Origin of the sequence: uncultured Abiotrophia sp. (assembly GCF_938010525.1) — a bacterium.
Lineage (GTDB): Bacteria > Bacillota > Bacilli > Lactobacillales > Aerococcaceae > Abiotrophia.
The window spans coordinates 1-57,375 of sequence record NZ_CALLVK010000017.1; the positions used below are offsets into that span (position 1 = coordinate 1).

56 protein-coding genes and 1 tRNA gene are annotated in these 57,375 nt (G+C 45.8%); 52 read left to right on the forward strand and 5 right to left on the reverse strand.

Annotated features, from left to right (window positions below):
* Window positions 1-49: 49 nt before the first annotated feature.
* The 5 genes from Q0339_RS03115 (at window position 50) to Q0339_RS03135 (ending at window position 4,706) form a co-directional block, all read left to right on the forward strand.
* A complete protein-coding gene (locus Q0339_RS03115; RefSeq protein WP_298077337.1) occupies window positions 50-727 on the forward strand; it encodes a LysM domain-containing protein in 678 nt (225 codons plus the stop codon).
* 91 nt (window positions 728-818) lie between these two features.
* Window positions 819-1,490: a (d)CMP kinase gene (cmk, locus tag Q0339_RS03120; RefSeq protein ID WP_298077339.1), complete on the forward strand. Its 672-nt coding sequence runs from the start codon at window positions 819-821 to the stop codon at window positions 1,488-1,490.
* Between the two features lie 158 nt (window positions 1,491-1,648).
* Window positions 1,649-2,902, forward strand: coding sequence for a 30S ribosomal protein S1 (rpsA, locus tag Q0339_RS03125; protein WP_298077340.1), 1,254 nt, complete (start codon window positions 1,649-1,651; stop codon window positions 2,900-2,902).
* A 77-nt stretch (window positions 2,903-2,979) separates the two neighbouring features.
* Entirely contained in the window at window positions 2,980-4,293 is a 1,314-nt protein-coding gene (gene der, locus Q0339_RS03130; RefSeq protein ID WP_298077342.1) for a ribosome biogenesis GTPase Der, read from the forward strand.
* Window positions 4,294-4,430: 137 nt separating this feature from the next.
* Window positions 4,431-4,706 carry an HU family DNA-binding protein gene (locus Q0339_RS03135; RefSeq protein WP_023390831.1) on the forward strand — a complete coding sequence of 92 codons (276 nt, stop codon included), beginning with the start codon at window positions 4,431-4,433 and terminating at the stop codon, window positions 4,704-4,706.
* A 129-nt stretch (window positions 4,707-4,835) separates the two neighbouring features.
* On the opposite strand, the gene Q0339_RS03140 is transcribed toward Q0339_RS03135, so the two are convergent.
* Entirely contained in the window at window positions 4,836-5,531 is a 696-nt protein-coding gene (locus Q0339_RS03140) for a histidine phosphatase family protein (protein WP_298077344.1), read from the reverse strand.
* Between the two features lie 225 nt (window positions 5,532-5,756).
* Here Q0339_RS03140 and Q0339_RS03145 point away from each other — a divergent pair, with 225 nt between their 5' ends.
* The 4 genes from Q0339_RS03145 to holA are packed head-to-tail and all read left to right on the forward strand — an operon-like array spanning window position 5,757 to window position 9,163.
* A complete protein-coding gene (locus tag Q0339_RS03145; protein WP_298077346.1) occupies window positions 5,757-6,953 on the forward strand; it encodes an FtsW/RodA/SpoVE family cell cycle protein in 1,197 nt (398 codons plus the stop codon).
* A 24-nt stretch (window positions 6,954-6,977) separates the two neighbouring features.
* Window positions 6,978-7,316: a glycine cleavage system protein H gene (locus Q0339_RS03150; protein ID WP_298077347.1), complete on the forward strand. Its 339-nt coding sequence runs from the start codon at window positions 6,978-6,980 to the stop codon at window positions 7,314-7,316.
* 46 nt (window positions 7,317-7,362) lie between these two features.
* Complete coding sequence (locus tag Q0339_RS03155) at window positions 7,363-8,088, forward strand: gamma-glutamyl-gamma-aminobutyrate hydrolase family protein (RefSeq protein ID WP_298077348.1); 726 nt, start codon at window positions 7,363-7,365, stop codon at window positions 8,086-8,088.
* 52 nt (window positions 8,089-8,140) lie between these two features.
* Window positions 8,141-9,163 carry a DNA polymerase III subunit delta gene (gene holA / locus Q0339_RS03160; protein ID WP_298077350.1) on the forward strand — a complete coding sequence of 341 codons (1,023 nt, stop codon included), beginning with the start codon at window positions 8,141-8,143 and terminating at the stop codon, window positions 9,161-9,163.
* Window positions 9,164-9,243: 80 nt separating this feature from the next.
* On the opposite strand, the gene rpsT is transcribed toward holA, so the two are convergent.
* A complete protein-coding gene (rpsT, locus tag Q0339_RS03165; RefSeq protein WP_070755429.1) occupies window positions 9,244-9,501 on the reverse strand; it encodes a 30S ribosomal protein S20 in 258 nt (85 codons plus the stop codon).
* A gap of 233 nt (window positions 9,502-9,734) precedes the next feature.
* Here rpsT and uvrB point away from each other — a divergent pair, with 233 nt between their 5' ends.
* Together uvrB and Q0339_RS03175 are read left to right on the forward strand one after the other, a co-directional pair.
* Entirely contained in the window at window positions 9,735-11,717 is a 1,983-nt protein-coding gene (uvrB, locus tag Q0339_RS03170; protein ID WP_298077352.1) for an excinuclease ABC subunit UvrB, read from the forward strand.
* A gap of 174 nt (window positions 11,718-11,891) precedes the next feature.
* Window positions 11,892-13,067 (forward strand): hypothetical protein, encoded by a 1,176-nt coding sequence (locus Q0339_RS03175; RefSeq protein WP_298077353.1) that lies wholly within the window; start codon window positions 11,892-11,894, stop codon window positions 13,065-13,067.
* Window positions 13,068-13,132: 65 nt separating this feature from the next.
* Here Q0339_RS03175 and Q0339_RS03180 read toward each other — a convergent pair whose 3' ends face one another.
* A complete protein-coding gene (locus tag Q0339_RS03180; protein ID WP_298077355.1) occupies window positions 13,133-13,969 on the reverse strand; it encodes an NAD(P)H-hydrate dehydratase in 837 nt (278 codons plus the stop codon).
* A gap of 267 nt (window positions 13,970-14,236) precedes the next feature.
* On the opposite strand from Q0339_RS03180, the gene prmA reads away from it, so the two are divergent.
* From prmA to dtd, 5 genes are read left to right on the forward strand one after another with little or no spacing between them, the layout of a single operon-like run.
* The gene (prmA, locus tag Q0339_RS03185; protein WP_298077356.1) at window positions 14,237-15,196 is read left to right on the forward strand and encodes a 50S ribosomal protein L11 methyltransferase; all 960 of its coding nucleotides are present in this window, start codon (window positions 14,237-14,239) and stop codon (window positions 15,194-15,196) included.
* Window positions 15,197-15,199: 3 nt separating this feature from the next.
* Window positions 15,200-15,967, forward strand: a complete 768-nt coding sequence (locus Q0339_RS03190; protein WP_298077357.1) for a 16S rRNA (uracil(1498)-N(3))-methyltransferase — start codon at window positions 15,200-15,202, stop codon at window positions 15,965-15,967.
* A gap of 16 nt (window positions 15,968-15,983) precedes the next feature.
* Complete coding sequence (gene deoC / locus Q0339_RS03195; RefSeq protein ID WP_298077358.1) at window positions 15,984-16,658, forward strand: deoxyribose-phosphate aldolase; 675 nt, start codon at window positions 15,984-15,986, stop codon at window positions 16,656-16,658.
* A 28-nt stretch (window positions 16,659-16,686) separates the two neighbouring features.
* Window positions 16,687-18,897 carry a bifunctional (p)ppGpp synthetase/guanosine-3',5'-bis(diphosphate) 3'-pyrophosphohydrolase gene (locus Q0339_RS03200; protein ID WP_298077360.1) on the forward strand — a complete coding sequence of 737 codons (2,211 nt, stop codon included), beginning with the start codon at window positions 16,687-16,689 and terminating at the stop codon, window positions 18,895-18,897.
* 11 nt (window positions 18,898-18,908) lie between these two features.
* A complete protein-coding gene (gene dtd, locus Q0339_RS03205; RefSeq protein WP_298077361.1) occupies window positions 18,909-19,358 on the forward strand; it encodes a D-aminoacyl-tRNA deacylase in 450 nt (149 codons plus the stop codon).
* 90 nt (window positions 19,359-19,448) lie between these two features.
* On the opposite strand, the gene Q0339_RS03210 is transcribed toward dtd, so the two are convergent.
* Both Q0339_RS03210 and Q0339_RS03215 read right to left on the reverse strand, forming a co-directional pair.
* Window positions 19,449-19,531, reverse strand: a tRNA-Leu gene (locus Q0339_RS03210).
* Between the two features lie 79 nt (window positions 19,532-19,610).
* The gene (locus Q0339_RS03215) at window positions 19,611-20,435 is read right to left on the reverse strand and encodes a Cof-type HAD-IIB family hydrolase (protein WP_298077362.1); all 825 of its coding nucleotides are present in this window, start codon (window positions 20,433-20,435) and stop codon (window positions 19,611-19,613) included.
* Between the two features lie 133 nt (window positions 20,436-20,568).
* Between Q0339_RS03215 and Q0339_RS03220 the strand changes: the two genes are divergently transcribed.
* From Q0339_RS03220 to Q0339_RS03395, 36 genes are all read left to right on the forward strand, one after another.
* Window positions 20,569-21,495, forward strand: coding sequence for a diacylglycerol kinase family protein (locus tag Q0339_RS03220; protein ID WP_298077363.1), 927 nt, complete (start codon window positions 20,569-20,571; stop codon window positions 21,493-21,495).
* 265 nt (window positions 21,496-21,760) lie between these two features.
* Entirely contained in the window at window positions 21,761-24,406 is a 2,646-nt protein-coding gene (gene alaS, locus Q0339_RS03225) for an alanine--tRNA ligase (protein ID WP_298077365.1), read from the forward strand.
* Window positions 24,407-24,492: 86 nt separating this feature from the next.
* On the forward strand, window positions 24,493-24,750 hold the full coding sequence (locus tag Q0339_RS03230) for an IreB family regulatory phosphoprotein (protein WP_023390811.1): 258 nt from the start codon (window positions 24,493-24,495) through the stop codon (window positions 24,748-24,750).
* A 3-nt stretch (window positions 24,751-24,753) separates the two neighbouring features.
* The gene (gene ruvX, locus Q0339_RS03235) at window positions 24,754-25,182 is read left to right on the forward strand and encodes a Holliday junction resolvase RuvX (protein ID WP_298077367.1); all 429 of its coding nucleotides are present in this window, start codon (window positions 24,754-24,756) and stop codon (window positions 25,180-25,182) included.
* A 16-nt stretch (window positions 25,183-25,198) separates the two neighbouring features.
* The gene (locus Q0339_RS03240) at window positions 25,199-25,525 is read left to right on the forward strand and encodes a DUF1292 domain-containing protein (protein WP_298077368.1); all 327 of its coding nucleotides are present in this window, start codon (window positions 25,199-25,201) and stop codon (window positions 25,523-25,525) included.
* A gap of 207 nt (window positions 25,526-25,732) precedes the next feature.
* Window positions 25,733-26,908 carry an endolytic transglycosylase MltG gene (gene mltG / locus Q0339_RS03245; protein ID WP_298077369.1) on the forward strand — a complete coding sequence of 392 codons (1,176 nt, stop codon included), beginning with the start codon at window positions 25,733-25,735 and terminating at the stop codon, window positions 26,906-26,908.
* A gap of 23 nt (window positions 26,909-26,931) precedes the next feature.
* Window positions 26,932-27,582 carry a uridine kinase gene (gene udk, locus Q0339_RS03250; RefSeq protein ID WP_298077370.1) on the forward strand — a complete coding sequence of 217 codons (651 nt, stop codon included), beginning with the start codon at window positions 26,932-26,934 and terminating at the stop codon, window positions 27,580-27,582.
* Window positions 27,583-27,780: 198 nt separating this feature from the next.
* On the forward strand, window positions 27,781-28,260 hold the full coding sequence (gene greA, locus Q0339_RS03255) for a transcription elongation factor GreA (RefSeq protein ID WP_023390804.1): 480 nt from the start codon (window positions 27,781-27,783) through the stop codon (window positions 28,258-28,260).
* Between the two features lie 149 nt (window positions 28,261-28,409).
* Entirely contained in the window at window positions 28,410-29,162 is a 753-nt protein-coding gene (liaF, locus tag Q0339_RS03260) for a cell wall-active antibiotics response protein LiaF (protein ID WP_298077371.1), read from the forward strand.
* The gene (locus tag Q0339_RS03265) at window positions 29,159-30,217 is read left to right on the forward strand and encodes a sensor histidine kinase (protein WP_298077372.1); all 1,059 of its coding nucleotides are present in this window, start codon (window positions 29,159-29,161) and stop codon (window positions 30,215-30,217) included. Before liaF ends, Q0339_RS03265 begins: the two co-directional genes overlap by 4 nt.
* A 12-nt stretch (window positions 30,218-30,229) precedes the next feature.
* A complete protein-coding gene (locus tag Q0339_RS03270) occupies window positions 30,230-30,865 on the forward strand; it encodes a response regulator transcription factor (protein ID WP_298077373.1) in 636 nt (211 codons plus the stop codon).
* A 72-nt stretch (window positions 30,866-30,937) separates the two neighbouring features.
* Complete coding sequence (locus Q0339_RS03275; protein WP_023390800.1) at window positions 30,938-31,264, forward strand: HesB-like protein; 327 nt, start codon at window positions 30,938-30,940, stop codon at window positions 31,262-31,264.
* A 3-nt stretch (window positions 31,265-31,267) separates the two neighbouring features.
* Window positions 31,268-31,885: an ECF transporter S component gene (locus tag Q0339_RS03280; protein ID WP_298077374.1), complete on the forward strand. Its 618-nt coding sequence runs from the start codon at window positions 31,268-31,270 to the stop codon at window positions 31,883-31,885.
* Between the two features lie 257 nt (window positions 31,886-32,142).
* Window positions 32,143-33,168 carry a BMP family protein gene (locus Q0339_RS03285; protein ID WP_298077375.1) on the forward strand — a complete coding sequence of 342 codons (1,026 nt, stop codon included), beginning with the start codon at window positions 32,143-32,145 and terminating at the stop codon, window positions 33,166-33,168.
* Window positions 33,169-33,269: 101 nt separating this feature from the next.
* Window positions 33,270-34,841: an ABC transporter ATP-binding protein gene (locus Q0339_RS03290; protein WP_298077377.1), complete on the forward strand. Its 1,572-nt coding sequence runs from the start codon at window positions 33,270-33,272 to the stop codon at window positions 34,839-34,841.
* Window positions 34,831-35,898 (forward strand): ABC transporter permease, encoded by a 1,068-nt coding sequence (locus Q0339_RS03295; protein ID WP_298077378.1) that lies wholly within the window; start codon window positions 34,831-34,833, stop codon window positions 35,896-35,898. The genes Q0339_RS03290 and Q0339_RS03295 overlap by 11 nt, the downstream gene beginning before the upstream one ends.
* Entirely contained in the window at window positions 35,898-36,851 is a 954-nt protein-coding gene (locus Q0339_RS03300) for an ABC transporter permease (RefSeq protein WP_298077379.1), read from the forward strand. The genes Q0339_RS03295 and Q0339_RS03300 overlap by 1 nt, the downstream gene beginning before the upstream one ends.
* A 73-nt stretch (window positions 36,852-36,924) precedes the next feature.
* Entirely contained in the window at window positions 36,925-38,223 is a 1,299-nt protein-coding gene (locus tag Q0339_RS03305) for an insulinase family protein (RefSeq protein WP_298077380.1), read from the forward strand.
* The gene (locus Q0339_RS03310) at window positions 38,204-39,496 is read left to right on the forward strand and encodes a pitrilysin family protein (RefSeq protein ID WP_298077381.1); all 1,293 of its coding nucleotides are present in this window, start codon (window positions 38,204-38,206) and stop codon (window positions 39,494-39,496) included. The genes Q0339_RS03305 and Q0339_RS03310 overlap by 20 nt, the downstream gene beginning before the upstream one ends.
* Before the next feature lie 141 nt (window positions 39,497-39,637).
* Window positions 39,638-40,675 (forward strand): RodZ domain-containing protein, encoded by a 1,038-nt coding sequence (locus Q0339_RS03315; protein WP_298077382.1) that lies wholly within the window; start codon window positions 39,638-39,640, stop codon window positions 40,673-40,675.
* A 25-nt stretch (window positions 40,676-40,700) separates the two neighbouring features.
* Window positions 40,701-41,282, forward strand: coding sequence for a CDP-diacylglycerol--glycerol-3-phosphate 3-phosphatidyltransferase (gene pgsA, locus Q0339_RS03320; RefSeq protein ID WP_298077384.1), 582 nt, complete (start codon window positions 40,701-40,703; stop codon window positions 41,280-41,282).
* A 259-nt stretch (window positions 41,283-41,541) separates the two neighbouring features.
* On the forward strand, window positions 41,542-41,949 hold the full coding sequence (locus Q0339_RS03325; RefSeq protein WP_070755458.1) for a hypothetical protein: 408 nt from the start codon (window positions 41,542-41,544) through the stop codon (window positions 41,947-41,949).
* 21 nt (window positions 41,950-41,970) lie between these two features.
* Complete coding sequence (locus Q0339_RS03330) at window positions 41,971-42,654, forward strand: endolytic transglycosylase MltG (RefSeq protein WP_298077386.1); 684 nt, start codon at window positions 41,971-41,973, stop codon at window positions 42,652-42,654.
* A 181-nt stretch (window positions 42,655-42,835) separates the two neighbouring features.
* A complete protein-coding gene (locus Q0339_RS03335; protein ID WP_023390788.1) occupies window positions 42,836-43,540 on the forward strand; it encodes a response regulator transcription factor in 705 nt (234 codons plus the stop codon).
* A gap of 63 nt (window positions 43,541-43,603) precedes the next feature.
* On the forward strand, window positions 43,604-45,019 hold the full coding sequence (locus Q0339_RS03340) for a HAMP domain-containing sensor histidine kinase (protein WP_298077387.1): 1,416 nt from the start codon (window positions 43,604-43,606) through the stop codon (window positions 45,017-45,019).
* Window positions 45,020-45,174: 155 nt separating this feature from the next.
* Window positions 45,175-46,146 carry a membrane protein insertase YidC gene (gene yidC / locus Q0339_RS03345; protein WP_298077389.1) on the forward strand — a complete coding sequence of 324 codons (972 nt, stop codon included), beginning with the start codon at window positions 45,175-45,177 and terminating at the stop codon, window positions 46,144-46,146.
* A gap of 202 nt (window positions 46,147-46,348) precedes the next feature.
* Entirely contained in the window at window positions 46,349-46,984 is a 636-nt protein-coding gene (gmk, locus tag Q0339_RS03350) for a guanylate kinase (protein ID WP_023390785.1), read from the forward strand.
* Between the two features lie 2 nt (window positions 46,985-46,986).
* The gene (rpoZ, locus tag Q0339_RS03355; protein ID WP_023390784.1) at window positions 46,987-47,184 is read left to right on the forward strand and encodes a DNA-directed RNA polymerase subunit omega; all 198 of its coding nucleotides are present in this window, start codon (window positions 46,987-46,989) and stop codon (window positions 47,182-47,184) included.
* Window positions 47,185-47,280: 96 nt separating this feature from the next.
* Window positions 47,281-49,686, forward strand: coding sequence for a primosomal protein N' (gene priA, locus Q0339_RS03360; RefSeq protein WP_298077390.1), 2,406 nt, complete (start codon window positions 47,281-47,283; stop codon window positions 49,684-49,686).
* Between the two features lie 15 nt (window positions 49,687-49,701).
* Window positions 49,702-50,697: a methionyl-tRNA formyltransferase gene (gene fmt / locus Q0339_RS03365; RefSeq protein WP_298077391.1), complete on the forward strand. Its 996-nt coding sequence runs from the start codon at window positions 49,702-49,704 to the stop codon at window positions 50,695-50,697.
* Window positions 50,687-52,060 carry a 16S rRNA (cytosine(967)-C(5))-methyltransferase RsmB gene (gene rsmB / locus Q0339_RS03370; protein WP_298077392.1) on the forward strand — a complete coding sequence of 458 codons (1,374 nt, stop codon included), beginning with the start codon at window positions 50,687-50,689 and terminating at the stop codon, window positions 52,058-52,060. The genes fmt and rsmB overlap by 11 nt, the downstream gene beginning before the upstream one ends.
* 43 nt (window positions 52,061-52,103) lie before the next feature.
* Complete coding sequence (locus Q0339_RS03375) at window positions 52,104-52,871, forward strand: Stp1/IreP family PP2C-type Ser/Thr phosphatase (protein ID WP_298077393.1); 768 nt, start codon at window positions 52,104-52,106, stop codon at window positions 52,869-52,871.
* Window positions 52,862-54,841 (forward strand): Stk1 family PASTA domain-containing Ser/Thr kinase, encoded by a 1,980-nt coding sequence (gene pknB, locus Q0339_RS03380; protein ID WP_298077394.1) that lies wholly within the window; start codon window positions 52,862-52,864, stop codon window positions 54,839-54,841. Before Q0339_RS03375 ends, pknB begins: the two co-directional genes overlap by 10 nt.
* A 137-nt stretch (window positions 54,842-54,978) precedes the next feature.
* Window positions 54,979-55,932: a ribosome small subunit-dependent GTPase A gene (rsgA, locus tag Q0339_RS03385; RefSeq protein ID WP_298077395.1), complete on the forward strand. Its 954-nt coding sequence runs from the start codon at window positions 54,979-54,981 to the stop codon at window positions 55,930-55,932.
* Between the two features lie 12 nt (window positions 55,933-55,944).
* On the forward strand, window positions 55,945-56,592 hold the full coding sequence (rpe, locus tag Q0339_RS03390) for a ribulose-phosphate 3-epimerase (RefSeq protein ID WP_298077396.1): 648 nt from the start codon (window positions 55,945-55,947) through the stop codon (window positions 56,590-56,592).
* A 28-nt stretch (window positions 56,593-56,620) separates the two neighbouring features.
* On the forward strand, window positions 56,621-57,295 hold the full coding sequence (locus Q0339_RS03395; RefSeq protein WP_298077397.1) for a thiamine diphosphokinase: 675 nt from the start codon (window positions 56,621-56,623) through the stop codon (window positions 57,293-57,295).
* Window positions 57,296-57,375: the final 80 nt, after the last annotated feature.

Below are 57,375 nucleotides of genomic sequence, written 5' to 3' on the forward strand. Positions count from 1 at the left end.
GCCCCTCACGGATCTAGTCACATTGTATCATATTTTAGGAGGAATTTTGATGTCTGAAGAACAAAAATCAAATTTCGATCAAGAGAATTTGAATGAATCATCAAATCAATCATCGGAAACGTCAAGCAGATTTAGAATGCCTTGGAACAACAAATTTGGTGAAGACGAAAACTTAAAAAATCGTCAATATTCACGATCAGCTCGTAACCAACCAGAACGTGAGGCAACTACCTTATCAAAGGTCTTGCTCTTTATGGTTATCTGCGTATGTATTGTACCATTTATCCTCTTCTTCTGGGTCAATGCGTCACGTCCACAGAATCCATCACCACGGACTGCTTCACAAGTATCAATCTCTCGTGCCGAAAGTTCAAGTGCAAGCTCTAGCAGCGCTAGTGAATCTAGTTCTGCTCTTGCCTCAGCTTCAAGCATTGAGTCAAAAGCAAGTGAATCTGGTCAAGGCTTGAATAACCAGCAAGGTGAACACCCTAACCAAAACCAACAAGGTCAACAACAAGGCCAAAACCAGCAAGGTCAACAACAGGGTCAAAACCAACAAGGTCAGCAGCAGCAAAACCAAGGTGGTACGACTTATGTGGTACAAGCAGGGGATTCCTGGTACCGGATTGCAGCCAATAATGGGGTTTCTCTGGATGCCTTGTTAGCTGCTAATGGTGCGACGGTTGAAACAACCATCTTACCTGGTCAAACCATTGTTATCCCATAAAAAATTGAGAATTCCCTAGTTTTAGGGTAGAATAGAGCTTAGGAAACTAAGCTCTATTTTTTGTAGAGAGATAGAAGAGGATGAAGCATAGATGACACATTTGACAATCGCAATTGACGGGCCTGCTTCCTCAGGCAAGAGTACGGTCGCTAAGTTATTGGCTGGCCAATTAGGTATTACCTACATTGATACAGGAGCCATGTATCGTGCAGTAACCTTAGCGGCGCAGCGACAAGGAGTGAGTGTAGAGGACCAGGCGGCCTTAGAGAACCTATTAGCCCAACTTGATTTGTCCTTCCGTCGCCAAGATGGAGTACAACACGTATACCTAGGGGAGGAAGATGTCTCATCTGCTATTCGTAGTGTTGCGGTGACGCAAGCGGTCTCTGAAGTATCAGCTCAGCCCCAAGTTCGTGAGGCTTTGGTTGCCATGCAACAAGCCATGGCCGCCAAAGAATCCGTGGTAATGGATGGTCGCGATATCGGGACGGTGGTTTTACCTAATGCCAGCATTAAGTTTTTCTTCGTCGCTGATGTGGCCGTTCGAGCTGCGCGTCGCTATAAGGAAAACTTAGAGCGGGGCATGACTGATCAAACCTTGGCTGAAATTGAAGCGGATATTGAAGCGCGTGATCTCTATGATAGTACTCGTGAACACAGTCCGCTTAAACAGGCAGAAGATGCCATCTTAGTTGATACCAGCCATGAGACCTTGGATTCACTTTTGACCAAACTGACGGAGATGATTAAAAAGCGAATGTAAGGCCTTAAAAGCCAAGCAAAATTCGACTATTAAAGAATAAATTGCAATTATGACTAGACTAATCGGTTAGAATTTGATAAAATAGATGCTAAGTAGGTTCACAAATCGTAAAAATTTTCTGAACAACGCTTGAGTATTGCCTTAGGAGGAACTGGTAGATGACAGAAACTGTAGAAAACCAACAATTACAAACAATGGAGGATGCTTTGGATAGCGTCTTAGACATCAAACCTGGTGATGTCGTAAAAGGGGACGTCTTGGCTTTTGAAGATAACCAAGTACGTGTCTCAATTAAAGAAAGTGGCGGTTTAGAAGGTGTAATTCCACGTCGTGAACTTTCAGCAAAACCATTCAACGAATTAACTGAAGTAGTAAACATCGGTGATGAAGTTGAAGTAGTGGTTTTAAAACCAATCCGTGACAAAGAAAACGGGAACTTCTTACTCTCAAGAAAACGCCTTGAGTCTAAGAAAGTATGGGCAGAGCTCAAAGAAAAATTCGATAACAAAGAAATCATCACAGCACCTGTTAAAGAAGCTGTTAAAGGTGGTTTAGTAGTAGATTTAGGCTTACGTGCTTTCGTGCCAGCTTCTATGGTGGATTCTTTCTATGTAGAAGATCTCAAAGTATACGTAGGTCAAACCTTAGACTTTGTCATCGTTGAACTTGATGAAAAAGAAAACCGTTTAATCCTCTCTCACAAAGAAATCGCTGAACGCGAACGTGCAGAGAAACGTGCAGCTGCTTTAGCTAACTTGGTAGAAGGTTCTATCGTTGAAGGGACAGTTGCTCGCTTAACTAACTTCGGTGCTTTCGTTAACTTGGGCGATGTAGATGGTTTGGTTCACTTGAGCCGCATCTCTCACTCTCACATCCGCAAACCAGGCGATGTGTTGAATGTAGGCGACAAAGTAAATGTTAAAGTTCTTTCAGTTAACCCAGAAGACGGCCGTGTATCACTCTCTATCAAGGATACTTTAGAAGGTCCATGGGAAAACATCCAAGAAAAAGCTGGTGAAGGGACTGTCCTCAAAGGGACTGTTAAACGTTTGACTGACTTTGGTGCTTTCGTAGAAGTATTACCTGGCGTAGAAGGTTTGGTTCACATTTCTCAAATCTCTCACGAGCATATTGCAACTCCAGGTGAGAAATTACAAGAAGGTCAAGAAGTTGACGTGAAAGTATTGAGCGTTAACCCAGAAGACCAACGTTTATCATTGTCTATCAAGGCTTTGTTGGAACGTCCAGCACGCCCTGAAGGCGAAGTGAGCGACAAACCAAAACGCGAATCAAAACCACGTAAACCTAGAGCTAAAGCTGAACCAGCTCCTACAATCGTAGCAGAAGCAGAAGGTTTCACTTTAGGTGATGTGTTAGCTGGTGCTTTCGGCGACCTTAACACCGAAGAATAAGCCACTGTAACCACGAAAGACTGGCCTGAGTGTCAGTCTTTTTCGTGTCATAAACCCAAAATGAAGGAGGAGACCTTATGTCCATGCCAACCGTGGCCCTTGTAGGCCGCCCAAATGTGGGAAAGTCCACAATATTTAACCGATTGGTGGGGGAGAGACTCTCCATTGTTGAAGATTATCCAGGAGTGACGCGTGACCGTATCTATGCAACAGGTAAATGGCTAGGTCGTGAATTCCGGGTCATTGATACCGGTGGGATTGATATGATTGATGAGCCCCTTATGGATCAAGTCCGCTACCAAGCTGATATTGCCATGGAAGAGGCAGATGTCATTGTTTTCTTGACTAGCATGCAAGAAGGTTTGACGGATGCAGATGAGGCGATTGCCCATCGCTTGCACCGGACTAATAAGCCGGTTGTCTTAGCTGTTAATAAGGCAGATAACCCAGAAATGCGCCAAATGGTCTATGATTTCTATGCCTTAGGGCATGGCGACCCCTATCCTATTTCCGGTTCCCACGGGACGGGTTTAGGGGATCTCTTGGATGCAGTTGTGAGCCACTTTCCAACAGACTTGGCTGAAACTGAGGAAGAAGATGTCATCAAGTTCTGCTTTATAGGTCGTCCTAATGTCGGTAAGTCCAGTTTAGTTAACGCCATTCTTAAGGAAGAGCGGGTCATCGTCTCCAATATCGAAGGGACCACGCGTGAAGCAGTCGATACCCATTTCACAGATGAAGAGGGGACGCGCTATACCATGATTGACACTGCCGGTATTCGTAAGCGAGGCAAGGTCTACGAGAACACTGAGAAGTATTCAGTACTACGGGCCATGTCCGCAATTGAACGTTCAGACATTGTCTGCTTGGTCCTAGACGCTGAGACTGGGATTCGTGAACAAGATAAGAAGGTAGCCGGTTATGCCTATGAGGCCGGTAAAGGTATGGTCATCCTGGTCAATAAATGGGACGCTGTGGACAAGAGTGATAAACTATTTGAGACCTTTACCAAGGAGATTCGTGCTCATTTCCAATATTTGAGTTTTGCGCCAATTCTCTTCGTTAGTGCCCATACAGGCCAACGTCTCAATAAGTTACCTGAACTCTTGAAGACTATCTACGATAATCGTCATCGTCGCATTCAATCTTCGGTATTGAACGATGTCTTAATGGATGCAGTTGCCATGAATCCAACCCCAACAGATAAGGGCCGTCGTCTCAAGATTTACTACTTGACTCAGGTAGCTGTTAACCCACCAACCTTCGTGGCTTTCGTCAATGACGTCGAGCTCATGCACTTCTCTTATGAGCGTTTCTTAGAGAATCAATTGCGTCAATCATTTTATTTTGAGGGAACCCCGATTAAATTGATTACGAGAGCGAGACAATAAGGCGAAAAGTGCTAAAAAATCAAATTTTCAAAGGCGAATCTATTGTATTAAAGCCTATTATGTGGTAATCTATACAAGAAATAGCATTCTGCTATGGAAAAACGCGTAACCACGCATACTTTAGGAGGAGTTTTATTATGGCAAACAAAGCTGAATTAGTAGAAAAAGTAGCAGCTAAAACTAACTTAACTAAGAAAGATGTAACGGCAACTGTTGAAGCGTTGTTCGAAACCATCCAAGAAACTTTATCAAAAGGTGAAAAAGTTCAAGTAATCGGCTTCGGTACTTTCGAAGTGCGTGAACGTGCAGCTCGTAAAGGCCGCAACCCACAAACTGGTAAAGAAATCAAAATCGCTGCAAGCAAGGTTCCAGGCTTCAAAGCTGGTAAAGCCTTGAAAGACGCTGTTAAATAATAACAGTCATCCATAAGTAAAGTAACAGAGGTTGAAACTTAGCTTTCAGCCTCTTTTTTTAATCCTTAGTGCAAGCTAGTAGATAGCAAAAGGACCCAGGTCTTAACCTAGGTCCTTAAGTGTTTTATTCTATAAAAGTTCCATGACATCAACCATATCTTTAAAATGCTCGGTCTGGTTATAGGCGATGAGCTGGAATTGGCCATGCAGGTACTTAACGGTTGTCACCGAGGCGTTGGCTAGAGGGTCGCCCAACTCAAAATCCGCTACTAGACCATGGATGAGGTTCTGAATAGTCAGACCATGACAGACTACCAATATTTTGTGGTCACTGCCAGCATGGCGATTTAAGAGCTCTAGGAGACCTGTTTCAACACGATGCCAGAATTCTGGATAATTCTCAGCCATACCGGTAGGATCAGAAGCCTTCATTTTATTCATAGTCGCTTCTACTTGGATGCCAGCATCTCGCGGGAGGCCCAGTTCTTGGTTAGTTTCAGCGATCATATCCCGCCAGACGGATTGAGCTTCTAGTCCCTCGTAATAACCGAAGAAGACTTCGCGAAATTCCGGCATGGGGGTGATAGTTAAATCTTGGCTGTGGTGGTTTTCTTCCAAGAGAATTTGAGCAGTTTTAATGGTCCGCCCTAAATCACTCGTGTAGACAGCATCGAATTTGACGTCGGCAAGGCCACGGCCAGATTGATGGACAACTTCTAGGCCTTCTGGGGTAAGGGGAGCATCAGCCCAACCTTGGAATCGACCCAAGCGATTGAGATAAGTTTCGCCATGTCTGACGAAGTAGAAAGTAATGCCTTTAGTCATTGGATAGCCTCCTTGTCATATACACTTACATTATAGCATCCTGAACCAAGACTGTCATCCAAGGTTATGATTTTTACTTATAACCAACTATAGGAATAAAATCAGCTAAAAGAATTGGCCAGTAAGTGCATTTTGCGCCAAAATGTGGTAACCTTAATATTGTCTATTCTACTCTGCAAAATGCAGAGAACCATTCAACTATAAACAACAAGGGAATGATTATTAATGAGAACAGTGAGACGCCTGAATAACCATTCAGAGTCGCGCATTGACTATGGGATTATCCTGAACGTCATGATTTTGGCCATTATTGGGTTAGCGAGCCTTTATGCCACTACCGTCATGATTGAGAACAAATCCATTTTGCCGACACTCTACCATGCACTCTGGTACTGTATTGGGGCCATTGCTATTTTAGTGGCTATTCAATTTGATAGTGAGCAATATTGGAAGCTATCTACAATCTTTTATGGAGTGGGGCTGGTTCTCTTGATTGCCGTCCTCTTCTTCCACGACCGAGGGTTAGCTGCCGATACAGGGGCGCGTTCTTGGTTCCGCTTAGGGCCGATTAGTTTCCAACCTTCGGAAATTTTCAAGATTGCCTATATCGTCTTTATGGCTCGAATTATTACGGAACATAATAATGAATACACCAACCGTAGCCTCAAAACCGACTGGCTACTGCTAGGAAAAATCATGCTATTTGCTGCTCCAGCACTCTTCTTGATTCAACGTCAAAACGACTTGGGGACCAACTTGGTCTTGATAGCCATTACTGCGGGGATGGTGTTGATGTCAGGCATTTCTTGGAAGATTCTATTACCAATTACCTTATTCGTTACTATCGTTGGTGGGGTGCTCATCTACTTGGCTGCCTTTCAACGCGAATTCTTGCTAAGTACGGGTCTGGTTCGACCATACCAAATCGCCCGGATTGACTCTTGGTTCCGTCCTTTCGATGATACGCGTGGTGATGCCTACCAGTTAGCTCAATCTATTAAAGCCATTGGGTCAGGGCAATTATCTGGTAAGGGCTTTGGAGTCTCTCAAGTCCCTGTACCAGTCCGTGAGTCTGACTTTATCTTTACGACTATTGGTGAGAACTTTGGTTTTATTGGGGCAGGGGTGCTACTCTTTGTCTACTTCATGTTAATTTACCAAATGGTGCAAACTTGTTTTGAGACCAAGAATGAATTTTACACCTATATTGCGACAGGTGTTATCACCATGATTATGTTCCATATCTTAGAAAACATTGGGATGAATATTGGGCTCTTGCCAATTACGGGGATTCCGTTACCTTTCGTCTCACAAGGGGGGTCTGCTCTCCTAGGGAATATGATTGGGATTGGGCTGATTCTGTCTATGCGTTATCACCATCGTTCCTACATGTTCTCTAGTCAGAACGACTCGGAATTCTAAGTGATGAAGAAAGGATTAAGCACTATGACACGTTATGGCAATCAACTTTGGGTCCAAGCAGTTGGCCCAGACTGTTATCGTATCGGCATGACGGACCAGCTTCAATGTGATGCAGGCGATATCTCCTACGCCAATATTGCACCACTTGGAGCATTAGATGTCGATGATACCCTAGTTAATTTAGAAGCTTCTAAGGCGGCCATTGAAGTCGCTAGCCCCCTTAAAGGCCAAGTAGTAGCGCGAAATGAGGCGGCAGAAGCAAATCCTAGCCTCTTGGATTCTAAGGATCCAGCTGACCACTGGTTAATTGAATTAAGTCAAGTGGATTTTCAGGCTTTTGAGGCACTCACTGAAGAGGAATAACCCCACTCACTAGCTTACTAGCTAGATATAGAAAGAAGGAATGACCATGCGGCCAGTAATCGGTGTGACGGGCAACATTATGCAAGCCCCTGAAGATAAATTCAAATCTTTTAAGGTAAACTACTCCCCTTGGGGATATACGGAGGCAGTACGCTTGGCCGGTGGGACCCCGGTTATCCTACCTATGACGGAGCCGACTTGTGCTGCCCACTACGTGAGCCTCATTGATGGTCTGGTTTTGACCGGCGGGGAGGATATCTCACCATATCTCTATAATGAAGAGCCACATGTCAATATTGAAGCTACTTCGCCAACGCGGGATGCGGTCGAAACGGCGCTTATTAAGGAGGCCTTGGCTCAGGGCAAACCTATTTTAGCTATTTGCCGAGGCATGCAACTGGTCAACGTTGTTCTGGGCGGTAACCTCTATCAGGATTTAGCAGGCCAAGCCAATGTGACCATTCAGCACGTCCAAAAATCACGTCCAAGCATGGCAACCCATTCCATCAAGGTAAAAGCCGGTAGCTACCTGTCTCAATTAGTGGCTGATGGTTGCCTCATTAACTCCATTCACCACCAAGCCATACGGAAATTAGGAGAGGGCTTAATTGTGTCAGCCCGCAGTAAGGATGGGGTTATCGAAGCGATTGAAAGCCAAGAAGGTTCCCTTATTCTGGGGGTTCAATGGCATCCAGAGCGCTTGACCAAACACGATGAATGCAGCATGGCGATTTTCCAAGATTTAATCGAGCGCTCGCTTGAGGCCAAGTAGGCTCGTTAGTTCTTAAGTTAAGTAAGAAGTAAATAGAAAGGAGGGGACAGGCATGACCTTTCAAGCTAGCATCAGCCAAATTCGCAAGGGCCAATTAGGGGCCAATTACTTTCTAGCTGGTAGCGAGCGCTATTTGCGGCAACAGTTGCAGGATGCCCTGATTGATCAAGTAGATCAGGCAGGTAGCTTTGAAGTTAGTCGCTTCGACTTGAATGACACGGAATTAGCCGCCATTCTGGACGAGGCAGATGCCTTCTCTTTCTTTGCAGATAAGCGTGTTGTCCTGATTGATAATGCCCAGATTCTGGTCTCAAACTCTAAGGTTAAGATCGATGACCAAGACCAGAAGCGACTCCTAGCCTACTTGGCAGATCCTAATCCTGGCAGTTTGCTGATTTGGCTCTGTGACAGTAACCAAGTTGATAAACGCAAGAAGCTGACCAAGGCTTTTCAGACGCATGCCAAATGGGTCGATGTGGCGCCCTTAGATGCTAAGAAAACGGGAGCCTACCTCCAGGCCTATCTGGCAGACAGCACGCTCCAGATTAGCCGTGAGGGGCTAGAAGAGTTACGTATGAGAGTCAATGATGATTTGACCTTAGCTATGGCGGAGCTCCACAAATTGGCCCAATATAGCAACCAAGGCAAGCCTATCACCCTAGAAGTCATCAAAGACTTGGTGCCGAGAAGCCTTGAGACGGATGTTTTTAGCTTGTCTCAGGCAGTCTTGAAGCGGAAGTTAAGTCAGGCAGTCCAAATCTACCAAGATTTACTCCTAGCCAAACACGAGCCCGTGGCCTTGCACGCGCTCCTAGTCAGTCAGTTTCGTTTGTTAATTCAAGTCAAATTACTTGGACACCAGGGCTATCAGCAAGCTGAGATAGCGCAACAATTAAGCGTCCATCCCTATCGCGTTAAATTGGCTTTAGAGACTGTTAGACGCTTAGATTTAAGACAGCTCTATGATTTTTACGATGCCCTTGCAGAGGCTGATTTTCAGCTCAAACAAGGCATTGGCGTCAAGGAAATACAATTTGACTTACTAGTGAGTCGTTATATTACAGGAAGTCCCTAATTACTGGAGCAGATAGCTGTTCCAGTAATTTTTGTGTTTCAAGGGAAAAAAATAAGCTACCCTCAAGGTAGCCTACTTTCTTAGTTAGCTTTAAGTAAACGAGCCAAACGTGACTTGTCACGAGCTGCTTTGTTTTTGTGGATTAAACCTTTAGTTGCTGCGCTGTCGATTTCTTTAGCAGCTAGACGGAATAATTCCTCAACGTTTGCTTCGCCAGCTTCTACTGCAGAACGGAAACGTTTAACCGCAGTACGCATTGCAGAAACGTGTGCACGGTTGCTTTCAGTCTTAGTAGCTGTTTGACGGATACGTTTTTTTGCTGATGGGTTGTTAGCCATTTGAGTCACCTCTTTCATTGCGATTTGTCTATAGTCCAAAGGACTAAGTCAACAAGCCTTATTATACATGAAAACCCGGTCAGTATGCAATAAAAAGATGTAAAATAATTCAAATTCGTCTAGCTTTACTTCTAAGTCCTTGGACTAGACAGGGGACTAGCTTTTTGTTATGATGAGAAAAGAAGCGAAAATTTGTTCGCGTATTGATTGACTAGATAGAAGGAGGAGAGGGCATGGATTTTCAATTAGTATCTCCCTATAGTCCAAGTGGGGATCAGCCGGAAGCAATTGAAGCCTTGGTCCAAGGGGTCAATGATGGCGTTAAGGAGCAGGTCTTGCTAGGGGCGACAGGGACCGGTAAGACCTTCACTATTGCCAATGTTATTAAGCAAACGGGCAGACCGACCTTGGTTTTGGCTCATAATAAGACCCTAGCTGGGCAACTTTATAGTGAGCTCCTAGAATTTTTCCCAAACAATGCGGTCGAGTACTTTGTCTCCTACTATGACTACTATCAGCCTGAAGCCTATGTGCCATCGTCTGATACTTATATTGAAAAAGACGCCAGCATTAACGATGAAATTGACAAACTCCGCCATTCGGCTTCTTCAGCCTTAATTGAACGCCGTGATGTCATTGTGGTGGCCTCTGTTTCCTGTATTTACGGTTTGGTTGACCCTGACAACTACCGCAATCATGTCTTGTCCTTGCGAGAAGGTATGGAGATAGCTCGTAATCTTCTCCTGGCGCGTTTGGTTGAAATGCAATTTGTTAGAAATGACATTGACTTTCAACGGGGGACCTTCCGAGTAAGAGGCGATGTGGTAGAAATCTTCATGGCCTCGCGCGACAAGGAAGTGGTTCGGGTGGAATTCTTCGGGGATGAGATAGAACGCATCCGCGTTGTTGATTTCCTAACCGGCGAAATTAAATACGATGTAGACCATTATCCTATTTTCCCTGCGACTCACTTTGTGGCCAGCCAAGAACAGACAGCAGTGGCGGTCGACTCCATTCGTCAGGAATTGGAAGAGCGACTAGCTGAATTGCGGGCAGACAATAAATTATTAGAAGCTCAACGCCTAGAGCAAAGAACCACCTATGATTTGGAAATGATGCTAGAAATGGGCTACTGCAGTGGGATTGAGAACTACTCTCGCCATATTGATGGCCGGGCACCAGGTCAAGCACCTTATACACTCTTGGACTTCTTCCCAGATGACTTTCTGATTGTAGTGGACGAGTCCCATATCACCATGTCGCAAATCCGCGGTATGTATAATGGTGACCGGGGCCGCAAGCGGCAGTTGATTGATTACGGCTTCCGTTTGCCAAGTGCGCTGGACAACCGACCTTTGCGCTTAGAAGAATTCGAGGAACATGTGAACCAAATTATTTATGTTTCTGCGACGCCAGGACCTTATGAGCTAGAGCATACGGGTGGTGAGGTCATTCAACAAATCATCCGACCAACGGGCCTCTTAGACCCAGTAGTTGAAGTGCGGCCAATTGAAGGTCAGATTGATGACTTAGTGGCTGAAATTAAGGCTCGAACTGAGCGAGATGAGCGGGTTTTTATCACTACCCTCACCAAGAAAATGGCGGAAGATTTGACCGACTACCTCAAGGAGCTAGATATCAAGGTCAAGTACCTGCATAGTGATATTAAGACCCTGGAGAGAACGGAAATTATTCGCGACCTTCGTCTAGGTGTCTTTGACGTCTTAGTCGGGATTAACCTCTTACGGGAGGGCTTGGACGTGCCAGAAGTCACCCTGGTGGCTATTCTGGATGCAGACAAGGAAGGCTTCCTACGGAGTGAACGTTCCTTGGTACAAACCATCGGCCGAGCAGCCCGTAATGCTAATGGACGCGTCATTATGTATGCGGATCAGATTACGGCCTCTATGCAGTATGCCATTGAAGAAACAGAGCGACGTCGTTCTATCCAAATGGCCTACAACCAAGAACATGGGATTGTTCCTCAAACCATCAAGAAGGAGATTCGCGATTTAATCCGGATTACCCACGATGTAGAAAACGAGGATAAGCAAGAGTCCCTCCTCAAGCAGTTCCGCAAGCTGTCTCGTCTACAAAGAGAAGAGCAGTTGGAACGCTTAGAGATGGAAATGCGTCAGGCCGCCAAGGATCTCAATTTCGAAGCAGCCGCCGATCTGCGTGACATGATTATGGAACTTAAGGGTGCCTATAAATAAGCTTAAGGCAGGAATCGCTTCCTGCCTTTTGAACTATTTACAGGGCAGGTGGGTAAATTTACTGGCATCTTTTGATAAAATTCGGAAGATTTGAGGAAATCAGTCTTTCCATTCTTGCTTAAATCTCCTATAATAGAAGTGTCTATATATTTAAGCAAAGAATAAGGTGATGGTATGCAACAGGAGGTAAAATTACGAGGACTAGATGGACTTAAAGGTCTATTTTTATTAGTTCTTATGGGCGTTGGGATTTTTCAAGGTGATTTATTGGCGGGCCAATTGGTTCCCCTCGGTCTCTTCACTGTCCTTGGCTATCAATGGGCCTATCGTTTAGAACGGCAGCAGGACGTCCCCTTTTGGCGTCACTGGCAAGCCGTCTGGTCTGATTGGCTGCCAGTTCTGTGGTTGACCTCTATCACCACGATTGGCCTTTTAGCGTTAGACTTTTCGCTTTTAAATCAGAGTAAATTTGACTTGATTTTTAGTCCTCTCTTAATCGAAAATATCAGACAGCTTTGGCTAGGTGGGGTAACTAGTTTAAGTCTCGATGCCACAAATGGTCTTAAGAGCCTATGGTATCTAGGCCATGGGGTACAAGTAGCGGGGCTGGTTGCGCTCATTAGCTGGATTTTAGGCCGTACTAGTCTAAGTCTGCTAGGTAAGGGCATGATCTGGATAGTTGTTCAGGCTAGCCTCTGGCTATTGGCTGGTTTTGGTGTTATGAATGGTAGCCCACTGGCTTATGTAGAGCTAGCCTTTTATGCCTTGGCGTTTTTGTCTGGGGTTTCCATGGTCTACATCGTACCGGTTCTGCTCAATCAAATTTACCGTCTGTCTAGTAAGTATGTCTTATTAATGGGTTTAGGCCTAGTCGGTAGCTTAATGCTTCTGGCCATCTTCCTTAGCCAAACTTGGACAACAGCGCTCATGGGTCTGGTATGGACTGCAGCTGTGCCACTTTTTACCACTTGGCTTATCTTGTCCTACGTGGCTGGGACACCTGTCTTGCGTCGTATTCTTGAGTTTTCAGCTTGTGTAGCCTTGGGCCATCGTCTCATTCATTATTATGTGGCCTATGCCTTTGTGACTTTCTGGTTGCCAAACGGCCCATTCTGGTTACAAGTGAGCTTAGCAATCTTGTTGGGTGAAGTGCTCTACTGGCTCTTGGTAAAGGGACTACCTCAGTTTTACTTCTTCAATGGTCGCTCTTGGATTAGCGATTATTATGCCCTTTATCAAGCCATGGCTGAAAAAAAACTCAAGACCTGGCAGTTAGTCGGTGCCATTGTCATCTTCCTTTTACTCTTTGTTAGTATTTGTGTCCTAGGTATACTAGTTCTAATTCAGTAAATCAGGTCTATAAATAACAAACAGCAAGCCTGAATTATTAAGGCTTGCTGTTTTTATTAGGCTTTCTAGCCAATGAAATCCTTCATTAGGCTAGGAAGTTTTTCACTAATCTGATGGGGTAGGACCACCCACTGAGTCTGAGCCATTTCTTGTGCCAGGTAGGAGTGGAGGAAAACGGCACTGCATAGGGCTAAATTAAAGTTATCTGGGAATTGAGCCAAAAAGGCAGCGACCATTCCAGCCAAGGTGTCGCCCATGCCGCCAGTTGCCATGGCAGGTGTGCCGACTGTCAATTGGTAGCAAGAACCATCCGTCAGATAGAGCTCTGTACCTGGTTTCTTAAGTACTAAGTTGAAGCCAAGTTGTTGTTGAGCGGCCAGATTGGCTTGAGGGGTCTGATCTTCAATGGCAAGGTCAGATAGGCGTTGCCATTCAGCCTGGTGGGGCGTGATAACTACAGGCACTCCACTAGGTAAGGGGTGGGGATGACGAGCCAAAAGCGTTAAGGCATCGCCATCTAAGACTAACTTTTGTCCAGGCTTTAGCCAATCTAAAATCCGATGCAGACGTTGGCAGGAAAAAGCGTCCAGTCCCATGCCTGGACCAAGCAAAACGACATCAGCTGCCTGCGTTAACGCCTTAAGTTGAGCTAGGTTAGACCAGTCACTGACCATGGCTTCAGGCAGACGAGCATGGAGGGCCGTGTGGTTGGCGACATCAGTGGCAACAGTCGTGAGGCCACTACCTGCGTAGACAGCCGCTTGAGCAGCTAGAATAATGGCACCACCTAGCTGAGCATTGCCACCTACTAAGAGCGTCCGGCCAAAAGTTCCCTTGTGGGATTGGCTAGGTCGCTTAGGTAAACGATGGGCTAGCCCATCGTAAGCTAAAGGCTGAAACATGACAGTCACTCCTTTGGACTTAGGTCTTATACACTTTTATTATAGCACTTCTAGTTCAAACTAGGCTAGTTTTGCCTAGCCACTGGTGGGAGAGAATGAGCCAATATTCTGCCTATAAGCTAATAAACTGACCTATATCTTGGGAGGAGTGCTTAAAAATCAACTAATATTCCTGATTTTGGGCATTTTTCACAGCCTAGTCATTGAATTTTTGTCCTATTTGTTACATAATAAAGAACATAGATAATCGTGAAAGGACGTGTTTATATGGCTGAAACCTGGTCTAAGGTGGTAGTCTCACTCGATACCCTGGATCCAGCGATGATTGACTTACTCAGTCATCTACTCTTTGAAGCTGGTGCCATTGGGGTAGAAGTGGATTATGCCCAAGGTTATTTGGAGAACCACCCTAATTTATTTGGAGAATTAGCGGAACCACTGCCCAAAGAACGTCTGGAGCACGAGACAGAGCTAATCGCCTTCTTCGAAGTGATGCCAGATCTAGATAGTCTCAAGACCCAGTTGGAGAGCCAGTATAGTGATCCGCTTCACCTTGAAGCCAGCGAGATTGAAAATGAAAATTGGCAGGAAAATTGGAAGGTTAACTATAAGCCTGAGCGTATCAGTCGCTACCTAACCATTGTGCCGATTTGGGAAGACTACCAAGCCCAAGCAGGTGAACAAGTTATCTACTTGGATCCAGGTTTGGCCTTTGGGACAGGCAACCACCCAACTACTCAATTAGGGGTTCAGGCACTTGAAATGTACCTACGTGGAGGCGAACGTGTCTTAGATGTCGGTACGGGGTCGGGGGTTTTAGCCTTTGTAGCGGCAGCTTTAGGTGCCAAAGAAGTGTGGGGCTACGACTTAGATCCTCAAGCTGTTGATAGCGCCCTGCAAAACTTGGTACACCAGCAGGAACGTCAAGATGATTTGGCCAAGGTATTCAAGGAAACGCCAATTCATTTCCAAGTTAAGGATTTGCTCAAAGGGGTAGACTGGCCAGTAGAGGTGATTGTCGCCAATATCTTGCCTCATATTCTAGTTAATATGTTAGAAGATGCCCATCGCTTACTAACAGAAGATGGCTACCTGATTCTGGGCGGAATTCTCAATGAAAAGGCTGATCAACTCTTAGAAGACTTAGAAGCACATGGTTTCCGCCTTGTTCAAAGGGTCCAACTAAAGGGCTGGACGGGTCTGGTAACCCAGAAGCAAGAGGATTAAATCATGCAACGTTATTTTATCGACCAAACTGGTTTACATGTTCAGGAATTGGTAACCTTAACGGCTGATGACAGTCGACATTTCCTAAGGGTCATGCGGTCTCAGCCTGGTGCTAAGGCTTGGTTAGTGGCTGGGGACGGTCAATGTTACTTGGCCCAATTAGAAGGAGAGGTAGACCGACTAGCTCAGTTCCGCCTCTTAGAGCTCCAGGCAGAGGCTGACCGAGTAGAATTACCTGTTGAGGTCACCATTGCCTGTGGTTTGTCCAAAAATGATAAGCTAGATTACATTGTCCAAAAGGCAACCGAATGTGGCGCCAGTCATTTTCAACCCTTGGCCCTCAGTCGAGATGTCGTCAAATGGGATAATAAGAAGGCTGGCCAACGCCTAGACCGCCTACAAAAAATTGCCAAAGAAGCGGCCGAGCAATGCCACCGCCTCCACATACCTCAAGTGGCGCAGCCCCTAAGCTTAGCTCAATTACTGGCTAAGTCAGCTGACTATGATGCTTGCTTAGTAGCCTACGAAGAAGACGCCAAACAAGGCGAGCATAGTCGCTTACGTCAAGCCTGCCAATCACTTAAGGGGCAAGCAGGCGCCAAGGTCTTGGTCGTTTTTGGGTCAGAAGGTGGCTTGACTCCTGAGGAAGTCTCTCAATTAGGTCAAGCTGGCTTCCAAACGGTCGCCTTAGGGCCTCGTATTCTCCGGGCGGAGACGGCCCCAATTTATTTCTTATCTGCCTTATCCTACGCCCTAGAACTTGAACTATAAGGAAGGAATCTATCTCATGGAATTAGCAAAATACATTGATCACACCGCGCTTAAGGCCGACACTGGCCGTGCCACCATTGAAACACTCTGCCAAGAAGCCCGTGACTATGGCTTTATGTCAGTCTGTGTCAACCCTACTTGGGTGGCGACTGCTCATACTTTACTAGCAGGTTCAGACGTTAAAGTCTGCACGGTTATTGGCTTCCCTCTGGGGGCTAATACCTCAGCTGTCAAAGCCTTTGAGACCCGCACCGCTATTCAAGAGGGAGCGGATGAAGTCGACATGGTTATTAACATTGGTGCTGCAAAAGACGGCAATTGGGACCTAGTCAAAGCGGATATCCAAGCCGTAGTAGAGGCAGCTAATCATCAAGCCTTAGTTAAGGTGATTTTAGAAACATGTCTCCTGACCAAGGAGGAAATCGTTAAAGCCAGTCAAGCAGCTAAGGAAGCTGGGGCTGACTTCGTTAAGACCTCGACCGGTTTCTCAACTGGCGGTGCTACTGTCCAAGATATCCGCCTCATGCGGGAAACCGTAGGCCCTGACATGGGAGTTAAGGCCAGCGGCGGAGTTCAAAACCGAGAGGATGCCTTGGCTATGATTGAGGCAGGCGCTAGCCGAATTGGCGCCTCCAAGGGGATTGCGATTGTGACCGGCCAGGCTACAAGCAATGCACCAGGAAGCTATTAGTAATTGCAAGTAAGAAAGGAAGAGTAGGATGGCACAAGCACCAGATTTAACGGCCGCAGATGTCATGGCCCTCTGCGAAAGCTACATGAATGAAAAGCATGTGGCCTTCGTTAAAAAGGCGTTGGATTTCGCCACAGAAGCCCACAAGGAGCAATTTCGCTTATCGGGAGAAGCATACATCGTGCATCCTATTCAAGTTGCTGGAATTCTCGCCCAACTCAAGATGGACCCTGATACGGTCGCGACCGGCTTCCTCCATGATGTGGTGGAAGATACTGACTACACCCTAGAAGATATCGTCCGCGAATTTTCTGAGACGGTAGCCTTCTTGGTAGATGGCGTCACCAAGTTGGGGAAATTTAAGTTCCAGAGTAAGGAAGAAGCCTTAGCAGAAAACCACCGTAAGATGCTCTTGGCCATGGCCAAAGACATGCGGATTATCATGGTCAAACTGGCTGACCGCCTTCATAATATGCGGACCCTTAAATTCCAAAAGCCGTCCAAGCAAGTGGAAAAATCTCAAGAAGCGATTGAGATTTATGCACCGCTAGCTGACCGTTTAGGGATGAACTTGATTAAGTGGGAACTGGAAGATATTGCACTGCGTTATATCAATCCAGACGCCTACTATCAGATTGTCAACTTGATGAAGTCCAAGCGGGAAGAGCGCGAGACCTATATTCAAGAAGCCATTCAGGATATTAACGAGGCCATTGAAGAATTACATATCAAGGCCGATGTTTATGGGCGTCCAAAGCACATTTATTCTATTTACCGTAAGATGGTCAAGCAGAATAAGGATTTTGATGAAATCTATGACCTCTTAGCTATCCGTGCCCTGGTTCCGACCATTAAGGACTGTTATGCTGTCCTAGGGGCGGTCCATACCAAGTGGAAACCAATGCCTGGCCGCTTCAAAGACTATATCGCCATGCCTAAGGCTAATCTTTATCAATCCATTCATACGACGGTTATCGGTCCGCATGGCAAACCGGTTGAAATTCAGATTCGGACTTTCCAAATGAATGAAGTGGCGGAGTACGGGGTTGCAGCTCACTGGGCATACAAGGAAGGTAAGACCCAGCAAGTCCGCGAAGATGAAGCCATTAAGAAGCAACTGACTTGGTTCCGCGATATTGTAGAATTAGAAGATGAAGCCAAGGACGCCGGTGAGTTCATGGATTTCGTTAAGGAAGACATCTTCAAGGACCAAGTCTATGTCTTCTCACCAAAGGGGGATGTCTTCGAACTGCCTAATGGGGCGGGGCCCTTGGACTTTGCCTACCATGTCCATACGGATGTGGGTCAGAAAACAATTGGGGCCAAGGTCAACGGCAAGATTGTCCCACTTAACTACAAGCTCAAAAACGGCGATATCGTTGATATCTTAACCAACCCGAATTCCAATGGACCAAGTCGTGACTGGTTGAAATATACCGCCACTTCCAAGGCACGTAACAAAATCAAGCGTTACTTCAAACTACTTGATCGCGATCGCAATAGTGAACGTGGTCAAGCCATGGTGGAAGAAGAACTCAAGAAAAATGGCTATAGCCTTAAACTATTGGCCAAGAAGGCCTATGAGAAGGAACTCTTTGAACGCTATAATGTGCCGAGTTTGGCTGACCTTTTTGCAGCCGTAGCCTTGGGGGAAGTATCTGCCATTAGTGTCTATAACTTCTTGCATAGTAAGGAACAGAAGGATGTCCCACCGGCAGAGCCACTAACCAATGAGCAAACCCTCAACAAACCTGAGACCGAGGCCATGAAGATTCAGCATGAAAATGGCGTCATGGTGCGTGGGGTTAACAACCTTATGATTCGTCTCAGTCGTTGCTGCAGTCCGGTTCCAGGTGACCAAATTGTGGGTTACGTGACACGAGGACGGGGGATTTCAGTTCACCGTAAGGACTGTCCTAACTTACTCAATGAACCTGATTTGCAACAACGGACGATTCCAGTTGAATGGGAAAGTACGGGTCAGCTTGGTGCCGACTATGTCACCGAGATTCGGGTAGTGGGATTTGACCGCAATGGACTGATTAATGAAGTCTTGCATGTGGTCAACCACTCGGTTAAGACCCTGCGCAATGTTAACGGGAAAGTTGACGACAAGACTTCAACGGCGACAGTCACTATTAAGGTTGCCATCTCTAATACGGCTCAACTAGAAGATCTCATGGTCAAATTACGTAACATTCCGGACGTTTATGAAGTAACCCGGGTCAATAATAAGTAGGAGGCCCCTCAATGCGAGTACTTATTCAACGTTGCCGTCGGGGGCAGGTTGCAATTGACGGTCAAGTGGTAGGAGCGATTGATAGGGGCTTTGTCCTCTTAGTCGGTGTGACTCACGAAGACGGCCCAGAAGATGTGACCTATTGCGCCCGCAAAATCAGCAAACTGCGTGTTTTTGAAGATGAGCAGGGGCGGATGAATGCCAGTTTGGATAGTCTGCCGGACGGCGCCATTCTATCTATTAGCCAATTTACCCTCTATGGCGATGTCCGCAAGGGCAACCGGCCAAGTTTTACCCAGTCGGCTCGTCCAGAAGTGGCGGAGCCTCTCTATGAGTCCCTTAACCAAGCTCTAAGGGAGGCGGGCTTCCGCGTGGAAACCGGGCGCTTTGGAGCAGACATGCAGGTCTTAATTGAAAATGACGGACCAGTAACCATCCTAATCGATTCAAAAGAAAAATAAGTAAAATCCAGAGATTGAACCTGACTCAATCCCTGGATTTTTTCTTAATATTAAACACAAAAAAAGAACCCAGATAGGGCTCTTTTATGATGCGGAGAAAGGGATTTGAACCCTCACGTCCTATTGGACACATGCGCCTGAAGCATGCGCGTCTGCCGTTCCGCCATCTCCGCTTAATACAAAATGTATTATACTACATTTTGCTGAAAAAGGGAATGACAAAGGCCTAAAAGCGTTTAAGTTTTTACTGGACTAGAGGCTAACTCCCATAAAGTCACGAATGATGGGAACCAGACCATCTTGGTCGTTGGAGAGGGTAATATGGTCGGCTGCTTCCTTAAGCAGTGGGGTGGCATTAGCCATGGCAACGCCCAAACCGGCTGTCTCAATCATGGTCAAGTCGTTATTCCCATCGCCGCAGGCAATAACCTGGTCTAGGGTTAAACCAAGGTGTTGGCAGAGGACTTTAATGGCTTGGCCTTTGGAGACTTGATGGTGGACGAACTCCAGGAAATAAGGCTTAGAGGTGGTGGCATAGGTTAAATCGCCGAAGCGTCCCTTCAATTCAGCATCTGCAGCTGTCACTAGGTCTGGGTCACCAACTCCAATGAATTTCATCCGGGCTTTAGTTAGTTGAGACAGGTTGGCGATGGCCTCCGAATCATAACGGTCGGGAATACCTGTTAATTGACTTTCAATGTGGCTATAGTCATTGGGCTTATCCATGACCACGTACTCGTCGATATAGGTTAGGACAGTCAGCCCCTTAGCTTGAATATATTGGACAATGTCATCTTGAGCGTCCGCTTCTAGGCGTTGGCTGAAGAGTTCCTGGCCATCCGCCATACTGGTGATGGCGGCGCCATTGAAGGAAATGATGTAAGAATTGAAATGGTCTAATTTCAGCTGCTTAGCCGTTTCAATCATAGAAGGGGTTGGTCGGCCGCTAGCTAGCACGACTTTCTTGCCTTGTTCCTGAGCCTTCATCAAGGCCTGGTAGGTGGCATCAGAGATTGTGTTCTTGCTGGTCATCAAAGTATCGTCAATATCTAAGACCAGCATTTGATAATCTGTCATAAGTGGACTCCTTAATCAATTTGCTAGATTTATTGTATCGAAAAGCCTAGAAAATGACAACTATCTGAGTTACAATTAATAGGTTAATGCTAGTACCAGACAGGTGCTAAGGAGGCAGGAGGCAGGAGACTAGATGCAAGAATTAGCAATTATTGCCCACCAAGGGGCAGGCGGTGGCCAAGGAGGTAAAGTCTTGGAGGAGACTCTGGCAGCCCTGAACAAACGCCAAATAGCGCCTAAAGTCTATATTAGCACCTATACTGGACACAGTCAGCTTTTGGCTCAGCAATTGGCCCAGGAGCCGGTCATTGCGGTTATTGGGGGTGACGGTACTCTGCACGAAGTTGTGGCTAGTCTAGCTGGACAATCACAGCCACCTGCTATTCTCTATTTGCCGGCTGGACGTGGTAATGACTTTGCTAGGGCTTGGCAAGCTAAACGGAAGCTAGCTCAAGCCTTAGATCAATTGCAGGCAGGTAACCGACTTCAAGTGCCGATTCTGCGTTTGCAAGATCAGGTCAGTGGACAAATTAGCTATGGGATTAATAGCCTAGGGATAGGTTTTGATGCCATGGTTAATCAGCAATCCAAGGCTTTAAGACTGGGGCGTCTATTAGCAAAGTGGCATTTGGGCAAGTTGTCCTACCTAGTGGCTGTTTTTGCTAGCTTACCTAAATTAGAGGCTTTTGAGGTTAGCCTCAGCCTTGATGGTCAGCCAGTTCAAGTGGTGTCTGACTGCTATCTCTTCAGTGTACTCAAGAATCCTTATATGGGTGGGGGCATAAAATTAGATAATCTAGGCCAGGCTGGCAATCCAGAGATTAGTGTGATGGCCTTTCACAGTATCAAGGCTAGACATTTACCAGGCTTGATTTGGCGGGTCTTAGTCAGTCATAAGCAGGACCAATCGCCTCAAGTCAGTCGTTGGACCGGGCAAAAGCTTGATTTGGCTATTAAACAAGCCATTCTAGGTCAAGTAGATGGGGAGGTCCAGGAGGCGGCGCCACGTCAGCTGACCGTTGATTGGTTGACTTATCCATTTATCCTAGCAGAACCTTGACTTTTAGGGGCTTTTAGCCGTATAATGGTAGAGGTATAAGGCTATGTTGAACCCAGCCTCAGAGAGACTTCATATGGTGGAAGAAGTCACGGGTATCAATGCTCCCTTAGGTCTTCCTAGTGGCAACATTAGCGTAGGATTGGCGTTAACAATCATTAGAGATGTAATGAAGCAGATTCGTTATAAGCAAGGTGGTACCGCGACTTATCGCCCTTGCATGTAATGAGTGTGTTTTTTATTTTTTAGAAAAAGGAGTTCATCGTATATGAAGCAATTGACGAGTGCGCAAATTCGCCAAATGTATCTTGATTTTTTCGCAGAGAAGCAACACCAAATTATTCCAAGTGCCTCTTTGATTCCGGTCAATGACCCAACCCTCTTGTGGATCAACGCCGGTGTGGCACCCCTTAAAAAATACTTCGACGGGACGGAAGTGCCAGACAACCGTCGTTTGGCTAACGTGCAAAAATGTATCCGAACCAATGATATTGAGAACGTAGGTTACACTGCCCGCCACCATACCCTCTTCGAAATGCTGGGAAACTGGTCTATCGGCGATTACTTCAAGAAAGAAGTCATCGCTTGGGCCTGGGAATTCTTAACGAGCGAGCGTTGGTTAGGCTTTGAAGCAGATAAGCTATTTGCCACCTACTATCCAGATGACAAGGAAACACCCGAAATCTGGAAACAACAACCAGGTTTTATTGCTGATCACTTGGTGGCAGTAGCAGATAACTTCTGGGATATCGGGGCTGGCCCATGTGGTCCGGATACTGAGATTTTCTACGATCGTGGCCAAGAATTTAATAACTTGGAAGCAGACGACCCTGAAAACTACCCTGGTGGTGAGAATGAGCGTTGGTTGGAAATCTGGAACTTAGTTTTCTCTGAGTTCAACCATTTACCAGATGACACCTATCAACCACTTCCTAACAAGAACGTCGATACCGGGATGGGGTTGGAACGGGTAGTCTCTGTCATTCAAAATGCCAAAACCAACTATGAGACAGACCTCTTCGTGCCAATTATTCAAGCCATTGAAAAAGTCTCTGGTGTAGACTTTGCCTCAGCTGGTGACAAACAAGTCAGCTTCAAGGTCATTGCTGACCACATTCGCGCGGTGTCCTTCGCGATTAGCGATGGGGCACTACCATCCAATGAAGGGCGTGGCTATATCCTACGTCGTCTCATTCGTCGTAGTGTCATGCATGGTCGAAAATTGGGGATTAGCCGTAGCTTCTTAAGTGAATTAGTCCCTGTTATTGCGGACATTATGGGGGCTTACTACCAAGAATTAAGAGAGCAATTAGCCTTCGTTCAAAAGGTTATCTTAAATGAAGAAGAGCGATTCCACGAAACTATTGAAGGTGGGGAAGCTCATCTGAATGACTTGATGGCTAGCCTCAAAGCTGAGGGCAAGACCGTGGTTCCGGGTGCGCAAGCCTTCCAACTCTATGATACTTTTGGTTTCCCACTGGAGTTAACCGTTGAATTGGCTGATAGCCAAGGCTTCACAGTCGATCAAGAAGGTTTTGAGACGGAAATGGAAGCCCAACGTCAACGGGCTCGCGCGGCTCGTTCTAAGGAAGAGAGTATGCAAGTCCAAAGCGACCTCTTACAAAACATTACCGATGCCTTTGATTTCGTGGGTTACGAAACGCTCGTCACCAACGCGACCATCAAGGCGATTGTGCTGGATGAAGCCAAGGTAGATCAGTTGCCAGCTAATCAAGAAGGTTGGGTATTCTTCAACCGTAGTCCTTTCTATGCTGAAATGGGTGGGCAAGTAGCTGACTCTGGGATTATCCTAGATGGCGATCAAGAAGTGGGCCAAGTCTTAGATGTTAAGAAAGCACCTCAAGGTCAGTTTATGCACCGTATCAAAACGGGCCATATGCCATTGACTGTCGGTCAATCCTATACCTTAGAAGTGGATCGTGCAGCGCGTCTGAAGACCAACCAAAATCATACTGCAACCCACCTCTTACACCGTGCCTTGAAGGTTGTTTTGGGTAGCCATGCCAACCAAGCGGGCTCTTACGTTGGGCCAGATCGCTTACGTTTTGACTTCTCTCACTTTGGTAAAGTAACGCCTGAGGAGCTCAAGCAGATTGAAGCCTTTGTCAACCAATGGATTGCCAACTCTGCTAATGTGGATATCGCTGAAATGTCCATTGAAGATGCTAAAGCAACAGGTGCTATGGCTCTCTTTGGGGAAAAATATGGTGATGTTGTACGGGTTGTTAATATTGCAGGCGAATCTATCGAGTTGTGTGGTGGGACCCATGTGAACAACACCAATGAGATTGGCACCTTCAAACTCCTAGCTGAGTCTGGGATTGGGGCCGGGATTCGCCGGATTGAAGCCTTGACTGGTCAAGCTGCTGTTGCGGATTATCAGGCTCAAGCTGATCTCCTCCAAGAAGTGCAAAATCATCTCAAAGTGGCTCAAGCTAGCCAACTCTTACCACGTTTAGAGCAATTGCAAGAAGAACTCCGTCAAGCGCAAGCTCAGGTAGAATCGCTCAACGCAAAATTACTTCAAGCTGAAGCGGGCAAAGTCTTCCAAGATGTACAAAATGTTGGAGATGTGACTTATGTAGCCATTAACTTAGGTAATCAATCTGTTGATGGGATGCGTCAAATGGCTGACATCTGGAAGAAAGAAGCACCATCTAACATCTTGGTCTTAGTTGCTAGCCAAGAGGAAAAAGTGAGCCTTATGGTCCAAGTGGACGAGCAAGGCTTGGCTGCTGGTCTTAAGGCTGGTAACCTGATCAAGCCATTAGCGGCAATTGTCGGCGGTGGCGGTGGTGGTAAGCCACAAATGGCTCAAGCCGGTGGTAAGAAACCAGAAGCGATTCCAGAATTATTGGCGCAAGTCAGCACCATCATTAGCGAACAATTGTAGGCTTTTTTGCCGGAATTGTTGCAAAAAGGTTCCAATCTTGTACAGAGTCATGTACAATAAGATTAAACGAGAGGATTGGTGATAGTATGCAATCATTAGATGAAACCATCTTATTTAGCTTAGATGATCTCAATAAGCAGACCATTCGCGAAGTACTAGAGATTGTATTTAGCGCCCTAGAAGAAAAAGGGTATGATGCAACCAACCAGATTGTGGGTTATCTCTTGTCAGGAGACCCAGCTTATATTCCACGCCATCGTGACGCTAGAAACTTAATTCGTCGTTATGAGCGCGATGAAATTGTGGAAGCCTTAGTCCGCTACTATGTTAAAGGAAATCGCTAAACCATGTATAAACGTATTATGGGCTTGGACGTAGGATCTAAGACAGTAGGAGTGGCTGTTAGCGACTTAATGGGCTGGACCGCACAAGGTCTTGAGACTATTCGTATTGACGAAGTAGTAGGGGACTTAGGTTATGACCGTCTACTGGAACTTATTGACCAACATCAGGTTAAGGAACTTGTCATTGGTTTACCTAAGAATATGAACAATAGCCTGGGTCCCAGAGCTGAGGCCTCAATGGCCTATGGAGAGGGAATTAGTAAGTTAAGACCTGACCTGGCTATCCACTATCAGGATGAACGCCTTACCACTTCGCAAGCAGAACGTATGCTTGTGACGGAGGGCAATGTCAGCCGCAAGAAACGCAAGCAAGTCATTGATAAGCTGGCAGCGGTCATTATCCTACAGAATTATTTAGACCGTATTAATTAAGGAAGGGGGCATAGCTATGCCACACGAACACGACCACCATCACGATCATGATCATCATCATGAACACGACCACCACGAACATATTACCATTGTGGATGAGAACGGAAATGAGGCTTTATACGAAATTCTCTTTACCTTCGAATCAGAAGATTATGATAAGAACTACGTCATTCTCTACCCAGCGGGTGCTATTGACGATGAGGACGTAGAACTTCAAGCTTACTCATTTACGGAAGGCGAGGACGGACAGTCCGGTGAATTATTGCCAATCGAAGATGAGAAAGAATGGGATATGGTTGAGGAAGTCCTCAATACCTTCTTAGACGAAGAAGGCAATTTCTAAGCTAGTAAAAACCTGGGAGTTTGAATATGACTCCCAGGTTTTATTTTTGTTTTTATCTAGGAGGCTAAAGATGAATAGAAATAGGTTTAGTTTTATAGTGCGAGTCTTTAACCGACTTGTAAAGGGATAATAATGGCTATTTAACAGAAAAATTGATATAATGCATAAGATATATTGAATCTATCACATAGCGAAGGAGGTTCCTCAGTGAAAGTAGATTGGGACAAAGTCAAACAAGATGCGGAACTTAAGGAAGATCATCAGGTAAAAGAAGAATTGATGACCCAACGCATCGTCAAATACATTATCTTAGGACTAGTTGCCTTGGCCTTAGTTGTAGGTTTAGGTTGCTTCTGGTACTATAACGATTCCCTAAAGGCGGTCAACCACCAAAAGACAGAGACCGTGCAAGTGACCATTCCGATTGGTTCTAGCAGTAAGGACATCGCGCGTTTACTTAAGTCTCAAGGCTTGATTAAGAATGCCGATATCTTTAGCTTCTATATGAAGGCCAAAAGTGTCAATGGTCTCCAAGCAGGTCACTATGACTTAAGTCCTTCCATGGATGCCGATACCATCATTGCAACCCTTCAAAAGGGTGGTAAACCGATTGAAGTCGATGTGGATACCAAGCTAACCGTTGTTGAAGGTATGCAACTGGAACAAATTGCCCAAATGGTGGAAGAAAACACCCCGATTAAGGCAGCTGATTTCTTAGCAACTGCTAATGATGCTAGCTTCATCGAAGAGTTAAAATCTCAATATCCGAGCTTAATTTCAGGTTTGGATGGGGTAGAAGGGCTCAAATATAAGTTAGAAGGTTACCTCTATCCGGCAACCTATGACTATATCGCCGGTACCAATGTTAAAGACCTGATTAAACAAATGGTCGGCAAGATGAATCTTGAATACCAAAAACTCAAGGAAGATATGGGCAATACTAGCTTAAGTTTCCATCAAATCTTGACCTTAGCTTCTATCATAGAGAAGGAAGGGGTCACAGATGAAGATCGCAAGCTCATTTCAGGTGTCTTCTATAACCGTATGAACAACGATATGCCACTACAATCTGATATTACGGTCCTCTATGCCTTAGGTGAACACAAGGAACTGGTGACCATTAAGGATACTGAAGTGGACTCACCATACAACTTGTATAAGCACACGGGCTTAGGACCAGGGCCCTACAATAGCCCAAGTTTGAGCGCCATTCAGGCTGCCATCTACCCAACAGCCTCAGACTACTTCTACTTTGTCGCGGATATCGAGACCGGGAATGTCTACTATGCGACAACCTTGGAAGAACATGAAGCTCTAGTTGCTAAGTATGTCAATAAGAATAGCAGTCAAGAATCAAGCCTATCATCAAGCGAAACAGAATAAGAATAGAATGAGGGGAAAATAGTATGTCAAATCGTCCGATTGTAATTGGCGTAACCGGGGGTTCCGGAAGTGGAAAATCCAGTGTCAGCATGAAGCTCATGGAGATTTTCGCCGATTTATCTGTCATGATGCTCCAGCATGACTTCTACTATAAGGACCAATCTCACCTGCCTTTTGAAGAAAGACTTAAAACCAACTATGACCATCCATTGGCTTTTGACACGGATTTATTCGTGGCCGATCTTAATCGTCTCTTAGAGGGGCAAGCCATCGATAAGCCGGTTTATGACTTTGCCAACCACACGCGTAGCAGTGAGGTCATTCATCAAGAATCCAAGGATGTTATCATTGTGGAGGGGATTCTCATTCTGGAAGATCCGCGCTTACGTGACTTAATGGATATCAAGGTCTATGTTGATACCGATGACGATATTCGATTGGCTCGCCGGATTCTCCGCGATATTAAAGAACGTGGCCGTTCAGTAGAGTCGGTTATCAACCAATATGTGGACGTAGTTAAGCCAATGCACCACCAATTCATTGAGCCAACCAAACGTTACGCTGATATTATTGTCCCAGAAGGGGGCTATAACCAAGTGGCGATTGACCTCTTGGCCACCAAGATTCATTCTATCCTACAAGGTAAGGCTCTCGAATCCTCACAAGAAGCCTAAGCACAAGATGCTCTATAAATTTTTATGCCAAACTATCAGATTATGATTGCTAAATGACCAAGATAGTGTTATATTATTTCTGTTCTGACAGAGGCAAGACCGAGTGAGTTGGCTTAAGGCCAATTCGCTCGTGTTATTTTGTTTCTCATGGGGGGACGAGAAGCATCTATCCATTAAAAATAAGGAGTTAAGTCGTATATGGAAGAAAAAGTATACCCAATGACCCTAGAAGGGAAAGCCAAATTAGAGGCTGAATTGGAAGATTTAAAAGTTAATAAACGTAAGGAGATTATCGAGCGTATTAAGATTGCCCGTTCATACGGTGACTTATCTGAAAACTCTGAGTATGATGCAGCTAAGGACGAACAAGCCTTCGTTGAAGGACGTATCTCTGTCATTGAGAAAATGATTCGTTTTGCGCAAATCATTGATGATCGCGATGTAGCAGATGATGTAGTAACCTTGGGCCGTACGGTAAGCTTCATTGAATTGCCAGGTAGCGACGAAGAGTCTTATACCATTGTGGGTTCTGCTGAAGCAGATCCATTAGAAGCCAAAATCTCTAACGATTCACCAATTGCTAAGGCAATTATTGGTAAAAAATTAGGGGATGTGGTAACGGTGGAAACACCAGGCGGATCTTTTGACTTGAAGATTACCAAAATCGAGAAAAATTAACTTGTCTAGAGGCTAGGATGTGATTCTAGCCTCTTTTCTTTATGCCGAATTTTTGAGCGTCTTTTCCTTAGCTTGGGAGGTTAAGGGTTTTCCTAGGACTGAAAATTGTTTATAATAAGAAGGGTAAGCTAAGAAAGGAGGGCGGACAGATGATAGCTTTTATCAAGCGACATATTTTCCAGATTATGGCTTTAGCCGCGACAGCCTTGGTATTTGAACTCATGGGACGAGGCGTTACTTTTCTCTTGTTTTTAGGCAGCCTAGTCTTGCTGGTCGCTAGTGTCTACATCCCTATCGGAATTTTCAGGGGCATGACCCTGGTTTTGGCCTTGACGAGTTTCTTCGTAGCCATTTTTATGACCCAGTCTATCTGGCTAGTGCTCTTGGTCTTGGTGCTCTTTTACTGGCTCTTCCGGGGACCTAATGGCAATGAATTTCTGGTCTGGGGTGAGTCCTTACTCCATCCCTTCGGTGGCGCCAAGGAAGCCTATCACGGGGTCAAGTTAATTCAACCTCAGAGTGGTCAGCGGACCCTAATCAAACGTGAGTCTCTGATTGCCTCCATGGAATCTAAAACCAATTATTATGAATGGGATGATATCAATATCGTCTTCATTGGAGGTAGCTCCATTGTCGATTTAGGCAATACCCTCCTACCACCAGAACAATCGACCATTGTTATCCGCAAGCTATTTGGCCGGACGCGTCTGATTATTCCGCGTGATGTAGGCTTCCGGCTTAATATCTCAGCCATATCAGGTGCGGTGGTCTTCGAAAACCAAAGCTATTCCTTAGTCGGGGAAAACTTCCGTTGGGAGACAGCGGGTTATGCTACGACGCCACGTCGGCTAAATATCATGATTTCCGTGGGCTTTGGTGAAGTCGAGGTGATTGTATTATGAACCTACATTTATGGCGCCGCCTCTTCCTCTATCAAGTCTTGGTCAATTTGGCTATTACGGCCATTATGGTAGGGCTACAAGTCTATGTCTTCCAGACCTTGAGTTTGGCTAGTCTTTGGGAACTGACATGGTTCCAAATTCCATTTTACCTGGTCTTGGTAGGGGCTAACTTCAGTATTGCCTTGGTAGTATCAGGCTTCCTGACTTTCTTCCTCAGTGCACCTTATGAAGAGCTTCGGGCTAAGATTAATTGGCTTTTGTTAGGGAAATATCAGCATCCTATTTTTAAGGATTCTGGCAAAGGGCTGCACGCCTGGTACGACTACAGTGGAGTCGTTTCGTCTGACCTTAATCGCATACGCGACAAGCTAGTGCAACTGTCCAGAGACCTGCAAGATTTTGCTGCTTCCCCAACCTTTGTAGGGGAAGAAACCAAGGAAGAAATTATCGAGACTGAACGCCATCGGATTGCGCGGGAGCTTCATGATTCGGTTAGTCAGCAGCTCTTTGCCGCAACTATGATGCTTTCAGCCATCAAAGACCAAGAGCAGGTTGAGATTGCAGAACCTATCCGCCAACAAATTATTCGGGTCGATAAGGTTATTTCGACGGCTCAAATTGAGATGAGAGCCCTCTTATTACATTTGAGACCGATTGGATTAGAAGATCGGTCCCTTAAGCAGGGGATTGAACAGTTATTACTTGAGCTCCAGACCAAGATTCCGACGACGATTGTCTGGGACTTGGCCGATGTGCGCTTGGAATCCGGTATTGAGGACCATCTCTTCCGCATTGTACAAGAAGCTATTTCTAATACCTTAAGACACGCTAGAGCTAACCGTCTGGAGGTCTACCTTCAAGTGGATGAGAGCTCGGCTCAACTCAAGATTGTGGATGATGGCTTAGGCTTTGACATGGATAAGGCTGACAAGGTGGGGTCTTATGGTTTGCGCAATATTCGGGAACGGGTGACCAATCTTGGGGGCGAATGTAAGATTCTCAGTATGACAGGTAAGGGGACTGTTCTGGATATCTCCCTGCCTATTAGATTTTAAGGAGGTAAATAGATGATTAAGGTATTACTAGTGGACGACCATGAAATGGTCCGACTAGGTGTCTCATCATATTTAATGATTCAGACTGATATGGAGGTAGTGGGGGAAGCTAGTAACGGCTTAGAAGGCTATCATAAGGCCCTTGAATTACGACCAGACATTATCCTCATGGATTTAGTCATGGATGTCATGGATGGAATTGAGGCTACTCAGAAAATTATGGCAGATTGGCCTCAAGCTAAGATTATTATCGTAACCTCCTTCCTGGATGATGAGAAGGTCTATCCGGCTATGGAGGCAGGGGCTAGTTCCTACTTACTTAAGACCTCGTCTGCTGCTGAAATTGCCCAGGCCATTCGCTCTACCCATCAGGGGCATAAGGTGATTGAACCGGCTGTGACAGAGAAGATTATCGAGCACCGATTAGATCAAGCACGGCCTAAGCCTCATGATGAGTTGACTAATCGGGAGTTGGATGTCTTGCGCTTAATTGGGCAAGGCTACTCCAATCAAGCCATTGCCGAGGAACTGGTCATTACCCTTAAGACGGTTAAGACCCATGTCTCCAATATCTTCACCAAGTTGGAAGTAGAGGATCGGACCCAGGCGGCTATTTACGCGGTTCACCATCATTTGGACGGTCAGTGAGCACCTAGTTAGGTCCTGTCTCAAGGACCATGCTATAATAAAAACAGCAAGTCAAGAGAAGGAGTGTAAGGGATGGAATTAAAAGTAGATCCAGCATCAGTTGCTTGGTTTAAGGAAGAAGTAGGATTGCCCCAAGGGGCTGGCGTACGTTTTTTAGTCAAGGTCTATGGTTGTAGCCCTATTAACAGCGGATTTTCCCTCGCTATGGAAACCAACTACCCGAGTGAACCAGGTGTCACTTATGAAGCAGACGGCGTGCTCTTCTATATTGAGAGTCGTGACGAATGGTTCTTCGATGGACATGATTTGTCGGTTGAGTTTGATGAGGGTCATGGTGAGCCGGCCTATATTTTTGTTAAAGATGGGGTGGCTGTCAATCCCCTAGTGAAGGAGGCTTAAGACATGACGCCAAATCAACGCTATGGTTCGCAAAATAAAACCAACCAACTAGTTAAATTAAGTGTCTTTGTGGCCTTGATTATTATCCAATCATGGGTGCCTATGTTGGGCAACATTCCGACACCTGTCTTATCCATTACTTACATCCATGTTACCGTCATTTTAGCAACTCTCTGGCTAGGTTGGAAAGAGGGCGTCTTGGTTGGGACGGCTTGGGGATTAAATTCTTGGATTCGCGCCCTAACTGCACCTGTGTCACCCATTAATGCCCAAGTCTTAAGTGATGTCATGGTCAGCGTCTTGCCACGTATGCTCATGCCATTGATTTTGGCCGGTTTGATTGTGGTCTTCAAGTCTTGGAGTAAAAATCCACGTCTAGTGGGAGCCTTGGCTGGCTTTAGTGGTAGTTTTCTCAATACTTTCTTGGTTTTAGGAGCTATTGTTTTATTCAAGCAAGAAGTTTATATGACCATTAAAGGGGTAGACCAGACCGGTCTTTGGCAATTATTAGGGGGCATCATTGCGACCAACGGGATCTTGGAAGCTTTTGTCGCAGCTATTCTAACCCCAATTTTCTATCAAGTTACCTTACAACTGGCTAAGCGTCAGGGACAACATTAAGCCTATAAGAAGCGAACTTAGAAGGTTCGCTTTTTTTATGCTTTTAGGGCTTAGACTGCCTTGCTTTAAGCAAGATTTAGTTGACTTTTTGGCTATCTAGCGTACTAGGGCGACATTTTCATGAAAATATACGAACGATTGAGAATGGTTTTAGTAAAACATCATCGAATTTCTTGCTAGATTGACCTAATAATGATATAATGTAAGGGAATTCAGAGCGAGTTCACGAGTAAGAAATATTCAAAGGAGATGTTTTAATGAAGAAAGCTTTTGGATTAGCAGCTACAGCCTTGACAGTAGCAAGTTTGGTAGCACCTGTTGCCGTAAATGCGGCTGATTTTTCTGCAGTGATTGTCACAGACGTAGGTGGGGTAGACGACAAGTCCTTCAACCAAAGCGCCTGGGAAGGTCTTGAGCAATTCGGTAAAGAAAACAAGTTAGAAAAAGGGGTAGGTGGCTATGACTACTTACAATCCAATAGCGACTCTGACTATGTGACTAACCTTAACTCAGCAGTCCAAGCAAACTTCTCTTTAATCTTCGGGATTGGTTATAAATTAGAAGCTGCAGTCAAAGAAGCAGCCACTCAATACCCAGATAAGCACTTTGCTATTGTGGACTCTGTAGTTGACTTACCAAACGTTGCTTCCTTGACCTTCAAGGATAATGAAGCAGCCTTCTTAGCAGGGGTAGCCGCTGCTAAGACCACTAAGACCAAACAAGTTGGTTTTATCGGTGGGGTCGAAGGTTTCGTTATTGACCGTTTTGAAGCTGGTTTCGTTGAAGGCGTAAAAGCAGTTGATCCTTCTATCAAAGTTGAAGTTCAATACGCAGGTTCATTTGCTGATGCGGCTAAAGGGAAACAATTAGCTGCTGCTATGTACTCTGGCGGCGCCGATGTAATCTTCCACGCTTCCGGTGGTACCGGGAACGGTGTCTTCTCTGAAGCTAAGGATATCGTAACTAACGACCCTAAACGTGAAGTATACGTTATCGGGGTTGACTTAGACCAAGATGCAGAAGGTCTAGTCACTGTAGATGGCAAAGAACGTCACTTAACCTTAGCTTCAACACTCAAAGGGGTAGGCTCTGCGGTTAAGAAGTTCGCACAAGAGACCAAAGAAGGTAAATTCAAATCTGGTAACACTGTTTACGGCTTGAAAGACGGCGGGGTTGACTTAACGACTGCCCAATTATCACCTGAAGCTAAAAAAGCTGTTGAAGAATACAAAGCTAAAATCGTCAAAGGTGAAATCACTGTACCTGAAAAACCAAATCGTTAATAAAGGATTAGGTACTAGGAGCTGGGGCAACCTGGCTCCTTTTTTGAAAGTAAAATGCACTTATAAAATAAGGTAAGTATTAATTAAGAAGGAGGGATTCTATGGAAACAGTGACGCATCCAGTGATTGAAATGCGTGGTATTTCCAAACAGTTTGGGACATTTTTTGCCAATAAAAATATTAACCTCGAGCTCAAGAAGGGCGAAATTCATGCCTTGCTTGGTGAAAACGGGGCGGGTAAATCCACTCTGATGAACATTTTGTCCGGTCTCTTACAACCGACTGATGGGCAGATTTATATGAATGGCCAAGCGGTTAACATTGCCAATCCAACGGTCGCTAATAACCTACATATCGGGATGGTTCACCAGCACTTTATGTTGGTAAATGACTTTACGGTCGTTGAGAATATCATGTTAGGGAATGAAATGGTTCAAGGATTACGTCTGGACTACAAGAAAGCCAAGGCTCATATTATGGACTTATCTAAGCAATATGGTTTAACTGTTGATCCAGATGCCAAGGTGGCCAATATCACGGTCGGTATGCAACAAAGGGTGGAAATTCTTAAGACCCTCTACCGTGGTGCCGATATTCTGATTTTTGACGAACCAACAGCTGTTTTAACGCCACAAGAAATCGATGAATTGATGGTCACACTCAAGTCCTTAGCGAGTGAGGGTAAGTCCATTATTATCATTACCCATAAGTTAGCAGAAATTAAGCAGGTAGCCGACCGTTGTACTATTATCCGGCGCGGGGAGTCCATTGATACGGTTGATGTAGCCACTACTTCTGCTAAGGAATTAGCCGATATGATGGTAGGGCGTTCCGTCTCCTTCAAGACCGAGAAGAAGGCTGCTAGTCCTGGCGAGGTCTTCTTGAACGTGGAAGACCTAGTGGTTAAGGATGAACGGGGCATTGTTGCTACTAAGAACTTGAGTTTCCAAGTAAGACGTGGCGAAGTAGTGGGGATTGCCGGGATTGACGGGAACGGTCAGTCCGAGTTAATTCTAGCGCTTGCGGGTCTCATCCCAATTGAATCAGGTAAGATCGAATTGGGCGGCCAGGATATTGTAGGTAAATCACCACGTCAAATTACGGAGTTAGGCTTTGGTCATATTCCTGAAGACCGCCACAAATATGGCTTGGTCTTGCCTATGAAGGTTGAGGAAAACTTAGTGCTCAAATCCTACTATCATACACCATACTCTGAAAAAGGCTTCTTACGTTTCCAAGCTATTGAGAATAAGGCTAAGGCTTTGATTGAGCAGTATGATGTGCGGACCGTCTCTGAAAAAGTCCCAGTTAAGTCACTCTCGGGCGGGAACCAACAAAAGGCCATTATTGCCCGTGAGTTAAGCTTGAAGCCTGATTTCCTGATTGCAGCTAACCCAACTCGGGGCTTAGACGTAGGGGCCATTGAATTTATCCATAAGGCCTTGATTGCTGAACGTGATAATAACAAGGCTGTCCTCTTGATGAGTTTCGAATTAGACGAAATTCTCAATGTATCCGATCGCATTATTGTCATGCACGACGGCCATATCATGGCAGATATTCCGGCATCTGAAACCAATGAACAAGAAATCGGTTTGATGATGGCGGGGACCTCTTATGAAGAAGTATTAAGCCATCGTCAAACAGGAGGTGACGCTAATCATGAAGGATAAACTACGTGCCGTTTTTGTTCCTATTGCATCTGTTGTAATTGGGATTATCGTGGGAGCCTTGATTATGTGGCTCTTCCGTTATGATGCGGTTAAAGGCTATGAGGCCCTCTTCAATGGAGCATTTGGTAAACCATTCAATATTGGTCAGACTCTACGGGCGGCCACTCCGCTTATGTTAACAGGTCTGGGCTTCGCAGTAGCCTATACGGCTGGCTTCTTCAACATTGGTTTGGCTGGTCAAGCCCTCTGTGGTTGGTTAGTCTCTGTTTGGGTGGGGCTGACTTTAGGTGATTTACCATCCTTTATCGTCTTACCAATTGCCATTGTAGCTGGGATGGTGGCAGGTGCCCTCTGGGCAGCTATCGCTGGTTTCCTTAAGGCTTACTTTGATACCAGTGAAGTCATTGTGACTATCATGCTCAACTATACAGCAATCTATTTATCAGACTATGTCTTACGTAATGTCATTACCAATCGTTTGGATGCAACGCCTATCTTGAAGGATAATGCCACCTTAAAAATGCAATGGTTGTCGGACCTAACTAATGGTTCTACCTTGCATGCGGGTATTTTCATAGCTGTTTTAATGATTATCGTGGTTCATATTTTAATGACACGTACGACCCTAGGTTTTGAACTCAAGGCAGTAGGGATGAACAAATTCGCCTCAGCCTATGCGGGGATGAATGCTAAACGCAATATCATCCTATCCATGGTGTTATCCGGAGCTCTTGCAGGCCTGGGTGGGGTCATGAACGGTTTGGGTGAGTTCCGTAATATCTTCCTGATGAACGGTAAGGCACCAGAAATTGGCTTTGATGGTATGGCCGTCGCCCTTTTAGGGATGAACAATCCAATCGGAATTTTCTTCTCAAGTATTCTCTTCGGTGGGCTCAAGACCGGTGGGAACTTGATGCCTTTGGCTGCTAAGATTCCGAGTGAAATCGTCAACGTTGTCATTGGCTGTATTATTTTCTTCGTTGGATGTAGCTATATCTTCCGCTTCATTATGGAGAAGGTTCGCAGCAATAAAGTCAGCAGCAAGGAGGGAGCATAATGCAAAACATACTCGCTTTAGTTGTATCCAATGCGCTCTTGTACGCAACACCGCTGATTTTTACTGCCCTTGGTGGCGTCTTCTCTGAGAGAAGTGGGATTGTTAACGTAGGTTTGGAAGGAATCATGGTCATTGGGGCCTTCTCATCAGTTGTCTTCAACCTGACTTTTGCCGGTCAATTTGGCGACTTAACTCCATGGCTAGCGCTCCTAGTCGGTGGGCTTTGTGGCTTGCTCTTTGCCTTGATTCATGCGGTAGCGACCGTTAATTTGCGGGCTGACCACATTATTTCAGGGACCGTGCTCAACTTGATTGCACCATCCTTGGCTATCTTCTTAACCAAGGTCCTTTTCCAAGGTAAGGGTCAAACAGACTCAATCAAAACCAAGTTTGGTAAATTTGACTTTCCAGTCTTATCAGACATTCCAATTATCGGGCCAATCTTCTTCGCCAAAACTTCTATCTTGGCTTATGTAGGGATCGTCCTAGCCTTTGTAGTTTGGTATCTGGTCTTCAAGACGCGTTTTGGTTTGCGCTTGCGGTCAGTCGGGGAGAACCCTCAGGCTGCCGATACCTTGGGGATTAATGTCTACCTCATGCGCTATTCTGGCGTTTTGCTTTCTGGCTTACTAGGTGGGATTGGTGGGGCAGCCTACACTCATACTATTTCAGAAAACTTCGCGGTATCGACCATTGCCGGTCAAGGTTTTATGGCCATGGCCGCTATGATTTTCGGTAAATGGAACCCAATTGGGGCCATGTTAGCAGCTATCTTCTTCGGTTTAGCTCAGTCCTTGGCCGTTATCGGGGCTTCTATTCCAGTTATTAGGGATATCCCGTCAGTTTACTTGCAAATTGCACCTTATGTGATTACAATTATTGTATTGATTGGTTTCGTTGGCCGCTCCAAGGCGCCAGAAGCCGTTGGGACAACCTACATCAAATCAAAATAAGAGGAGAAAGACCCGTGTTGGCTCCATTCAGGGGCTGGCATGGGGCTTTTTTCCTAATGAAGGAGAGAAAGCCATGCAAGAATGGCAAGCTGGCATCCACTATCAGGCGGTTGCCTCCACTAAATATAAAACCAACCAAGTCATTATAAAGGCTATCTTACCTTATCAAGCTGAGCGGGCGGCGGCCTGGTCCCTGCTGGCTCGTATGATGGAAGACGGGAGTGATCGTATTCCAAGTAAGGCGGCCTTGGAAGGCATTTTGGCCCAACTCTATGGTGCCTCTCTATCAGTAGGGGTCCAACGTAAGGGGCATTTTCTAGAATTCCTTATGGCAAGCCAAAGTGTTCGGCCAAGTCTGGTTCAGATGCCTGACTTAATGCCCGCTTGGCTAGATCTCATGGGTCAGTTATTGTTTGAACAGGAGTCGCTGGCCCTAGCCACGCCTCAATCTCAGGCTCGGTTTGAACGGGAGCAGGCCTTTCAGCTGCAACGCATTAAGCGGATGAGCGATGACAAACGACGCTTGGTGGTTCAAAAACTTTACCAGGAGCTTTACCGTGAGACTCCTGACAATGCCTTGGCCAATCTAGGAGATGTGGCCAGAGTCCAAGCCCTGACTCTAGCTGACCTGGCTAAGGCTCATAGGGAAATTTGCCAGGAAGCCCAATTCTATTTCGTCAGCAATGGTGATTTGACCGATAGTGACTTGATTAAGTGGCTAGAGAGCTGGTCACTAAAGGGTCGCCAGGCTAGCTGGGATTATAGCGATAATTACCTAGCCTTGGATAAGCCTTTGTCAACTGAGGAAGCAGGTCAACTGATCGAGGAGAAAGTTCAGGGTCAGCAAGCTAATTTGGCTATGGCTTTTGCCTTTCCGCCGGCTAATAGCACCAAGGAACGGATTATACTGCAAGTAGCCAATGGGATTTTTGGCTACCTGCCTGTTTCTCGACTCTTTACAGAAATTCGAGAGAAGCAGAGTCTGGCCTATGCCATTCATTCTGGCCTTGATTTTCACCGATCTTTTGCCTTGGTCCGGGCTGGCATTAGCCCCGATAAGGTGGGGCATGTTTATGAGGAAGTGCAAGCTCAGTTGGCTGACCTAATGGTGAGCTTGGAAGAAGGGGACTACCTAGAGGAAGTTAAACTAACTCTCTTGAGTGCCGATGTGCAGTCACGAGACTATCAACATTTGGAGACGGATAAAATGATCGCTCAAGCCTTGTACCCTGATTTCGATTTGTCGACAGACTACTTTGAATCTGTGGTTAAGTCCATTAAGGCTCAAGAGGTCATTGCTTGCCTAAGTCAATGGCGTTTGGTGGGGGCTTATGCCCTAGTAGGAGGTCAAGATGAAAAAACATTATCATAAAGTTTTGGATGAAACCTTCTTCGAAAAGGTGTTGCCTAATGGTTTAACCGTTCGCTTGGTACCCAAGCCAGGCTATCATCGTAGCTACGGGATTTTAACCACTCACTATGGCTCGGTGGATCAAGTGGTGCGCCATAAGGAAACAGGGGAAGAGCGGACTATTCCGGCTGGTGCAGCCCATTTCTTGGAACACAAGATGTTTGAAGGGCAAGGAGGGCTAGATGCTTTTGCGCTCTTTATGAAGCAGGGGGCTATGGCCAATGCCTTCACCCATTACTTCCAGACTTCCTATCTCTTCTCTGCCTCCTATTTCATTGAGCGCAATGTTGAGACCTTGCTTGATTTTGTGCAGACGCCTTATTTCACACCAGAAGGCATTGAGAAGGAAAAAGGTATTATCACGCAGGAGCTCTATATGTATCAGGATGATCCTCTTGGGGTCTCCTATCAAGCTCTCAATCAAGCCCTTTATCCCGACCATCCTTTAGGCGTAGATATCCTGGGAACGGAAGAAAGCATTAAGGCCACCACTTATGAAGACTTACGCTTGGCTTATGATACCTTCTACCATCCAAGCAATATGAATTTGATTGTGGTAGGGAACTTTGACCCACAAGCTTTACTCGCTGTCATTGAGGCTAATCAAGCCCGCAAAACATTTGAGCCACCTCGCTATCAAAGGGTAGTAGAAGAGGTGACAGCTCCCGTTCTGCCTAAAACTCAGCTTAAGCGGGAAATCAGTCAGCCAATTATCGAGTTGGCTTGGCGCTTTTCACCACAAAAATTATCGGGCATAGAATTGATTCGCCAACGTATTATTGGGGAAGTCTTCTTCGAATTACTAATGGGACCTATGTCGTCAGCCTATGCTAGCTGGTACCAGCAACAGTGGGTAGATACCAATTTCTACCAGTCTTATCATTTAGACCACAAGATGCACCATTTGGCTATTCATGCCCAGAGTCATCATACATCAGACTTGATTGCTGCAATCAAGGAGCTCTTGGCTAACTGGCAACATAACCCGGATTTGACTGAGGAGCAGTTGAAACAAGTGGTGACAGGGCGCATTGGTGATTTCTTACAGCACCTAAATTCCTTGGAGTTCATTGCTTATGAACTGATTGAAGCCGTGATGGATGGCTATGAATTGGCCGACATTTTAACATGTCTTCAAGAAATCAAACTATCAGACCTCGAAGACTTTGGTCATCAAGTCCTCTCAGGAGCCTCAGAGGCAGTTGAGGTCCTAGTTAATCCCATAAGTGAATAAGCCAAGGGGCCAAGTCCATAGTGGGATTTGGCCTCTTGATTTTTTAGAAGAAGTTTTGAAACTTTAAGCGAAAAACATTAACCCTCATGTCAGAATATGATATAATACTTTTTGAATGCAGAAAGAAAAGGATGAACGGCGATGAGTGAATTAGGAACTAAATTGCGCGATGCCCGCATTGAAAAAGGATATACCTTAAATACTTTACAACAAATGACAAAAATTCAGAAAAAATACTTGGTGGCGATTGAGGAAGGACGCTTCGAAGAAATTCCTGGTAACTTCTATACTAGAGCTTTTGTTAAACAATATGCCGATATGGTTGGCCTAGATGGGGATAGCCTACTCTTAGATTATCATAATGAGTTAGAGGCGGTAGAACATGGTTTATCTCAATATGATGACCAAGAAGCAGAAGCGATGCCTAGCCGTTTGAACAGAAACCAAGCTCAGTCAGAACAATCGCTCTTAGATCGCTATGCTAAGCATTTGCCAGTTCTCATGCTAGCTGGGGTATTTGTCTTGGTTATGGCCTTTATTACCTGGACCATCTACTCTGTGTCTCAACGAGAGCGGCAACAGCAGGCTAATAATTCTAGTGCTACTAGTCTTGTATCGTCAGTAGAACCAAGTTCTGCTGCCCAACATGCCGCTAGCAGCAGTAGTGAGTCTTCTTCCCAAGCTAAGATTGACGGCGCAGAATTCTTTGGCGATGTCCAAGGAAAGCGCGTATCTGGTGAAGGCGAAGAAACAACCTACGAACTCTATGCGCCGATGAATAAATTTAAGTTCACTGTTAAAGGAAAGAGTTATGTCTGGGTAGGTGTCTATGAGGATGAAGAAATCACTATGGATACGACAGTGACTGAAGGTGAAACCTTAGAGATTAAAGTTAAAGGCCAAACCCGTAGCGTCCGAATTCGCCTAGGTTACCCTGAGGGTGGCGAGATTCAGGTGAATGGTAAGACGGTTAAAATCGCTAACGACTATATTACAGACTCCATTGTCTTCCGCCTACATGCCGACCAGCCGACAGGCTCAAGCACTAATGAAGCTAATCAAGCGGCGGAGAATCAACAAGAACAAGGCCAAAATCAAAACCAAGGCCAAGGTTCTTATCAAGGACCAGCCGTTCTGGATCCTAACCGCCAACAGAACAACGATAACGATGGCCAATAAGGTCTAGCCATCAGGGAGGGTAGTCATGAATATCGCCAATAAGTTAACGCTCTTACGGATGCTGATGATTCCAGTCTTTATCTTCTTGCTATTAAACCATTCGACCGACCAGGTTGTGTGGTTAGGGACCGCCATTCCTGTCAATCAAGTCTGGGCCACTGTGGTTTTTGCTCTAGCGAGTTTTACGGACTTCCTTGATGGCTACCTGGCGCGCAAATACCAATTAGTGACCTCTTTTGGGGCTTTCTTCGATCCCATGGCTGATAAATTGCTAGTCATGGCAGCGCTGATTTTACTAGTTCAATTAGGCTCTGTACCGGGATGGGTGGTTTTCATCATTCTAGCCAGAGAATTGATGGTGACAGGCTTAAGAGTATTGATAGCCCAATCCAATGGTAAGGTCATGGCAGCAGCCATGCCAGGAAAAATCAAAACGACAACTCAAATGCTGGCCATTATCTGCTTCTTATTGCAAGATATGGGACGGTCTGTCTGGGGCTTGTCCCTAGCTAATCTCTTGCTTTATGTCTGCCTCTTCTTCACCATTTACTCGGGTTTGGAATATTTTTATCATGCCCGCTTCGTCTTTTCTGACGGGTTTAAATAAGATAAAACACCAAAATTAAAAGTCTGAATCTATGGTTCGGGCTTTTTTCTTTGCCTTTTGGGCCTGGAAATATAGGAGGTGGGGGAGCAAAAAGAGAAGTGCACTATAATTGTACTCAATTAGTATATTCAAAAGAGAACTTCGCTAATTTTGGTTGATTACAACAAGCCTGTAACATATTTGTTATCCGACGCCCCTTGTAACTTGTGGATACTTTGATACAATAGGAATGAAGTAACTATCGAAAGGAAGGTGTCATATGCAACTCTGGATTTTAGTTTGTATTTTATTAGTTGTAGCCATCGTCTTATTTGCCTTATCCATTTATGTCAAGGATGACAACGTTCAAGACCAATTGGACGAATTTACGGCTCAACAATCACAAGAATTCTATGCCATGAAAACTCGTTTAGCTGAGCTTGAAAAGGCAGCCCGTGAACAAGAAGCTGTGGCGGTTGAAGCACCTGCTCAAGTAGGCAATCACTACGTGGAAGCTGAAGCAGAACCAGCCTTGGAATTAGGACTGGATGATGTATCAGATTTGACCCGTGAAGAAGTGATTCGTCTCTACTCGCAAGGCTACACCATGCATGAGATTTCTCACCATGTGGCTTTATCACAAGAAATTATCCAAACTATCGTTGACGATTATATTGAAAATCGCTAACAAAGGACAAGGAGGACTAGTATGAAATTATCGCGTAACACATTACGCTCGCTAGCTGTTGGTTTCTTAGCATCAGCAGTGGTAACAGCAGCTTTTGCCTTGTCACAAGGACAATTACCTGTCCAAGGTGTCAATGGGACCAACCTTTTAAACGGAGGGTCGACGACTGCTAATGCGGATCAACAAGCTCAATTGGATGCTTTATCAAGCGAAAAATCGGCCTTAGAATCAACTCAAAACGTCTTGAATGCTTCTTTAACTTCTTTAAAAGAACAAGCATCACGTCAAAGTAGTGAATTAGAAGCTTTGAAGAGTCATTCGGCTTCAAGTGCTAGCAATGAGTCATCTTCTTCTAGCAGTGAAAGCTCAAGTTCAAGTGAAAGTGACCAAGCTAACAACCAAGCAGAGACAGGTCAAGAGCAGAACAATGGCACAAGTACTGAAGGAGCATCAGCACCTAGAAACGGTCAATGGACCACTGAAGGTGGTAACTTCACTGTTAACCCTGGGGACACATCCGAAGATGTTGCTCAAAACTTGTATGATGCTGGGATTATCAGCTCACCAGATGTCTTCTTGGAAGTGGTAGAACAATGGGATCTATCAACCCTTCTAATTGCAGGTACTTACGAGTTGAACTCAGGTATGAATGTTAATACAATCGCAGAAATTTTAACCAATGGGGCTTACTACTGGATTCCATAGGAGTATTATGAGGTGGAGATTAATTCTCTGCCTCTTTTTTTATGGAAATTAGGGGTCATGGCCAGTTTTATCTAAAAAAGTGGCAAAATCATGAGAATAATCGGCATCAAGACTAGAATTTTTTCTCATAATTGTGTAAAATAGGGAAGAGAGTATCTAAATTGCATTAGGAGGCGATTAAATGGAAGATACAAAGAAACACCGCGTATTAATTATTGAGGATGAGAAAAACCTCGCCCGCTTTGTTGACTTAGAACTTCAGCATGAAGGCTATGAAACAGCCATCTGTCATGACGGACGAAAGGGTTTGGAGACTGCCCTTAATCAGGAATGGGATGTTATCCTACTAGATTTAATGTTACCTGAATTAAATGGTCTAGAAGTCTGCCGTCGAATTCGTCCCATTAAGGACACCCCTATTATCATCATGACGGCGCGTGATTCCGTTATTGACCGCGTATCTGGTCTAGACCAAGGGGCAGATGACTACATTGTTAAGCCATTTGCTATTGAGGAATTATTGGCGCGCTTGCGGGCCCTCTTCCGTCGTATTGACCATAACAAGGAAGAGAAGAATCAATCCCAACAGTCATCCGTTAAATACCGCAACTTGGTTATCGAGAAGAAGGGCAGAATCGTTAAACGTGACGATCAAGTCATTGATTTGACCAAACGCGAATACGAACTCTTGCTCTACTTAATGGAAAACCTCAATACGGTTATGTCGCGTGAAGTCCTGCTAGACAAGGTATGGGGCTACAAGACAGAAGTCGAAACCAATGTGGTGGATGTCTACATTCGTTATCTCCGCAACAAAATTGACGTGCCTGGTAAGGATTCTTATATCCAGACTGTTCGTGGGACAGGCTATGTCATGAGAACCTAATCTATGAAATTACCGAGTTTCCAGCTTAAACAGCCACTTTCGCTTAAATGGAAGTGGAGTATCTTGTTATTTCTAGTTTTTAATCTTATTGGGGTTGCCAGTTTAATGGGTTACCGGCACTTGAGTCAAGAACAAGCCCTCGCTGCCATTAAGGCTAATGGCCAGATGCGCTTGGATCAAACGCAGTCTGTTCTCAAGGCAGCCAAATTAGATATTGATCGACTGGGGACCAATGCAGAAAATGCAAAGGCTGATGACTTGTCTCTTTTAGCGGCTTTGGAAAATCCTGAAACTAGTTTGCGCCTCTATAATAGTGCCAATCAATTAGTTTATGAGACACGTCGTCTGGATGTGCCGACTGTGGCAGCATCGCCTCAAGTGGATATCTATCCTTATAAGAAACAACTTTTAGTCATAGGAACGGTTAGTTTGCCAGGAAGGGATGGGGAGACCGGGGGAACCCTGCAATATATCTATCGTCCCCTTCAATATCAGGACTGGTTAGCTAAGCAACAGCAACTAAGTAATTGGGTCTTGGTCGCCATTTTATTGTTATCCCTTGTCTTTGCCTATGGTTTAGCGCGTTATCTTTTACTTCCTTTGGAGTATCTTAATAATACGCTGGACTTGGTGGAAGAAGAGAGTTTGTCGACCATCCGGATTCGTAAACCGCGCAGTAATGACGAGTGGAGTGATTTGAACATTCATATCAATCGCCTCCTGGACAAAATTGATGGCTATGTTCAAAACCAAAAGCAATTTGTGGAAGATGTCTCCCATGAGTTGCGGACACCAGTCGCCATTGTTGAAGGCCATTTGCAGATGCTTAATCGTTGGGGCAAAGACGATCCCGAGATTCTAGCTGAGTCCATTGATGCCTCCTTGCAAGAGATAACCCGCATGAAAGACCTAGTCCAAATGATGTTAGACTTGTCGCGGGCAGATCATGCTGAAGTTGACTACAAGGATGAAATGACCGAAATTTATGCCACAACGCGCCAGGTCTTCAATAACTTCGTTATGCTCTATCCTAATTTCCGTTTTTATCTAGACTCGGAAGGGGAGGACAAGGAACTTTATGTCAAAATCTATCGCAATCACTTTGAGCAGATTTTGATTATCCTCCTGGATAACGCGGTCAAGTATAGTACCGATCGCCAAGAAATCCATATCGCGGTTAGTGCTTCCTTCACGACGGTTGAAATCGCCATTCAAGATTTTGGTGAGGGCATGAGCCAGGAAGACAAGCAAAAAGTCTTTGGACGCTTCTACCGTGTGGATAAGGCACGTTCCCGCCAGAAAGGTGGGAATGGCTTAGGACTTAGCATCGCCAAGCAATTGGTGGATAGTTATAAGGGCCGGATTTATGTGGAGAGTGTGCTCCACCATGGCTCTATCTTCTATGTAGAATTCCCAATCTTGCTGGACAAGGCAGAAATTGAGAAGAACAAGAAGAAGGTTTTGACCAAAAATTTATAAGCCCAGAGAGGATGGGAAGCTCCCCATCCTTTTATTTATGTTTGAATTAAGACTCGTCATCCCTCGGGCTAGAGGATGATTTTACCTTGACTAGACGAAAATACTTGAAAAAGAGAGCGTATTTTTATATAGTTAGAAGGTGAAAACTTTCGGAAATGAGTGAAGTAATTTTGAAAAAACAACGTAACTGGCAATTGATGGCCCTCTTGGTCGTCGTTGTATTGATTGCATCAGGCTGTGTGTCCTATGATGCGAATGGTCAACCTTATGGGGCGGTCTATGAATATCTGGGTAAACCAGCCGCTGCCTTCCTAGACTTCTTAGCTGGCTTCTTATTCAACAGCTATGGTTTAGCTATTATCATTGTGACCTTGCTGACACGGGTCTTCATGTTGCCATCCTCCCTAAAAATGACGCGTGATACCATGATTAGCCAAGCGCGTATGAAGGTGGCCCAACCAGAAATCAACGAGATTCAAGAAGAAATCAATGCAAGTAAAGATCCAGCAGAGCGTGCTCGCTTACAACAAGAGTTGATGGGTGTTTACAAGAAATACAACATCAACATGCTAGGTGGCTTATCTGGCTGCTTGCCACTGCTCTTACAAATGCCAGTCATCTCGGCCGTTTATGCCGCGATTCGGACTTCGCAAGCTATTCAAAACTCTACCTTCTTAGGTATCCAGTTAGGGCAACGTTCAACCCTAATTGTGATTCTGGTGGTTGCTGTCTCTGTTCTTCAAAGCTGGCTCATGCAAAAACAAATGCCAAGCACACCAGGTAATGAGAAGGCCGGTCAAACAAGTCAAGTTATGTTCTGGATGAACCCAATCCTCTTCGGTTGGATGACTTGGACAACAGATGCTGGTTTAGGTCTCTACTTCTTGGCAGGGGCAGTCTTCATGATTGGGCAACAGCTCTACACTAACCATGTGGTCAAACCAAAGATTCAAGAAATCATTGACCAAGATATGGCCAACGTACAGGTAACGCCACGTCGTCCGCGTAAGGATGTAACGGCCCAAGCAACTAAGGAAGCTAACCGTAACCGTCTCGTGCCAACTAAGGAAAGCGTTGGGGCTGCAGGCTCAAAACGCCGAAATGCGGGTAAACAACAAGGTCGCTAATTTTAATAGGAGAGGCTGAGAAATCTCAGCCTCTTTTACTTTTGCCACAAGGTAGGGTGGCCTCAAAAAGTCTTGATTAATATGAGAGCAAGCGGCCAAAAAAGTCCCTAAAAATAGGGCTTGAAACTTTTCTATTGGGGGCTTTTGTGGTAGAATAAAACTATTGATTTACTGCAAGTAATGGAAGGTATGGAGGTTCGAAATGTCAGCAAGTCGTGGGTTACTCATTGTCTTATCTGGCCCGTCCGGAGTAGGAAAGGGGACAGTGCGGGCAGCAGTCTTTGCCAATAATCAGTTTCAGTATGTATACTCAGTGTCAGCCACTACACGCGCTCAGCGCCCAGGGGAAGTTGATGGCAAGGATTATTATTTTGTAAGTCGCGAAGAGTTCGAGACCATGATTCAAAATGAGGACCTACTAGAATATGCTGAATATGTGGGCAACTATTACGGTACACCAATTCAGAAAATTGAAGAAAACCTAGCGGCTGGTCACGATGTCTTCTTGGAAATTGAAGTTCAAGGTGCCATGAAGGTTAAGGAACGTATGCCAGAAGGAATCTTCATCTTCTTAGCACCACCTAACTTGGAAGAGCTAGAATCCCGGATTACAGGTCGGGGTACAGATGCCGCGCATGTCATCCAAGAGCGCATGGCGACAGCCAAGGAAGAAATCGAATTGATGCAGCATTATGACTACGTCGTAGTTAACGACCAAGTCCAACATGCAGTCGACAAGATTAATGCCATTATTCAATCAGAACATCTCAAGGTCGAACGTGTAGTGGATCAAATCCGACACGACATGGAAACTTATTACGAAAAGGAGCGGATTTAGCCATGATGTTATACCCATCAATTGATAAATTATTAGAGAAGGTACCTTCCAAATACAGCTTGATTATTCTAGCTAGCAAACGATCACACGATTTGCAAGTCTACCAGAACCCACAACTAGACAAGTATGAGTCAGTTAAGGCCGTAGGTAAGTCACTCGAAGAAGTCATTGACGGCAAATTATATATCAAAGAAGACTAGTCAAGAAACTACTATGAGGACGTGTGTATGCAGTTCATATCATAGTAGTTTTTTCTACAAATACCCCTGAATTCATTTGGAGAAAGGAGCCTGCCCATGTTTGTCAAGGTGATTGTCGATATTCCGGCTGCCCAGGTCAATCGACCCTTTGATTACCAAGTCCCTGAGGCCTATCAGGATAGCCTACAACTCGGCATGCGGGTACAAGTTCCTTTCGGCAATCGCCAACTGCTTGGTTTTGTGGTGGGCATTCATCATACCAGTGACTTCAAAGGGACGCTCAAACCCATTACAGCAGTGCTAGACTATGAATCCTTTATTAACGAGGAGCTACTAGACTTGAGCGAGCATCTGGCCCAGACCTTACATGCCTTCCGCATTAATGTTCTGCAAGCTATGTTGCCTGCCATGCTCAAAGTCAAATATCAGAATATCTTTTTAATTCATCAACCCCAAGCTCTCAGTGACTATCAGCTGCCAAGTGATTGGCTCAATCAGAGTCAACTTGATAAGGACCAGGTAGAGGCGCATTTAAGCCGTAATCAAATCAAGCAATTACTGGACCAGGGCGCCCTAGAATTGGTCTATCAGGTCCAAGACCAGACCACCACTAAGACTCAGACCATGATTGAGCTAGCAATGCCGGCTGAGGCAATCCAACAGGTCATCCAGGAGCTCCCCGCCAGAAGTCAGAAAGTAGCTCAGCTCTTGACCTATCTCTTGGAATCGGGTCAGCCCCAGTGGGAACAACAAGCCCTCTTGGCAGCTAGCCAAGTCAGCGCTAGTAGCCTTAAGACAGCTCTCAAACATGGTTATATCAAGTCCCAAAAAATTAGTGTCTATCGAGACCCCTTGGCTCATCTGGAGGTCGAGCAGAGTCATAGTCGCACCTTGACTGCGGCTCAGGAGGAGGTCTATGAGCAGGTTGCCCATTCACTAGAAGCACATCAGGACCAGACCTTCTTACTAGAAGGTGTCACTGGTAGTGGTAAGACCGAAGTCTATTTGCAACTGATGGCCAAGGCCAGCCAAATGGGCCGGGGCGCCATTCTCCTAGTCCCTGAAATTGCCTTAACCCCGCAAATGGTGCGTCAGGTTAAAAGTCGCTTTCAAACCGGGGTGGCGGTCCTGCACTCAGGTTTGACTAACTCTCAGAAGTACGATGAATGGCGCCGCATTATTCGGGGTCAAGCTACCATTGTGGTAGGGGCCCGGTCTTCGATTTTTGCGCCTATTCGTGATCTAGGTCTAGTCATCATTGACGAAGAACATGAGACAACCTACAAGCAATCGGATACGCCACGCTATCATGCCAGAGAAGTGGCCATCTGGCGCTGTCACTATCACCAGTCACCGCTGCTTCTGGGATCTGCGACCCCTTCGCTAGAGTCGCGTTCGCGCGCCCAGGTAGGGCGTTACCAACATCTGCGCCTGCCTGAACGTGTTAACGGACGGCCTTTGCCGCCAGTTACCCTGGTGGATATGACCAAGGAAATGGTCCAACAAACCACGGACGAATTATCTTCTGTCCTCAAGGACAAGATTGCTGACCGTCTAGCTAAGGGGCAACAGATTGTGCTCTTACTTAATCGGCGAGGCTACGCCTCATACATGCTCTGTCGGGAATGTGGCCAAGTCATTCAATGCCCGCGTTGCGATATTTCCTTAACCTATCACAAGCATGAGCATCGGCTCAAATGCCATTACTGTGACTACCAAAGCCCAGTACCTGACCGCTGTCCTAACTGCCATAGTGACTATCTCAGAACTTTTGGCTTGGGAACGCAGAAGATTGAAGAATTACTCAATCAACATTTTCCTGACGCGCGTGTTATCCGCATGGATATGGATACCACACGCAAGAAGGGCCAACACGAAGCTCTCTTGGATAGCTTCCGTCGCCATGAAGCGGATATTCTCCTAGGAACTCAAATGATTGCCAAGGGTCTGGACTTTGAGAACGTGACCCTAGTCGGCGTAATCAATGCCGATACGGCCCTCAACCTACCGGATTTCCGGGCAGGGGAGAAGACCTTCCAACTCTTGACCCAAGTAGCTGGTCGAACAGGTCGGGGACGTTTCGAGGGTGAGGTCCTGATTCAAACCTATAATCCAGACCACTATGTTATGCAATTGGCCCAGCAACATGATTATGAGTCCTTCTTCTACTATGAGATGAAGCGGCGTCATTTAGGCCATTATCCGCCTTATTTCTATACCACTTTAATTACCATTTCTAGCAAATACCAGGCCAAGGCCCAAGCAATGAGTCATCAAGTTAAGCAAGCCCTCTTGGCAAGTGGGGCAGCAATTGAGATTCTAGGTCCCAGCCAGGGCGCTATTGCTCGGATTAATGAACGCTATTATTTTCAACTCTTACTCAAGTACAAGGATGGTCAAGTCATCAAGGAAAGCCTTGGGACAATCTTGGATCAATCCCAGCTTGAAGCTAAGCAGGGGATTTATATCACCATTGACCACGAGCCACTCTTTTTCAACTAGTGAGGTGTATCGAACATGAAAAAAATTATCTTTATGGGAACGCCGCAGTTTGCGGCAGAAATTCTCCAAGGCTTACTCGAGCATGCCTCCTACCAGGTCATTGCGGTAGTGACCCAACCTGATCGTCCGGTCGGACGCAAGCGGGTCTTGACCCAGTCACCCGTTAAGCAATTGGCCTTGGCCCATGATATTCCCCTCTACCAACCTGAACGCATTAGTCGTTCTGAGGAATTAGAAGAACTGATTAATTTAGATGCTGACATTATCGTGACGGCTGCTTATGGTCAGTTCATTCCCACCCGTCTTATTAATTCAACGCCCCATACGGCTATTAATGTCCATGCTTCGCTACTACCTAAGTATCGAGGCGCTGCGCCTATTCATTATGCTATCTGGAAGGGCGATCATGAGACCGGTATTTCCATTATCTACATGACTAAGGAAATGGATGCAGGGGATATTCTAGCCCAACGTTCCTGTGTCATCGAATCAGATGAGACCGTGGGTGCCCTCTTTGGTAAGTTAGCTATTATCGGGCGGGAACTGCTCCTCGATACTCTCTTCAAACTTTTTGCCAATGAGATTACAGCGGTAGAGCAAGATGTCAGCCAAGTGGTCTTTTCGCCTTCAATTACCAAGGAACAAGAACAGCTTAACTGGTATGAGTCTGCTCACCAAGTGGACTGTCATGTTCGGGCCTTCAATCCTTTCCCTTCGACTTATACGGTCTTAGGAGACTTGCGGATTAAGGTTTGGGCAGGAGCGCCAATGGATTATGAGCCAAGCCCAGAAGATCTAGCCGCAGAGCCAGGGACCATTCTGGCCTATAAACGTAAACACCTGATTGTTAAGTGTGGTCATCATTCCTATTATGGCATCCGTGAGTGGCAGGAGTCTGGCAAGAAGCGCCTAAGCCTAGAAGACTATTTCAAGGGCAATGACTTAGCTCAATTAGCGGGCCAGGTTTTCGCTTCAGCACAAGTAGAAGATGAGGAAAGTCATGAAAGTTAAGGCACTAGCCGCTAAGCGGCTCAAGAATAATGTTCGCTTTCAGGCTTTACAGCTGCTGGTGGAGATTGACTGGCATGACCAGTATTCCAATGTCCTTCTCAATCGTGCGCTGAGCCAGACAGAACTCAAGCCAGTCGACCAAGGGCTTTTAGTCAACTTAGTCTATGGCAGCATCCAGCATCGTTTGACCCTGGACTTCTACTTGGAACCTTTCATCAAAGGCAAGAAGTTAGAGCCATGGATTCGCTCCCTCTTAAGAATGACCGCCTATCAGATGCTTTGCTTGGAGCGGATTCCGGACCACGCAGCTATTAACGAAGCAGTTAACATTGCCAAAGTCAATGGCCATGCAGGCCTAGGCGGGCTAGTCAACGGCGTCTTACGCAATTTCCGTCGTCAGGAACTACGCTCCTTGGATACAGTGACAGACCCAGTTGAAGCCCTCAGCATTCAATACAGTATAGCCCCTTGGATTGTGGCTCTCTTACAAGAACAGTATGATCAGGCATGTTTGACTGATTTATTGGCTAGCCTCAATCAACGGCCACGTCTTACGGCCAGAATTCAAGCCCATCCCAATGAACGCGACCAAATTCTGGCCCAGCTAAGGGCTGCCGGCTATCAGGTTGAGGCCGGCAACCTATCGCCCTATGCTATTGAAAGCCTAGATGGTCGTATTCTGGAGTCGCCTGCCTTTCAAGCGGGGCGCTTGACTATTCAGGATGAATCATCCATGTTGGTAGCGCCAATCGGCCGGCCAGTGGCAGGCCAACGACTCTTGGATGCCTGTAGTGCCCCTGGAGGCAAGGCGACGCATATGGCCTTTTTACTAGAGGCAGGGCACTTGGATGCCCTGGATATTTCTCAGGCCAAGCTAGACTTGGTGGCGGAACACATAGAACGCCTAGGCTTAAGCCAACAAGAGGGCTTGAACATTTCGCTTCATGCGACAAATGCCTTAGACTTTATGCCCCCAAGTGGGACACTCTATGATATAATCTATTTGGATGCACCATGTTCAGGTCTCGGCCTCATGCGTCGCAAACCTGAAATTAAATACACTAAGCAAGCAAGCGATATTGAAGCACTTAGCAAGCTTCAGAGTCAGCTCTTAGACCATGTTGCCAGTCTGCTCAAACCAGGTGGAACCTTGGTCTATTCAACCTGTACCTTGGCACAAGCCGAAAACCAAGCCCAGGTCCAGGCCTTCTTGGCAAGACAGGCTGACTTCCAACTCAGTCCGATAGGGCCAGAAGAAGTTCAAGGAGCGTCAGTTCTGACAGCAGATGGCATGATTGAAGTCTTGCCACAAGACTACTTGACCGATGGCTTCTTCATTGCACGTATGACTAAGTCAGCCTAGCTTGCACTAAAAATCAACATATGAAGGAAACAGAGGTGACTAAATGAAACTTGCACTATGTTCCAATATCGGTAAACGTCGAACAACCAACCAGGATTATGCGGATTATTTTCTTAATGATTTTGGACAATTCCTGCTCATCCTCTGTGACGGGGTAGGGGGGCATTTGGGTGGCGACGTGGCCAGTCAACGTACCACTCAATATATTGGGCAGTATTTCCAAGATTTGAACCAGGCCTTAGCACCTGAACAGGTGTCAGCTTGGATTGAAGGGACTTTAAAGCTAGTCAACCAGCAAATTTATCAAGAAGCCCAAGCCGATAAGAACTTGAACGGCATGGGGACTACCATTGTCTTGGCCTTGATTGTCGATGGCACCATTTATTTAGGCCATGTAGGGGATAGTCGCGCTTATATTTACAAGGAAGGTAAGCTCCAGCAATATACTGAGGATCATTCCTTGGTTAATGAATTGATTCGGGCCGGGGAAATTACCTTGGAAGAATCCTATCTGCATCCCCATCGTAATGCCGTCACCCAATCCATTGGTTTGACGCATCCACTTGAGGTAGCCATTCAGACCGTACCAAGCCAGGAGGCTGAAATGTTGCTCCTATGCTCTGATGGCTTGACCAATATGGTGTCACCTCAAGCCTTGGAAGAGCTCTTCCAGTCATCGCGCCAAGAGGCAGATTTTGCCCAACAATTAATTGCAGCAGCTAACGAAGCCGGAGGCATGGATAATATTTCCGTTATTATTGCTTCAGACTTAAGCACAGAAAACTTAGAGGAGGTATCTGAATGGAAATAGGCGATAAATTATCAGGCAGATACCTGCTGACAGACTTTATCGGTCAGGGTGGGATGGCCAATGTTTTCCTAGCCCAAGACTTAATCTTAGAAAGACAAGTAGCTGTTAAAGTTCTGCGTTTTGACTTCCAAGACAACCAGGATGCCATCCGTCGCTTCCAACGTGAAGCTATGTCGGCTAGCCAATTGTTACACCGCAACATCGTCGAAATCTATGATGTCGAGGAAAAAGAAGATCAGCAATACATCGTTATGGAGTATGTGGATGGGACGGATCTTAAGACTTATATTCGCCAAAATGCACCCCTATCTTTAGAACTAGTGGTGCTCATTATGAGTCAGATCCTGTCGGCTATTGAAGTGGCTCATAAGAACCAAATTATTCACCGGGATATTAAGCCTCAGAATATTTTGATTACCAAGACGGGCGCTATTAAGATTACCGACTTTGGGATTGCCATTGCCCTGTCGGATACTTCTATTACTCAGACTAATACGCTCTTGGGTTCAGTTCATTACCTATCACCTGAGCAAGCGCGTGGTAGCAATGCGACTGTTAAGTCAGATATCTACGCCCTAGGGGTTGTTCTCTATGAATTGATTACTGGCTCTGTGCCATTTGATGGCGAATCGGCTGTTTCGGTGGCCCTCAAGCACTTCCAGGAAGAATTCCCACGTATCCGTGACAAGATGGACTATGTGCCACAAAGCTTGGAAAACGTAGTCCTCAAGGCTACCGCTAAGGACCCAGCTAATCGCTACGATTCTGTTCACAGTATGTTAGCGGACCTATCGACGGCGCTCAATGCTAGCCGCATGAATGAGCCGGTCTTTGTCCCCAATGCTAGTGGTCAGGCGCGAGTTCAAATGAAGCCTATTAAGCCAGTCAAAACACCGGTTGCGGCTCCAATTGAAGCGCCAGAACCCATCGATTATGATGCCTATCAACGCATTGACGAGGTGGCACCTTTGGATAAGCCGCGTCGTAAACGGCGGATTGCGGCCTGGCTCTTGGCTATCATCAGTCTCTTAGTCATTTGCGGCGGCGTCTATATCGCCTATACGCGCTTGACCGAGTATACTTCTGTGCCGGAAGTAGCCAAGCTCAGCAAGGATGAGGCGGTACAGAAAATTCAAGCAGCCAATCTACAAGTAGGAGCCATTAAGCAGACTTGGAGTGACAGTATTCCTCAGGGTCAGGTGATTAAATCAACACCAGGCTCAGGCGCTCGGATTCGTAAGGCTTCAACGGTCGATTTAGAAATCAGTAACGGGAAAGAACAGGTTGAAATTGGCAACTATGTCGGTCAAGATTATGAATCGGTTCGCTCCCAACTAACAGCAGCCAACTTTATTGTAGAGCGTCGTGACTTTGCTTCTACGCCAGAGAATAATGGGAAGATTTTAGCCCAAAGTGTGGAGCCAGGTTCCAAGGTAGTGCCAAGCAATACCTCCCTAGTCTTCACCGTAGGGAAGGTGGCAGAGTCCACCACCATGCAGGATTTCAACAACTTGCCATTGGAAATGGTGCAAAACTTCGCGGAAGCTAACGGATTGACGGTTGACGTCAGCGAAGACTATGACAATGACATTCCTAAAGGGCGTGTCATCAGCCAAAGTCCTAAGTATGGCGTTGCCCTGAGTCAAGGCAATACCATCAAGGTTACCGTTTCTAAAGGCCGTAAAGAAGAGAAAGTTCTGACGGCAGTTCAACGGGTAAATATTGAGTACGTGCCAAAATATGCTAGCACGGACGTCAACCAACGTAACCCATTGCCAAATAAGATTCAGGTCTTCATTGGCGATAGCCGCAACAATATTAATACGCTGGCCCAAGAATTTGAGATTTCAGAATCTCGTAGCATCGAGATTCTACTCTATATTATGGAAGGCGGCGTTGGTCAGTACCGCGTCATGCGGGATGGCGAAGTCATTGCAGAGAGCAATGAAGTTTATCCAAATGATAATTAACCCTAAGAGGCTAGAAATTTCTAGCCTCTTTTTGATAGCAGAGTCGGACTGATAGTCTGGAAAGTTTGGTCAGCCAGAACTGACAAGGCGCTTAAAATATGGTACCATTAAATCAGTAAGAAGCAGAGGGTGACAGTATGGCAGAAGACAAAGTAATCATCAAAGAAGGCATTATTTCCCAGTCTCTCAGTGGCTTTTATTCGGTGCGGTCTGAGGGCCAAACCTATGTGACCAAGCCCAGAGGAAATTTCCGCCACCAACAGCTTAAGCCCTTGGTGGGGGACCATGTCACCTTTGAATGGGAGGAAGGCCTAGACCCAAAGGCCGACCAGGCCCTAGGTCGCTTGATTGAGGTTCTGCCTCGTCGTAATCAATTCGTTAGACCAAGTGTGGTCAATGTGGATGATGCGCTGGTGGTCATGTCGCTAGTCGAACCTGACTTCTCCTATTCCCTAGTCGACCAATTTCTAGCCTCTGTGACTTCCCATGGCATTGAGCCCCATCTGATTCTGACCAAATACGACTTACTGCTTGCTCAAGAAGGAGCCGACCAAGCCCAAAGCCGTGTCGCCCAGATTCAGGCCGTTTATGAGGCCGCCGGCTATACGGTAACCGTCATGGATCCTGAATCGGATGCATTAGCTAATCTCAGTCAACTCTTGCACCAAGGTCTTTACGTGGTGATGGGCCAGTCTGGGGTTGGCAAGTCTACCTTGCTCAACCAGCTCCTACCCCAAGTTGACATTGAAACCGGTGAAATTAGTCAGTATCTGGGGCGTGGGCGCCATACCACACGTGAAGTGACCCTCTATCCCTTGAATCAGGCTTTGATTGCTGACACGCCAGGCTTTTCGGCCCTAGATTTCGAGCAGATTGAGAAAGAGCAAGTAAGCCAACTCTTCCCAGAAATTCAAGAGCTCAGCCAAGAATGTCGTTTCCGTTCCTGTCTCCATTTGGAAGAACCGGGTTGTGCGGTTAAGCAAGCATTAGAAGCGGGGAGCTTAGCTGCTAGTCGCTATCAATCCTATTGTCAATTAGTCCAAAAAATTGATCAACGTAAACCCCAATACCATCTCAAAAAACGTCGTTAAGGAGGAAACTTTATGTATATTGCACCTTCCATGTTGAGTGCCGATTTTAATAAGCTAGCTCAATCCATCCGAATGGTTGAAGAGGCTGGGGCTGACTATCTACACATTGATATTATGGATGGGGACTTTGTACCCAACATTTCCTTTGGACCTATGCTCTATCAAGGCTTGCGCGCTCAATCTAAACTAGTTTTTGATGTTCACATGATGGTGACCAATCCCGAACGCTATGTGGACCAAGTGGTCAAAGCAGGCGCAGATGTGGTGACCGTTCACGTAGAGGCGACGCCTCATATTCATCGTGCCTTGCAGTTAATCAAGGCAGCAGGGGCAAAGGCAGGAGTTGTCATTAATCCCGGTACACCAGTTTCGGCCATTGAAGCTGTCTTAGGCCAAGTAGACCAAGTCTTAGTCATGACAGTTAATCCAGGTTTTGGTGGTCAAGCCTTTATCCCTGAGACCTTAGACAAAGTCCGTCAATTAGCTGCTTTGCGCCAAAAACAAGGCTATAGCTACCTAATCGAAGTTGACGGTGGGGTCAATGACAAGACGGCTGCTGACTGTCTAGCGGCTGGCGCAGATATCCTAGTAGCAGGTTCTTACGTCTTCGGGCATTCAGATCCAGCCCAAGCGATTCAGACGCTCAAAGACTTAGCATAGGCAGAATAGGAAGTAGGGGGCAGTCTAAGTGACGACAGCATGTGTCATTGTCTGTGGGGGTGGACCTAATCCAGCCCTTGATCAGATTGAAAATTTAATCCAAGCCTATGACCAAGTCTATTTTGTAGGGGCTGACCGTGGAGCCCTAAGATTAGTCAGAGCAGGTTATGTGCTTGATGTGGCCTTGGGCGACTTTGATTCGGTGTCAGAAGCAGAGCGCCAAGTCATTGAGGCGCACAGTCAGGAACTTCAAGCCTTTCCTAGCGAGAAGGACGATACCGATGGTCATTTGGCCTTGGGCATGGCCATGACCCGCTGGCCGGAGGCAGATTATGTGGCGCTTGGCTTCCTAGGCGAAAGGGGCGGGCGGCTGGACCATTTCTTAGCTAATATTTGGCTGGTCCATCAGCCACGCTTTCAAGCAGGTCTGTCTCGTCTTAGCTTACTGGAGGCTCACCACAAGGTGCGTTTCTTAGAGCCTGGCCACCATGTCTTGGCCTATGAGCCCTGTCTCTACCTGTCCGTCATTAGCCTGACACCAGTACAAGGTCTGACCATTCAAGGCGCCAAGTACACCTTGCCAGCAACCGATTTTGCTAGCCCTCAATCCCTGATTAGCAATGAATACAAAGCCAGTCAGGAGCCTGTGGAAATTGCCTTTGAGTCGGGTTTGGTCATGATTTTCTGGGTCAATCAAGTGTAAAAACCGAAAAAATCCCCCTCAAAGACTTGTCAAATGAGGGAAAATATGATAAATTAGTTCAGTATGATAAAGCAGAGACA

What these genes read in the sequence shown, in the direction of transcription:
- Q0339_RS03115 (WP_298077337.1), top strand. Translation starts at nt 50, where the DNA reads ATGTCTGAAGAACAAAAATCAAATTTCGATCAAGAGAATTTGAATGAA.
- cmk (WP_298077339.1), top strand. Translation starts at nt 819, where the DNA reads ATGACACATTTGACAATCGCAATTGACGGGCCTGCTTCCTCAGGCAAG.
- rpsA (WP_298077340.1), top strand. Translation starts at nt 1,649, where the DNA reads ATGACAGAAACTGTAGAAAACCAACAATTACAAACAATGGAGGATGCT.
- der (WP_298077342.1), top strand. Translation starts at nt 2,980, where the DNA reads ATGTCCATGCCAACCGTGGCCCTTGTAGGCCGCCCAAATGTGGGAAAG.
- Q0339_RS03135 (WP_023390831.1), top strand. Translation starts at nt 4,431, where the DNA reads ATGGCAAACAAAGCTGAATTAGTAGAAAAAGTAGCAGCTAAAACTAAC.
- Q0339_RS03140 (WP_298077344.1), bottom strand. Translation starts at nt 5,531, where the DNA reads ATGACTAAAGGCATTACTTTCTACTTCGTCAGACATGGCGAAACTTAT.
- Q0339_RS03145 (WP_298077346.1), top strand. Translation starts at nt 5,757, where the DNA reads ATGAGAACAGTGAGACGCCTGAATAACCATTCAGAGTCGCGCATTGAC.
- Q0339_RS03150 (WP_298077347.1), top strand. Translation starts at nt 6,978, where the DNA reads ATGACACGTTATGGCAATCAACTTTGGGTCCAAGCAGTTGGCCCAGAC.
- Q0339_RS03155 (WP_298077348.1), top strand. Translation starts at nt 7,363, where the DNA reads ATGCGGCCAGTAATCGGTGTGACGGGCAACATTATGCAAGCCCCTGAA.
- holA (WP_298077350.1), top strand. Translation starts at nt 8,141, where the DNA reads ATGACCTTTCAAGCTAGCATCAGCCAAATTCGCAAGGGCCAATTAGGG.
- rpsT (WP_070755429.1), bottom strand. Translation starts at nt 9,501, where the DNA reads ATGGCTAACAACCCATCAGCAAAAAAACGTATCCGTCAAACAGCTACT.
- uvrB (WP_298077352.1), top strand. Translation starts at nt 9,735, where the DNA reads ATGGATTTTCAATTAGTATCTCCCTATAGTCCAAGTGGGGATCAGCCG.
- Q0339_RS03175 (WP_298077353.1), top strand. Translation starts at nt 11,892, where the DNA reads ATGCAACAGGAGGTAAAATTACGAGGACTAGATGGACTTAAAGGTCTA.
- Q0339_RS03180 (WP_298077355.1), bottom strand. Translation starts at nt 13,969, where the DNA reads ATGTTTCAGCCTTTAGCTTACGATGGGCTAGCCCATCGTTTACCTAAG.
- prmA (WP_298077356.1), top strand. Translation starts at nt 14,237, where the DNA reads ATGGCTGAAACCTGGTCTAAGGTGGTAGTCTCACTCGATACCCTGGAT.
- Q0339_RS03190 (WP_298077357.1), top strand. Translation starts at nt 15,200, where the DNA reads ATGCAACGTTATTTTATCGACCAAACTGGTTTACATGTTCAGGAATTG.
- deoC (WP_298077358.1), top strand. Translation starts at nt 15,984, where the DNA reads ATGGAATTAGCAAAATACATTGATCACACCGCGCTTAAGGCCGACACT.
- Q0339_RS03200 (WP_298077360.1), top strand. Translation starts at nt 16,687, where the DNA reads ATGGCACAAGCACCAGATTTAACGGCCGCAGATGTCATGGCCCTCTGC.
- dtd (WP_298077361.1), top strand. Translation starts at nt 18,909, where the DNA reads ATGCGAGTACTTATTCAACGTTGCCGTCGGGGGCAGGTTGCAATTGAC.
- Q0339_RS03215 (WP_298077362.1), bottom strand. Translation starts at nt 20,435, where the DNA reads ATGACAGATTATCAAATGCTGGTCTTAGATATTGACGATACTTTGATG.
- Q0339_RS03220 (WP_298077363.1), top strand. Translation starts at nt 20,569, where the DNA reads ATGCAAGAATTAGCAATTATTGCCCACCAAGGGGCAGGCGGTGGCCAA.
- alaS (WP_298077365.1), top strand. Translation starts at nt 21,761, where the DNA reads ATGAAGCAATTGACGAGTGCGCAAATTCGCCAAATGTATCTTGATTTT.
- Q0339_RS03230 (WP_023390811.1), top strand. Translation starts at nt 24,493, where the DNA reads ATGCAATCATTAGATGAAACCATCTTATTTAGCTTAGATGATCTCAAT.
- ruvX (WP_298077367.1), top strand. Translation starts at nt 24,754, where the DNA reads ATGTATAAACGTATTATGGGCTTGGACGTAGGATCTAAGACAGTAGGA.
- Q0339_RS03240 (WP_298077368.1), top strand. Translation starts at nt 25,199, where the DNA reads ATGCCACACGAACACGACCACCATCACGATCATGATCATCATCATGAA.
- udk (WP_298077370.1), top strand. Translation starts at nt 26,932, where the DNA reads ATGTCAAATCGTCCGATTGTAATTGGCGTAACCGGGGGTTCCGGAAGT.
- greA (WP_023390804.1), top strand. Translation starts at nt 27,781, where the DNA reads ATGGAAGAAAAAGTATACCCAATGACCCTAGAAGGGAAAGCCAAATTA.
- liaF (WP_298077371.1), top strand. Translation starts at nt 28,410, where the DNA reads ATGATAGCTTTTATCAAGCGACATATTTTCCAGATTATGGCTTTAGCC.
- Q0339_RS03265 (WP_298077372.1), top strand. Translation starts at nt 29,159, where the DNA reads ATGAACCTACATTTATGGCGCCGCCTCTTCCTCTATCAAGTCTTGGTC.
- Q0339_RS03270 (WP_298077373.1), top strand. Translation starts at nt 30,230, where the DNA reads ATGATTAAGGTATTACTAGTGGACGACCATGAAATGGTCCGACTAGGT.
- Q0339_RS03275 (WP_023390800.1), top strand. Translation starts at nt 30,938, where the DNA reads ATGGAATTAAAAGTAGATCCAGCATCAGTTGCTTGGTTTAAGGAAGAA.
- Q0339_RS03280 (WP_298077374.1), top strand. Translation starts at nt 31,268, where the DNA reads ATGACGCCAAATCAACGCTATGGTTCGCAAAATAAAACCAACCAACTA.
- Q0339_RS03285 (WP_298077375.1), top strand. Translation starts at nt 32,143, where the DNA reads ATGAAGAAAGCTTTTGGATTAGCAGCTACAGCCTTGACAGTAGCAAGT.
- Q0339_RS03290 (WP_298077377.1), top strand. Translation starts at nt 33,270, where the DNA reads ATGGAAACAGTGACGCATCCAGTGATTGAAATGCGTGGTATTTCCAAA.
- Q0339_RS03295 (WP_298077378.1), top strand. Translation starts at nt 34,831, where the DNA reads ATGAAGGATAAACTACGTGCCGTTTTTGTTCCTATTGCATCTGTTGTA.
- Q0339_RS03300 (WP_298077379.1), top strand. Translation starts at nt 35,898, where the DNA reads ATGCAAAACATACTCGCTTTAGTTGTATCCAATGCGCTCTTGTACGCA.
- Q0339_RS03305 (WP_298077380.1), top strand. Translation starts at nt 36,925, where the DNA reads ATGCAAGAATGGCAAGCTGGCATCCACTATCAGGCGGTTGCCTCCACT.
- Q0339_RS03310 (WP_298077381.1), top strand. Translation starts at nt 38,204, where the DNA reads ATGAAAAAACATTATCATAAAGTTTTGGATGAAACCTTCTTCGAAAAG.
- Q0339_RS03315 (WP_298077382.1), top strand. Translation starts at nt 39,638, where the DNA reads ATGAGTGAATTAGGAACTAAATTGCGCGATGCCCGCATTGAAAAAGGA.
- pgsA (WP_298077384.1), top strand. Translation starts at nt 40,701, where the DNA reads ATGAATATCGCCAATAAGTTAACGCTCTTACGGATGCTGATGATTCCA.
- Q0339_RS03325 (WP_070755458.1), top strand. Translation starts at nt 41,542, where the DNA reads ATGCAACTCTGGATTTTAGTTTGTATTTTATTAGTTGTAGCCATCGTC.
- Q0339_RS03330 (WP_298077386.1), top strand. Translation starts at nt 41,971, where the DNA reads ATGAAATTATCGCGTAACACATTACGCTCGCTAGCTGTTGGTTTCTTA.
- Q0339_RS03335 (WP_023390788.1), top strand. Translation starts at nt 42,836, where the DNA reads ATGGAAGATACAAAGAAACACCGCGTATTAATTATTGAGGATGAGAAA.
- yidC (WP_298077389.1), top strand. Translation starts at nt 45,175, where the DNA reads ATGAGTGAAGTAATTTTGAAAAAACAACGTAACTGGCAATTGATGGCC.
- gmk (WP_023390785.1), top strand. Translation starts at nt 46,349, where the DNA reads ATGTCAGCAAGTCGTGGGTTACTCATTGTCTTATCTGGCCCGTCCGGA.
- rpoZ (WP_023390784.1), top strand. Translation starts at nt 46,987, where the DNA reads ATGATGTTATACCCATCAATTGATAAATTATTAGAGAAGGTACCTTCC.
- priA (WP_298077390.1), top strand. Translation starts at nt 47,281, where the DNA reads ATGTTTGTCAAGGTGATTGTCGATATTCCGGCTGCCCAGGTCAATCGA.
- fmt (WP_298077391.1), top strand. Translation starts at nt 49,702, where the DNA reads ATGAAAAAAATTATCTTTATGGGAACGCCGCAGTTTGCGGCAGAAATT.
- rsmB (WP_298077392.1), top strand. Translation starts at nt 50,687, where the DNA reads ATGAAAGTTAAGGCACTAGCCGCTAAGCGGCTCAAGAATAATGTTCGC.
- Q0339_RS03375 (WP_298077393.1), top strand. Translation starts at nt 52,104, where the DNA reads ATGAAACTTGCACTATGTTCCAATATCGGTAAACGTCGAACAACCAAC.
- pknB (WP_298077394.1), top strand. Translation starts at nt 52,862, where the DNA reads ATGGAAATAGGCGATAAATTATCAGGCAGATACCTGCTGACAGACTTT.
- rsgA (WP_298077395.1), top strand. Translation starts at nt 54,979, where the DNA reads ATGGCAGAAGACAAAGTAATCATCAAAGAAGGCATTATTTCCCAGTCT.
- rpe (WP_298077396.1), top strand. Translation starts at nt 55,945, where the DNA reads ATGTATATTGCACCTTCCATGTTGAGTGCCGATTTTAATAAGCTAGCT.